This is a genomic window from Bifidobacterium sp. AGR2158 (genome assembly GCF_000424225.1).
Taxonomy (GTDB): domain Bacteria; phylum Actinomycetota; class Actinomycetes; order Actinomycetales; family Bifidobacteriaceae; genus Bifidobacterium; species Bifidobacterium anseris.
In genome coordinates, this window is record NZ_AUJM01000011.1 from 461,374 (window position 1) to 519,044 (window position 57,671).

Sequence of the window (57,671 nt, forward strand, 5' to 3'; positions counted from 1 at the left end):
ATCGATGACCATCACGTTGGAGCGATGGATCGGGGCCTCGACCTCGACGATGCCGGCCTGCTGACCCTGCTGGGTCGCGCGGACGTGCTTCTTGACGATCTGAACGCCTTCGACGATCAGACGGTCATCCTTGAGCACACGCTTGACGGTGCCTTCCTTGCCGCGATCCTTGCCGCGGATGACCTTGACCAGGTCGCCGCTCTTAATCTTGGCTACCATTTCAGATCACCTCCGGGGCGAGGGACACGATGCGCATGAAGCGCTTGTCGCGCAGTTCACGGCCAACCGGTCCGAAGATACGAGTGCCCTTCGGTTCACGGCCGGAGCCGAGAATGACGGCGGCGTTCTCGTCGAACTTGATGTAGGAGCCGTCGGCACGACGGCGTTCCTTGACGGTGCGGACGACGACGGCCTTGACGACGTCGCCCTTCTTGACGGAACCGTTAGGGATCGCGTCCTTAACGGAGGCGACGATGACGTCGCCGATTCCAGCATAGCGTCGCTTCGATCCGCCGAGCACTCGGATGCACAGGAGTTCCTTCGCACCCGTGTTGTCGGCGACATGAAGCCGCGTTTCCTGTTGAATCATTGATTCTCCTTAGCCGAGCTGGTTCTCCCTGATCACCCGGTCCATCCTAGCGTAAGGATGGACCGGGTGAATCAGCGAGCCTTGCCGAACTTTATTACTTAGCGCGCTCGATGATGCTATCGAGACGCCAACGCTTGGTCTTGCTCAGTGGACGAGTCTCCATGATACTCACGAGGTCGCCAACGTGAGCCTCATTGTGTTCGTCATGAGCCTTGACCGTGCGGGTTGAACGGACGACCTTGCCATACAGCGGGTGGGTCGTACGGAGTTCGAGTTCCACGGAAATGGTCTTGTCCATCTTATCGGACACGACATAACCGCGACGAACCTTGCGGGAGTTGCGCTCTTCAGCCATTACTTCTCCTCAGCTTTCGTTTCGGTCGCCTCGGGAGCCTGGCTGATGCCAAGCTCGCGTTCGCGCAGGACAGTGTACATCCTGGCGATGTCGCGCTTGACCGCCTTAAGGCGGGCGGTGTTCTCAAGCTGACCGGTCGCGTGCTGGAAGCGCAGGTTGAACAGCTCTTCCTTGGACTTCTTGAGGAAGCCCTCGATCTCCGCGTTGGTCTTCTCGTTGAGATTCTTCATCGTGTATTCTTCGGATCCGACTGCCATCAGATGTCACCGCCTTCACGAGCAATCACACGGCACTTCATGGGGAGCTTGTCGATTGCGCGGCGCAGGGCCTCGCGAGCGACATCCTCGGAAACGCCACCGATCTCGAACATAACGCGTCCGGGGTGGACGTTGGCGATCCAGAACTCCGGGGTACCCTTACCGGAACCCATTCGGGCGCCGAGCGGGTGCTTGGTGAGCGGACGATCCGGGAAGATCGTGATCCACACCTTGCCACCACGCTTGATGTAGCGGGTCATCGCGATACGAGCCGCTTCGATCTGGCGGTTGGTGACATAGGCCGGAGCCATTGCCTGGATGGCGAAATCGCCGAAGTTGATCTCGTTGCCGCCCTTGGACATGCCATGGCGGTCCGGACGGTGCTGCTTACGGTATTTGGTCCTCTTTGGGATAAGCATCTTCAGCTCACTCCTTAGTTTCCGATGCCGGTGCAGCGGTGGCGTCCTGCGCGACCGGGGCTTCGATCGGCTGATCCGGGCCGGTCTTCACCTGGTTCTGCTGGTTGCCGCGCTGACCATTGCGCTGGCCACGGCGCGGGCGGCGATCGCCGCGACGGCCGTTGCGGTTGTTGCCCTGCTGCGCCTGCTGCTCTTCGAACTCACGCTCGGTCATGTCGCCCTTGTAGATCCACACCTTGACACCGATGCGGCCGTAGGTGGTCTTGGCCTCGAAGAAGCCGTAATCAATGAGGGCGCGGAGCGTCTGCAGCGGGACGCGGCCTTCGCGGTAGAACTCCGAACGGCTCATTTCGGCGCCGCCGAGACGGCCCGAGAGCTTGATACGGATACCCTTGGCGCCGGCGCGCATGGCGTCCTGCTGAGCCTTGCGCATCGCGCGACGGAAGGTCACGCGGTTCGTCAGCTGCTCGGCGATGCCCTGAGCGACGAGCTGGGCGTCCAGCGCCGGGTTCTTCACTTCGAAGATGTTGAGCTGGACCTGCTTGCCGGTGAGCTTCTCGAGCTTGGCGCGAACGCGCTCCGCCTCGGCGCCGCGGCGGCCGATGACGATGCCCGGGCGGGCCGTGTGGATGTCCACACGCACGCGGTCACGGGTGCGCTCGATGATGATGCGGGACACGCCTGCACGCTCGAGATCCTTCGTCATCTCCTTGCGGATGGCGTCGTCTTCGAGCACGAAGTCACGGTAACGTTCGCCGGCCTTGTTGGAATCAGAGAACCACTTCGAACGATGGTCCTCAGTAATGCCCAGGCGATAGCCAAAGGGATTAATCTTCTGACCCATCTTTAGCGGGCTCCTTCCTTGGTGGCGACGACGACCGTGATGTGGCTCGTACGCTTGTTGATACGAGCCGCACGGCCCTGTGCACGAGCGCGGAAACGCTTGAGCGTCACGCCTTCGTCCACATAGGTCTCCTTGATGTACAGGTCGTTCTCGCGGAACGGCTCGCCGGCCTTGTCGGCCTTCACGCGAGCGTTGGCGATGGCGCTCTCAAGGACCTTGAGCACCGGGGTGCTCGCATCCTGCGGAGCGAACTTGAGGATGGTGATTGCATCTGCCGCCTTCTTGCCTCGGATGAGGTTGACCATACGGCGAGCCTTGCGCGGCGTCACGCGGACGTGACGGGCGATTGCTTTAGCTTCCATGTGTCCTTACTCTCCTACTTTCAGCGGCGCGACTTCTTGTCGTCCTTCACGTGACCCTTGAAGGTACGCGTCGGAGCGAACTCACCGAGCTTGTGACCGACCATGGCCTCGGTGACGAACACCGGGACGTGCTTGCGGCCATCGTGAACTGCGAAGGTGTGTCCGATGAAATCAGGGGTGATCATCGAACGGCGCGACCACGTCTTGATGACGTTGTGCGTGCCCTTCTCATTCTGCTCGTCGACTTTCTTCTGCAGGTGGGCGTCGACGAAGGGGCCCTTCTTGATGCTACGAGTCATCTGTTCGACACTCCCTTACTTGCGGTTCTTGCCATTAGGACGACGACGAACGATCATCTTGTTCGAAGCCTTCTTAGGACGGCGAGTACGAACCTCACCCTTGCCCCACGGGGAGACCGGCGGCTTGCCGCCACGGGTACGACCACCATGCGGGTGATCGACAGGGTTCATGGACTCACCACGGGTGATCGGACGCTTGCCCATCCAACGTGCACGACCTGCCTTACCAAGCTGGATGTTGGCGTGGTCGGAGTTGCCGACCTCACCAATCGTCGCGCGGCAGCGGGCGTCCACATTGCGAATCTCGCCGGACGGCATACGCAGCTGGGCGTAGGCGCCGTCCTTCGCGACGAGCTGCACGGCGGCGCCGGCGGAACGTGCGATCTTCGCGCCGCCGAGCGGGCGGAGCTCAATCGCGTGGACCACGGTACCGGTCGGGATGTTGCGCAGCGGGAGGTTGTTGCCCGGCTTGATGTCGGCCTTGGCACCGGTCTCGATGCGGTCGCCCTGCTTGACGCCTTCCGGAGCGATGATGTAGCGCTTCTCGCCGTCGGCGTAGTGCAGCAGCGCGATGCGGGCGGAACGGTTCGGATCGTACTCGATCTCGGCAACCGTCGCCGGCACGCCGTCCTTGTCCCAACGCTTGAAGTCGATGAGACGGTACTGACGCTTGTGGCCGCCGCCGCGATGGCGGGAGGTCATGCGGCCGTACGAGTTGCGGCCGCCAGTCTTGCTGTTCTTGCGTACGAGCGACTTCTCAGGCGTGCGGCGCGTGAGGTCGGAGAAGTCCGACACGGACGCGTTGCGACGGCCAGGAGTGGTCGGCTTATAAACGCGGATAGCCATAATCTAGTTCTTCCTTTAACTTTTGTCGGCTAACCTTCAGTTACCGAAGATGTCGATCGACTGACCCTCGGCGACGGTCACGATTGCGCGCTTCTCATTGACGCGACGGCCGTAGCCGGTGCGGGTGCGCGTGCGCTTGCCTGCACGGTTGAGGGTGTTGACGTTCGTCACCTTGACCTTGAAGATCTCCTCGATGGCCTGCTTGATCTGCACCTTGTTCGCGTCCGGGGCGACCACGAAGGTGTACTGACCCATATCGGACAGGGCGTAGCTCTTTTCGGAGACGACAGGCTTGAGGATGATATCGTGAGCTGGCTTGTGAACTGCGACCATGAAAATCAGGCCTCCTTTTCTGCCGGCTTCTTCGCCTCGAGGAACGCTTCGTAGCCTTCCTTCGAGAACACCACGTACTGGGCGGTCACCACGTCGTAGGTGTTGAGCTGATCGGCGAAGATCGGATGAACGGTCGGGATGTTGCGCACGGAGAGCCACTCGTTGATGTTGTCGCGGGACAGCACGACGGTCGTGAACCCATCGCCGACGATCGGCGTGAGCGCGGCGATCGCGGTCTTCGTCGACGGCTCGGTGATGCCGAAGTCGATGACGGCGACGCGGCCGTTGTTCGCACGGTCGGACAGCACGTACTTGAGCGCTGCGGCCTTCATCTTCTTCGGGGTGCGCTGGGAGTAGTCACGCGGAACCGGTCCGTGGACAACGCCGCCGTGGTACCACTGCGGAGCGCGGATCGAGCCCTGACGAGCGCGGCCGGTGCCCTTCTGCTTCCACGGCTTGCGGCCGCCACCGGAGACCTTGGCGCGGTTCTTGACCGCGTGGGTGCCCTGACGCGCGGCGGCGAGCTGCGCGATGACGACCTGATGGATCAGCGGGACGTGCTGCTGGACCTCTTCGGCGGTGAAGCCGAAGAAATCAGCGGGCGCCTCGATCGAGCCAGTGGCCTGGCCCTTGTTGTCGGTGACGTTCAGAGTAACGTTTGCCATGAGTCTCAGGCTCCCTTCACTGCAGAACGGACGAGCACGATGCCACCCTTCGGGCCCGGGATGGCGCCCTTGATGGCGATGACGCCATTCTCAACGTCCGAGGAGACCACGGTGAGGTTGAGAACGGTGTTCGTGGCGTGGCCCATGCGGCCAGCCATGCGCTTGCCCTTGAGGATACGGCTCGGAGTCGCGCATGCGCCGACCGAACCCGGACGGCGTTCGTTCTTGTGGGAACCGTGCGTACGGCGGTAGGACTTGAAGCCCCAGCGCTTGATGGTGCCGGCGAAGCCCTTGCCCTTGGTCGTGCCGGTCACGTCGACCTGCGCGCCCTCCGGGAAGAGTTCGGCGGTGAGTTCCTGACCCGGCTGGAAATCCTCGACGTTGTCGGTGCGGACCTCAGCGAGGTGACGGCGCGGCGTGACGCCGGCCTTCGCGAAGTGGCCGGCAAGCGGCTTGGTGACCTTGCGCGGGTCGACCTGGCCGTAGCCGAGCTGGACGGCCTTGTAGCCGTCAGTCTCTTCGTTCTTGACTGCGGTCACGACGTTCGTGGAGACGTCCACGAGGGTGACGGGGACGAAGAATCCGTTCTCGTCCCAAACCTGCGACATACCGAGCTTCTTGCCCAGCAGTGCGGTGCGCTTGGTGTTCGACATAGCGATTCCTCCTCCCTTTACAGCTTGATCTCGATGTTGACGTCCGCAGGCAGATCAATATGCATGAGGGAGTCCACAGCCTTGGGGGTGGGATCCACAATATCGATGAGACGCTTGTGAGTGCGCATCTCGAAATGCTCGCGGGAATCCTTGTACTTATGCGGAGAACGGATGACGCAGTACACGTTCTTCTCCGTCGGGAGCGGAACCGGGCCAACCACAGTTGCACCCGCGTTCGTCACCGTTTCGACGATCTTCTTCGCCGATTGGTCGATGACCTCATGGTCATAGGACTTAAGCCTGATGCGGATTTTCTGTCCCGCCATTGCCTTCCGCCCTTTCTAGCGATTCGTTGACTATTTACCACTAACCTGCTCAGGGCACCGGCGAAGAGCACCCGGAAGACACACGCCTCCCGGCTGATCCACATCAGTGCATGGCCACGAAGTCCGTCCCTTGCGGAATGACCCGCGCCACGCTCGCTTTTTTGAATTCCAATTATGCGAGCCCTTTTCAGGCAACTGTTATATTCAACCACCAGCCCCCTACATGATGTATCCCGGGCGTGTCGCGACCGAGATATGGGAAAACAGACGCTTCAGGGAAAATCACCGCCACCTTCTGGCGTGCCGAAGTCCGCCCACCTAGGCTGGTGGGCATGCTTCAGACACCTTCCTCCTCTTCAATGATGCCTGAAACGCATGCCGATGCCCGGCCGCGCAGGTCCAAGCGCCATTCGGTCCGCGACTGGGTCTCGACCGAGCCGGGTGCATGGTCGATCGCGCTGTTCCCGTCGCTCGCCGCATGGGCCGCGGCCGGTCCGACATGGGCATCGACATGGCTCATCGCGCTATGGGCGCTGTGTTACTGCGTGCAGTTCACGGCGGCTCGCTGGTGCAAGTCGCGCTTCCGCAGGCGCTATCTGACTCCGATGGTGACCTATGCGCTGATTCTGGCGGCCGCTGGCGTACCATTCCTCGTCCTGCATCCAGGCATCCTGTGGTGGGCGCCGATCTATGTCGCGCTGTGCGGCGTCTCGCTGCTCGCCTCATGGATGCGGCGCGAACGCAGCCTGTGGGCGAATCTGGTCGCCGTGCTCGCTGCGTCGGCGATGGCGACGGTCATCGCGCCCTTCGGCTCGCGTTGCGCCGCGCCGGCGGCGACCGACCATCTGCCGAGGTTCTACGATCCGACGCTCTTGCCGAGCCTCGGCGTCGAGATCGCCGTTGGCTTCGCGCTCGCATTGTTCGGTTCGGTGCTGTTCGTCAAGACGATGATTCGAGAACGCGGCCGCCGCTCCTATCTGCATGCGAGCTGGACCTACCATGCGATCCTCGTCGCGCTCGGGTTCCTGTGTGATGTGCTGTACGGGGTGCTCGCATTGGCGTTGCTCGCGCGCGCCGTCGCTTTGCCGCTCATCGCGCGGCGCAGAACCGTACCTGTCAAGGTCGTCGGCATCACCGAATCAATCATGAGTCTGCTGATGCTGATCCTGATCCCGCTCGGCGCATGAGGCGCAAACATATAGAACGGTGCAACCATATATATGGAGCGGTTCCCGCCCGATCACTCGGGCGGGAGCCGCTCCATATATATGCACAGTCATTTCATCCACAAGTCATCGGCCGCGGCGCGGCCATGACGATCAGATGCGCTGCGAGGCCTCCTCGGTCGCGTTGACGCCTTCGCGCTCGACGCGGATCTTGTGGCCTTCCTGCTGCGAAACGCCGTAATAGGCGGCGATCGCGATGTCCATCATGTCCTGGATCTGCGGGATGCGCGGGTTCGCCGGCGCGCACTGATCCTCATAGGCGCGCATGCCGATCTGCTCGAGGATGCTCCAGAAGTAGTCCTCGTCGACGCCGCAGTCCTGGAAGGACTTGTTCATGCCGAGCTTGTTGTCGCGGTAATCCTCGACGGCCTTCGCGAGGTTCTCGACGCCTTCGGCCGGGGTCTCGCCCGGATCGATGCCGAGGTTCTTCGCGATCTCCTGATAGCGTTCCGGCGCGATGTACTTGCTGTACTTCGGCCACGACGTCGGCTCCTCGGGAACCTGTCCGTTGTAGCGGATGACGTACGGCAGCAGGATCGAGTTCGTGCGGCCGTGCGCGATATGGCACAGCGCGCCGATCGTGTGCGCCATCGCGTGGCACATGCCGAGGAACGCGGAGCCGAAGGCCATGCCGGCCATCGTCGCGGCGTTGTGCATCTTCTCCTGCGCCTTCGTTTTCGCGACGCCCGGCTCGCTGTTGACGGACTCGGCGAGGTTGTCCCAGATCAGCTTGGCCGCGTGCAGCGCCATGCCGTCGGTGAAGTCGTTCGCATAGACGGAGACGTAGGCCTCCATCGAGTGCGTCAGCGCGTCGAAGCCCGCATCGGAGGCGAGACGGCGCGGCTGCGTGCGCGCGAGCACCGGGTCGACGATCGCGACGGACGGCGTGAGCGCGTAGTCGGTGATCGGATACTTGTAGCCGGTCTTGTGGTCGGTGATGACAGCGAACGGCGTGACCTCGGAGCCGGTGCCGGACGAGGTCGGGATGCACACGAGCTTCGCCTTCTTGCCCAGCGGCGGGATCTTGAACGCGCGCTTGCGGATGTCGAAGAACTTCTCGCGCACGTCGGAGAACGCGATCTCCGGGTGCTCGTAGAGCAGCCACATGATCTTCGCGGCGTCCATCGGAGAGCCGCCGCCGACGGCGATGATCGTGTCCGGCTCGAACTCGTCGCGCATCATCGCGGCGCCGCGCTCGACGGTCTCGACGCTCGGTTCCGGCTCGACGTAGTCGACGATGCGGAAAGTGACGCGGTTCGAACGCGCGCGCAGCTGGTCGATGACCTTATCGACGACGCCGAGCTGTTCCATGACCTTGTCGCAAACGATGACGGCGCGTTCGATGCCGTACATGTCGCGCAGGTACTTGATCGCATTCGGCTCGAAGTAGGTCTTCGACGGGATCTTGAACCACTGCATGTTGTTGTTCCTTCGGGCGATGCGCTTGATGTTGAGCAGATTGATGGCCTGGACGTTGCCCGAGACCGAGTTGCCGCCGTAGGAGCCGCATCCGAGCGTGAGCGACGGCGCGATCGAGTTGTAGATGTCGCCGATGCCGCCGAGCGAGCTCGGCTGGTTCCAGATGATGCGGCATGCGTGCATGCGCAGGCCATACTCACGCACGAGGTCGTCGTTGTTCGTGTGGATCGCCGCCGTGTGGCCGGCGCCGTGCTTGAGCATCTCCTCGCACATCTCGAAGCCCTGCTCCTGGTCGTCGAACTTGAGCACGGCGTGCACCGGGGCGAGCTTCTCCATCGTCAGCGGTTCCATTTCGCCGACTTCGGCGCATTCGGCGGCGATCATCGTCGCGTCCTCGGGGATTTCGAATCCGGCCTCGTGCGCAATGAACTGCGGCGACTTGCCAGGCACGACCGAGTTGAGCTTCGGCGTCTTGCCGGAGTAGGCGGTGCAGCCGAACATGTACTGCTCGAGCTTCGCCTTCTCCTCTTCGTTGACGAAGTAGGCCTTGCGGCGCTTGAGTTCCTTGACGAGCGGATCGTAGATGTCCTTGTGCGCGATGATTGCCTGCTCGGTCGCGCAGATCATGCCGTAGTCGAAGTGCTTGGACAGAATCAGGTCGTTCGCCACGCGCTGCACGTCGACGTTGTTGTCGATGTAGGCGGGCGCGTTGCCGGCGCCGACGCCGAGGGCCGGCTTGCCGGAGGAGTACGCGGCCTTGACCATGCCCGGGCCGCCGGTCGCGAGGATCGTCGCGATGCCGGGGTGCTTCATCAGCGCGCCGGTCGCCTCAATCGACGGGTGCTCGATCCACTGGATGCAGTTCTCCGGCGCGCCGGCCTCAATCGCCGCGTCGCGCACGATGCGCGCTGCCGCGACGGAGCTCTTCTGCGCGCCCGGATGGAAGCCGAAGACGATCGGGCAGCGGGTCTTGAGCGCGATGAGCGACTTGAAGATCGCCGTGGAGGTCGGGTTCGTGACCGGGGTCACGCCGGCGACGACGCCGACCGGCTCAGCCACTTCGTCGATGCCGAGCACGTCGTCCTCGCGGATGATGCCGACGGTCTTCTGTCCGGCCATGTAGTTCGTGACGTGCTCGCAGGCGAAGATGTTCTTCGTCGCCTTGTCCTCGACGAGACCGCGGCCGGTCTCGTCGACGGCCAGCTTGGCGAGCACGAGGTGCTTGTTGAGCGCGGCGACGGACGCCTTCGCGACGATGCGGTCCACCGTCTCCTGATCGAGCTTCTCGAATTCGTCGAGCGCCTGCTTCGCCTTCGCGACGAGCGCGTCGACCTCGGCCTGGGCGGCCGCTTCCTTGTCCACAACAGGCGTCGCGGCCGGTGCGCTCTTCGCGGCGTCCTTCACATCCTGTGCAGGGGCCTTCTGCGCATCGTCCTTGCGTGCTTCTGCCATGCGATCCTCCTAATAGAATCTGCTGTCGTGCGTTGCTCACAACGCATTGCCGTCCTCGTCCCGGGGCATGACCGCCACCGCGACGCGGTGATGTACACAATGTATCGAATATCCGTCGACTTGTCAGCATGTGTCGTGTCGCTGCAAACTTGTTCGATTCTGTTCTCTTTTTGTCCGTTATGCTTTCGATATTGACAGATTTCGCGCCGATTTCCCATCAAATGAAACATTTTGTGCGATTTTCCTCCCACGTGAACAACGTCGCCGATCGCCGTCGCGGAGAACTTTCACAAAATCTCTTTACAAATGTCCCGCGCAATCGAAAACTTCTGTAAAATCTATTTATCGAACTAGACGCACTGCACAAGCCATGCAAAGCACACCACGCAGCACGCAAGCAGACCCGAGCAAAGGACACCGATGCCCCACGACGACCACATCCCGACGCTGCCCGACGGCGCCGGCGAGATTCTCGCGCTGCTCTACCACGGCGAGCCACTCGCGAAACGCGGCATCGCGGACGCGCTGCACATCAGCGCGCCAACGCTCAACGCGCGCCTGCGGTTGCTCGAGGACGCCGGGCTGATCGTCGCCGCCGGACACCACGAATCGACGGGCGGCCGCCGCGCGCTCACCTACGCCTTCAACCACCGCCGACGCTGCGCGATTGGCGTCACGATCCGCTCGACCGAGATCGTCTGCATCGCCGTCGGCCTCGACGGCGTCACGATTGGCGAACGCCACACGACGATCGCCGCGCATGCCGACGCCGCCTTCTACGGCAGGGCGGCGCGCATCATCGACGACTTCGCCGAACAGGTCGGGACGGCGGGCACGCCGCCGCTCGGCGTCGGGCTCGCCGTCCCGCGGCACATCAACACGGCGAGCAGCCTCGACTACGCGGCGATCGCCGAACGCATCACATTGCCGGTGACGACGACCGAACGCTACTGCGCGTATGCCTTCGCCGAACTGCGCGCAAGGCCGGCGCTTCGCGACGCCGTCTGTCTGTTCCTCGGCAACCACATCGGCAGCGCCGTACTGCAGGACGGACGCCCCCACACCGGTGCGATCGAGCACATGCCGCTCGACCCGAACGGGCCGCGCTGCGAATGCGGCAACAACGGCTGCCTCAGCGTCTACTGCTCGTCGACGAAGCTCACCGAGGAAGGCGAAAGCCTGCCCGGATTCTTCGGCGTGCTCGAACAGGGCGAGATCCACCATCGCGAGCGCATGCGCGACTGGCTGCGTTCGCTCGCCCATGCGATCGCCGGCGTGCGCGCCGTCTTCGCCGCCGACGTGCTGCTGTGCGGGCCGATCGCCGGGTTCCTCGACGACGCCGAAATCGCCCAGCTCGACCGTCTCGTCGCCGCGCGTCCCTCCGCGTCGCGCACGGCCGCCGGCACCTACGGCGACGACGCGGCGCCGCGCATCGAACGTGGACTGTGCGATGTCTATCAGGACGCCGACGGCGCCGCCTACGCGATCGTGCGCGACCATCTGCGCGCGCTGTCGCTGCTGCGCTGAGCGCGCGGCAATCGCGGTGTCCATTCCCCGGCATCGGGCGGCGCACGCCGTATCTGGCCGCCTACAATGATGTCATGCAACTGCCCGAACTTCATCGTTACGCGACGCGTCCAGGCCTGTTCTTCACCGACGACGGCGGCGCTGACGTCGTCGCGCGTTCCGAAACCGCCGACCAGCTGTGGTTCTGCGTCCTCGAGCCGATCGACGAGCCGAGCCGCTTCTACAACGAGGCCGTGCGCATCAACGAGGAGCCGACGCTGCCGTTCATCGAACAGGTACGCCGCTTCCCGATCTGCACGCGCGTGCTCAAATCGCTCGGCGTGCGCGAGACGCTGTTCCGCATGGAAGGTCCGCACTACGGACTGTGGTATCTGCATCTGGACACGGCGTGGGACGGCATGCACTACGGCTACCGCGCCGACGGCGCATGGGATCCACGCCACGGACTGCGCTTCAACCCGTACAAGTTCCTGCTCGACCCCTACGCCAAAGGCGTCGAAGGGTCGATGACGCTCGACCCGGCCGTCTTCGCCTACGACTGCTCGCTGAAGAACGGTCTGATCAAAGGTTCGGCGTGGGGCGCGATGAACACGCTCGACTCGCTCGGCAAGGTTCCGATCTCGGTCGCGATCGACGACCGCGACGTGACGAAGCACGATGCCGATCCTTCGCACCCGCACGTGCCGTGGAGCCGCACCGTCATCTACGAACTGCACGTCAAGGGCTTCACGGCGAAGGCGCCGTGGCTTCCCGAGGAGCTGCGCGGCACCTATGCGGGGCTCGCGCATCCGACGACGCTCGCCTATCTGCAAGGCCTCGGCGTCACGTCGATCGAACTGCTGCCGATCATGGCGAAGCAGTCGGAGGTCTTCCTGCAGGAACGCGACCGTACGAACTACTGGGGGTATTCAACGCTCAGCTTCTTCTCCCCCGAACCGTCGTACGCGACGCGCGCTGCACAGCGCCGGCTTCGAAGTGATCATGGACGTCGTCTTCAACCACACCTGCGAAGGCGGCAACGCAGGGCCGTCGGTGTGCTGGCGAGGTCTCGACAACCTCACGTTCTACCGGCAGCGGCAGCACGGCGAACTCGAGGACACGACCGGATGCGGCAACACGATCGACTTCACCGACACGCACAACATCACCTTCGCCGTCGACGCGCTCAGCTACTGGGCTAAACGCATCGGCATCGACGGCTTCCGCTTCGACCTCGGCGTCAGCCTCGCGCGGCTCAACGGGTCATTCACGCCCTACCACCCGTTCCTGTACGCGCTGCGTTCGGAACCGTTGCTCGGCAACCTCAAACTGATCATGGAACCGTGGGATCTGGGCGAGCAGGGATGGCGCACCGGTCAGTTCCTCTCCCCCTTCGCAGAATGGAATGACCGTTTCCGCGACGCGACACGCAGGTTCTGGGTGCGCGAAGTCAACGACGGCGTACGCGAAGGCGTCGGCATGCAGGAGATGGCGACAAGGCTGTGCGGATCGGCGGACCTGTTCGCGACCGATCCGGGACGCGGCGCGACGTCGTCGATCAACTATGTGACGGCGCACGACGGCTTCACGCTCGCCGATCTCACGCAGTACTCGACGAAGCACAACGAGGCGAACGGCGAGCACAACAACGACGGCGCGAACATCAACAACTGCGCGAACTTCGGCGTCGAAGGCCCCAGCGACGAGCCGCATGTGACGCTGCTGCGCGAACGCGCGCGCATGAACGTGCTCGGCACGCTGATGCTCTCGCTCGGCACGCCGATGATGCTCGCCGGCGACGAATTCAACAACTCGCAGGGCGGCAACAACAACGCGTACTGCCAGGACAACGACATCACCTGGCTCGACTGGGATTGGATCCTGCCCGAGACGAAGACGCCCGAATACATGCGGATGGAGTCGATCTCGCGACTCATCGCGGTGCGCAAGTCGCTCGACATCTACAACCACGAGGACTTCTTCACACGGCTGAGCCAGCTGGGGCTGCTCAAACCGTCGAGCCGCATCCAATGGCTGCTGCCGGACGGCACGACGCCGATGGAGCGCGACTGGTTCGACACGTCAATCCGCTCGTTCACGATGCGCCTGCTGAGCAAGGACGAGCTCGACGTCGCGATCGTCGTCAACGGCGGCGACAAGCCGCTGCGTTTCCACATGCCCCCGGACGCGCATTGGAACGTGCTGTGGTCGTCGGCGGAGACGACCGGTGAGTGGCCGTGCCCAGGCATGCATGAGGAGCGGTTCACTGTCCCGCTCGAGAAGTCGTTCTGGGTCGACCGCGCGATGCGCCGGCAATGCGACGCCGACGAGACCTTCACGCAGATGATGGAGCATGCGCAACGCAACGCCGCCGAGCGGGACGGAGCCACCGTGGTGAGCGGCGCGGCCAGATCGGGTCAATATGTACCGAAATCGGCGCGCATAAGCGCCTCGAACTGGGTGATGCGCGCGACCAGCCGCGGGGACGCAGATCCGACGACGCTCGGACTGCCGAGGATCGGGCACGCGATTCGCAAGAACGTGGCCGATTCGGCGACGCCGTCGTCGCCGATCGGCCACGTCGATGCCGGCCGCCACGGCGCTCAGGCGGACGCCAACGGCGTCGGAACCCACATCTGGACCTTCCCCGCGCTGAGCATCAGCATCCTCATGCAGCAAAACCCTTTCGGCAACGAATAATGGCGATGCTTCACTGAGTGAAAATCTCAGGATACATCGGAACATGGTTCTGGGGGCCATCGACTATGATGCCGAGCGCTTCAGTCGACCATTTGATGGCATCGACTTGTCGTTGCTTGAGTTCTCTGGACATTGTATAGGATCTGATTATCCCAGCGATTTGGTTTCCTATAAAGGGTGATAAGGCTTCAGATTTCTGCTCATCATAGTATTGGTCTATATTGAAAGGCTCCGGTGCATCAAGGCGTCTCAGTTTCTCTTGAACTTCTTGCGGCTGTTCGGCAATCAGATCCTTGACATAGTTGACGCAATGACCAACCTGATCCATTTTTTGTGCATCATGAGATAATAGACTATATTCAATGCAGGAAATGCCGAGCAATATAATCCATGCACAACAGTAACCCAATATCACTACAACCATTTTCGAGATCAAGGTGCTTCGAGTTGTGCAAATCCGAGGGGTATCCTCATCTGTCTTCTCTACATGATGCTCGCTCAACACACACTCCTGTTATATAAAAATACGTCAAATGTTTATGTTCATCATGAAGGAGTTTGCAACACACATCAAACACATATACTACTATTTGACATATTAAATATACCGCAACATTACTTCGTTTCTAAATTATTCTTAATATCTCAACTGCAAACCATACCATTTTGCACCAGGAGCATCTTTAAGAGTATTTTGAAAATCCCAATCATGCCTATTCACTGATTTCTGGCAAATAATAGGGTATGCGTCTACCACCCTCCCGTTATCATCTCTTATGACTTTACTGCCCACAACAACCATTGCATGATCGATATGCCCGTCATTCTTCCCTTCTTCCTGCCAGTCGGCATATATTAACGAACCTGCACCAAGACGGTGATAGTTGTTCTCCGCATCAAAAATATTTGAATAATTCTTCATATAACGATAATTATTATCAGCGGCACCCCACGTAAAGGAAGTGAAATAATTATGAGGCTGCTTCTTAAATCCCCATCGGTCATCACTTTTGTAATTATGTATGTCTATATCGGTTGCAGGTAAGCCTCCTACATGCAAAACTTGAGAGACAAAATACGTGCATTGAGCACCAGTACAAAATGGTCCAGCAGGATCACTTGGATATTCAGGATTCGTACAATTGCTACCATTTTCTGTCCATTTTTCAGCGTACGTCACAGCTGTGAGATAATCAAACCCTGCCTTTGACTCCATTGCCGCAGAAGGTGCCGCGCTCTCCTCAGTCTGTAGGATAAAAGGAGCATTGTGTGAAACCATTTTAATATCTACCTGTGAGTCCGCAGCTCCAATGATTTCATCTGAAATAATCCGATAACCTGTTTGAACATTTACATCTTTTGCGAGTGTGAGCCTGTGCATATCAGTTGCAGAACTATCTAACACATCACGCTCTTCGTCACCAATAGTAATAGTAACGTTTTTGTTTGGCCTTTGATGTAGAATCGTAGTGATGTCAGCCACGACAGAGTACTCGCCATCATGATCTTCGGCTTTTAATATATTTGCCTTAACTTCCGCACTATCAATTGTCATTGTATCAGGTGTCGCAAACTTATTATAACCATTTTCTTCAGCGAGTTTTTGTTGCGTCGAAGACTCTGACCGAAGCCTTGACCGACTAAACGAATAGGTGCTCTGTATCTGACTGGTGTATAGGTTGACGGTTTGTTCTATTTTTTCTTCAGTATCAGCGAAGGCCTCAGCCGGAGTATAGATAGTGAACATAATTACACCTACGGCAAGACAGAATCTGAAAGCCTTTCTACTTGGCATCATACCCCTTCCCTTGTTTTATACGATAGCATGATTATACTATAGGATATATCCACTATAGATTATTCATATTCCATATACTGAGATAAGAACATAACTGTGTCCCTTGAATCAATATATAGCAATATCTTTCATACGATATACTTTTATTAGGGTTATACGCCAAAAGATGTGTCTTTAATCTGAGCTGATGCCTTTTGCCGATTGGCGTGTCGGGTGTTCATGATGTGTCCGGTCATTATGGCGCCCGGCCGTTTCGTGTGTCCGAAATGATTCCGGAGCTGTTCTCCCGCTTGGTGTCCGCGTCGGTTCATGATCGCGTTGGTCGACTGGTGCCATGCAACGACCGAAATGTTCGTCCCGCGGAAGGACGATGAAGAAGAACGGCAGGACCTCCGGCGGCAAGATCAGGTACCGGTGCGCGGGCTGCGGCGCGAGTACAAGCGCGAACCCGGACAACGAAGGCCAAGGACCCGTGCACCGCGCTGGACCGGCTCATGTCCAAGGACGCACTCGAGACGCATCATCTGCCGGCGCGTACGCCGCAACGCAAGTGCGAGCCGATGTGGAGCCTGATACCGCCCGTACCCAGAGACGGCGTCGTGCATGCCGCGCCGCACCTCGACGGCATCCATCCGGGTCGCGACGCGGTCGCGCCCATCGCCGTCGACGAGACCTCGCACGTGGCGGGACGGCATGTCGCGCGCAGCGAGACGTCCGCCGCATGGAAACGCCTCCTGCCGCGTCCGGCGCCGCCCGACACGGTCGTGTGCGACGGAGGCGGCGGACCGCTCAAGGCACTGCACGAGACATGGCCCGAGACGCCCGTGCAGCGCCGCCTGTTCCACATCTGCATGAACATCACCCGACCGGCCGGCAGGCATCCCCGCTACGAGCCGTCCAAGCAGCTGCGGAATCCGGCGATCGCACCATCGAAGGCGCACGACCGGGAAACGGTCGACGAGTGGGGCAGGAACCGGCCGAGATGGGAGGCCGCATGCAACACGTCCATCGACGAACACCGCCGCAACGCCGACGGGCGCGAACACGACGCACATGAGCGTCTCGCCAAAGCCAGGCGCATGCCGCGCAGGCTCGTCGTCAAGGACCAGATGCTCACCTTCCCAGGATCGGGGACATCCCCACGACCAACAACCGCATCGAAAGCATGAACTCACTGATCCGCGCCATGCCGCGCCGGCACGGAGGCCTGAGTCCGGAACGTCGGATCAGGGCCGTGTGCCGGTGGCGCCACCGGCACACCATCTGCCCCGAAAGCCGCGAATGGCTCGTCAAGCATGCCGTCACCGACGAACAGCTCGACCAGTGGTACGAGAACGCATGGCAGAACGATCCCCGGACCTTGCACGACCAGACCGGCATGCCGCAGCGATACGGCACAGGCATCGAACGGAACGACCTCCACAAGAACACACCGTGGCAGGACAACAACTAATCAAAGAGGACACACATTTTGGCGTTTAACTCTTTTATTATTTATAGACTGAAAGAGTTGATACTCTATATACTCACGATTATTCTCAATACTGTAGCTAAATGATGATGCGCCGGTAAGCTCCATGTGCCATGCTAGAAATCATTACCGCCAGATGTTTCGACGCGTTCCATATAGTTCTCGGTGCACGATTCCGCACTGTTGATTGCATACGCCTGCAGTTGTAGAACTATCCTCCAATGGCGCTGCATGCTCTCTGTGCCACTTGTATTGTAGAGGTTCTCTGACTCGTCCAGCAACAACCACCGCCGCTTCGCAAATCGGTACCCCGCATATACAGCAAGCAGGCCACCCGCTATGCGGATGGCCTGCAGGATTGCGAGCAATGGAACGCGCAAATTAACGCTTCGAGAACTGCGGTGCGCGGCGAGCCTTGTGCAGACCCGCCTTCTTGCGCTCGACGACGCGCGCGTCGCGCGTCAGGAAGCCGGCCTTCTTCAGGGCCGCACGGTTCGCGTCGCGGTCGATCGCGTTGAGCGCGCGGGCGACGCCGAGGCGGATCGCGCCGGCCTGGCCGGTGGTGCCGCCGCCGTCGACGAGGACGACGACGTCGAACTTGTTCTCAAGCTTGAGCAGGACGATCGGCGAGTTGACTTCACGCTGCTGCAGCTTCGACGGGAAGTACTCCTCGAGCGTACGGCCGTTGATCGTCCACTTGCCGGTGCCCGGAACCAGACGCACGCGGGCGACGGCTTCCTTGCGACGGCCGGTGCCGTAGCCCGGGGCGATCGCGGAGGTGCCGGTGCCGGCGCCGGAGTTGGTCTCGGTGGTGAAGGCGACGGTGTTCTCAGCCTCGGTTTCCTGAACCGGGGAGTTGTTGGTGTTTTCAGCCATGATATCTATCTCCTAACGGTTCACTTTGCCTGCTGCGAGACCTGATCGATCTCGAAGACCTGCGGCTGCTGGCCGGCGTACGGATGCTCCTCGCCAGCGAAGACGCGCAGACGGGTCAGCTGGACCTTGGCGAGCTTGTTCTTCGGCAGCATGCCCTTGACGGCGTGCATGATGATGCGCTCCGGCTTGTTCTTGAGCAGTTCGGCATAGCTGTCGCGACGCAGACCGCCGGGACGACCGGAGTGGGAGTAGAGTTCCTTGTCCATCTTGTCACCGGTCAGCGCGATCTTGTCGGCGTTGATGATGATGACGTAGTTGCCGGAATCGGCGTGCGGAGCGAAGGACGGCTTGTTCTTGCCGCGCAGCAGGTTCGCCGCGGCGACGGAGAGACGGCCAAGCACGACGTCGGAGGCGTCGATGATGTACCAGTCATGAGTCAGATCAGCTGGCTTCGGTGTGAAAGTTTTCACGATATACCTTTTCTTTGTATTGTGTTCCGGACTTCCTGGACATGCTTGGTTAGGGCGTCTCCGTTCGGTCTCATTACCGTGGGCTCCCTGAAAGTCCTTATGGCGAGTGGGAAAGCGCTTTGAAGGACCCCGTAGGGAAACACAACAATCCTCTAGTATATCGGCTGTCTTGACAATGCTGGGCCCGCGACGCGCGGGGGATGCGACGAAACACCGACAACAGGACAAAACCGCGATGTTGAGTGATCATGGATCTGAACCATGTTGGGGACATCGATCAATGGAGGTCGTCATGAACATAGTGGCGAAGAGCCGATCACTCGCAGAGACGCTGAGGATGGATAGCCGGGAGCATTACAGGATCCCGCCGTATCAGCGGCCGTACTCATGGAAGAACCAGCAGATCGATCAGCTGTTCCAAGACATCTGCGCAGAGGACAACGGTTATTACATCGGCAACATCCTGGTCACCACGCAGGAGAAGGAGAACGATCCATCCGGCGCGACCTACGAGGTCATCGACGGACAACAGCGTCTCACGACCCTGTCCCTGTTCCTGCTGGCGCTCTGGGAGATTTGCATCGAGTTCAGGGACGACGACGCTGTAGCCAAGGAGGATCGACGACGCGCGGAAAAGATGAGCACCCGTATCTCGTGCCGCCTGATCGTGGATGACAATGTGACAAACCCACGTCTGCAGCTGCTCCGCGATGACGCGGTGATCTATCAGGAACTCATCCGTTGCATCCATGCGCGCGATGAAGGCAAAGTGGAAAATCCCCGCGTCAAGAGGAACCGCGTGTTCATGAAGCGCTACCGCCACGTCTTCGACACATTGAAAGACAAGGACACCTTCCCGGATATGGAGGCGATCTCAGACTTCTACGACAAGCTCATGGATCTGATGATCCTGCAGATCGAAGCGCCGAACATCGGTGACGCCTTCAACATCTTCTCCTCGCTCAATTCGAAGGGGCTGCCGCTGACGCTCGTGGATCTGCTCAAGAGCGAGTTCCTGAGCATGGACAGCAACCAAAATGATACGCAGCGGGAATCTTCGCTCGAGACGCGCTGGGAGGAACTCGCTGGGATCTTCACGAATGCTGACGGCGATGTGGACTCAAAGGCGTTCACGCAGTTCTTCCTCAACAATTACGACGCCTTCGAAAGCAGCGCAAAGGGGTCGGTGACGAAAGGCAAGGCGTTGTACCGGTATCAGGATGTGCTCAAGCGCAAGCGATCCGCATCCCGACTGGGCGGCCGCACCTATATGCAGGCGATGATCGGCCGTGCACGTGCATATGCCACCATCATCCGCCTCTTCGACGAGTCCGGCGCATCCAGCGGCAACGCCCTGCTCGATGACCAAGAGATCCAGCAGCTGCTGCAGGACCTCAAGCAACTGGAATCGACGCAGGCTTATCCACTGCTGCTGTTCCTGTTCGTCAAGGCCGACGACCTGCAACTCGATAAGGATAAGCTGTCCGTGATCCTGCGCGCGTTCGTGACGTTCTACGTGCGGCGCAACATCGCGGAGTATCCGAAGTCGTCGAACATCCGCGCCAAGCTCATCGGCCTCATCCGCGCCATCGACGGCACGGACGACTCGCTGCGTGGCGAGGACATCGTACGCGCCATCGTGCATACACTGAAGGACATGAGCAGGAACGACGAAGATTTCGGCGAAGAGATCCTCAAGCGTCCGATCTACGATCAGAACGCGAAAACCACGCGTTTCGTACTCATCGATCTGGAACATGGACTGCAGCGGAGCAACCACGTCAGCCTGTCCACGAAGGCGCGCCCTCTCGATCTCGACGACAGACTCCCCAACGGCAAGCCGCGTTGGACGATCGAACACATCCTCCCCGAAGGTGATCTGCCCGAACACTGGAAGGAACGGATCTCCCCCGACGATCCGTCTATCGCGAATGATCTCAAAGACGAGTACACCCATCGTTTCGGCAATCTGACGCTCACCGCGTACAACGAGAACATGCAGCAAAAGCCCTTCTCCGTTTCCGAGCACCCGGTCTCCGAGAACGACACGCATTACGACCTCTCAAAGCGCGACTATAAGGACAACGGCGAATACGTCGGCCTGCGCAGCCCATTGCAGATCAACACGAGCATCCCGAAAGAAGGCGAATCCATCGAGGACAAGGAATCCTGGACGGTCCACGACGTCAAGCGGCGTTCTGAATGGTTCCGCGACGAGATGCTCAAGCGTTACCGCTTCCCCGACGCCCCAGAGGTCCCAGACGTCCCAGACGCCAACTGAGCATCGTCTAAATCATAACGACGCGACGCGTCCCGCCTACTCGGCAGGGCGCGTCGCTTCGTATCAGCGTTCTTCCAGCATGATCCCGATCCGATCGCAGCGGCGGCCGCTAAACTGACCGCGACGGACAACATATGGACGGGAACGAAAAAATATGTTCGGTAAACTCGACGAAATCGAATTCGGCGTCATCATCCGGCACATACTGCGCATCGCCCGCGGCGGCGAAAGCCGCACATGGTTCGTCGAGAAGGACGATTTCGCGTCGGGCGCGTTCAACGACGGCGACTGGGTGCAGCTGCTGCACGACGTGGCACGGATGGCCACGCGACATCATGTGGCGAATCTCGGTCATCTCATCGAGATTTCAGCACTCGACTGGCGCGACTCCCCGGACTATGCGGCCGCATTCTACGGCGATTTCGTGCTGCTGTTCGACCTACTGACGCCGATCGACCCGTTCAATGACGAGGACGGCGATGACTTGTCATGGGCACGGCGCGCGCGTCATCATCAGCTGGTCGTGCCGCAAACGGCGGTCACGCTGACGTATCAGCAGCGGAGGGAGCACTGAGACCGCCGTAAATCGAATCAACGACGAGACGGCGCTCCTCTACGGCAAGGGGCCCGGCGCTTGTATCAAGCGTCGGGCCCCTATGCACGCAATGGCGGAAATCAGGCGTTCATGATCTTCGTGATGCTCTGCAGCAGGTCGCCGCGGAACAGATCTTCGAGCATGACCGCATCGCCGGCCGCGTCAGCGAGCGGAACGCGCCAGTTCGGGTACTCGTTGTCGGTGCCCGGCTGGTTCTGTGCGCGCTTCTCGCCGACGGCGTCGACGATGGACGCGGCGAGCAGCTTGCACGGCGATCCCTTGAGGCCGCGGTACAGCGCCTCGACGATCTCGGTCTCGTGCGCGGTTTCGTCCTGCAGCACCGACGGATCTAGATACCCCTCGTCGGTGAGCATCTGCAGCATCGCGTTGTGCTCCGCGCGGGCGCTCGCCTCGAAGGCCTCGGCACCCTCCTCGAGCAGGCCGAGACGTTCGCGGATCTTGACGTGCTCGTACTCGAGGTAGCCGGCCGCCGGCGGCAGGTCGTGCGTGTTGACCGACGCGAGCGCGTACGGGCGCCAATGCTTTGGCGGCGTGAAAACGCCGTCCATCTGCTCGAACCATTCGACGGCGCAGCCGAGGACGCCGTGTTCGGACAGCGACTTCTGCACGTACGGAGGCACGACGCCGAGGTCCTCGCCGACGACGATGCCGCCGACGCGGCTCGCCTCGATCGCGAGGATGCCGAGCATCACGTTGTGGTCGTAGTAGACGTAGGTGCCGTCGACGGCCGCGTGGCCCTCCGGGATCCACCACAGGCGGAACAGGCCGAGGATGTGGTCGATGCGCACGGCGCCGGCGCAGTCGAACATGCCGCGCACCATCTCACGGTAGGAGCGGTAGCCGGTGTTCTTGAGCGCCAGCGGGCTGAGCGGAGGCTGGCTCCAGTTCTGGCCCTGCTGGTTGAACACGTCCGGCGGCGCACCAACGGTGGCGCCCTTCGCGAAGCGTTCCGGGTTCCACCACACTTCGGAGCTGAGCGGGTGCACGCCCACGGCCATGTCGGACATGATGCCGATCTTCATGCCGGCGGTGCGAGCCGCCTCCTGGGCCAGATGCAGCTGCTGCGTCGCCGTCCACTCGAGCCAACGGTAGAACTCGAGCGTGTCGGCATGCTGTTCGCGCAACGCGATGACCTCGGGCGACTGCTTGTCCATCTTGTGGATCCAGCTGTCCGCCTTGTCCTGCGGCGCGCCCCACATCTCGTAGCACAAGCACCAGGTGGCGTAGGCTTCGAGGTCCTCGCCGCAGCGCGCCTTGTATTCGTCGAACTCGCGCTGACGTTCCTGAGACAGGCCGGCGTCGAAGACCTCACGCAGCGCCGGCTTCTTCTCGAGCCACATCGCGTCGCGGTCGATGAGCTGCGCGTCGTTGTTGAGGCCTTCGACCTTCTGGTGTGCGGCCTTGACCTTCGCCTTCGCGTCGTCGTCGAGCGTGTTGTACTCCGGAATGTCCTCGGGACGGATGTACGTGAAGTTCACGAAGCGGCGCGACACCGGCAGGTACGGCGACGGCGTGAGCGGCACGACCGGCTCGGCGGCGTGCAGCGGGTTGACGAGCAGGAAATCGGCGTCCGTGTAGCGCTTGCCGTCGGTGAGCAGCGTGCGCAGATCGGTGTAGTCGCCGACGCCCCACGAATCAGCCGAACGAATCGAATACAGCTGGGCCATCCAACCCCACAGCGAGCCGTTCTTCATCGGATCGAGCATTTCGATGCGCTCCGGCGCGCTGATGAGCGTCGCGTCCTCGGAACGCTCGCCGCTTTCGACGTGCAGCGTGTGATAGCCGACCGGAAGCTCAGCGGGGAGGATCAGATCGGATTCCGCGATGAACTTGCCGTCGATCTCATGCACCTTGGCTTCCGGCATCGCGTTGATCACGAGTTCGCCCGCGAAGGGTTCGCCGTTCTCGAGGATCAGTGAGACCTGCGCCGGCTCGGTGATGCCGGTGCGCAGCGTGACATGGGTCTCCTTGCCGACCGTGTGCAGCACGGTCGGGTCGATCAGGCGCATGTTGCGTTCACGCGTGATGTCGGCAATCGCCTTCTCGATTGCCTCGTCGGAGGTCGCGTCGATGCCGAGCGCACCAAGGATCGCGACGAGCGTCTCGTCGGAAATCTCATGGAAATCACGCGACAGACCGGTGTAACTAGTTGCAACGCCCATCATGGACGCCAGACGCACGAGAGGACGTGCGAGGCGCTCCGGGCTTTCTTCCATTTGCTCTACCATAGCTTCCTAGTGTAGGGCAACAAACGTTGTCAAAACACCGAAACGCGCGCATTCGCCATAGTTTTGCCACAGAAGGCGGATTCATTGGGCGAGGCGACGACGCGCGGCATGCACGACCTCGTCGCTCGAATCGGAGCTCAGTCTTTCGAGGATCTCCTGTGACGCGTTCGGGTTAAGCGCTACAGCACGACGCACCATCGACGACAATACAACGTTCGCATCCGGTTCGAGCTCGACGCCGAGTCGGGAGAGGAAATCGAGCGTGTCGACGTCCATATCCGGATCCTGGGCGCCCTCGAGACGCATCTTCCACGACGTGCGCTTGTTGCGCAGCGCCTTGTCACGTACGGCGGCCACGTCGTCCTTCGTGAGTCGACCGACGAGCCAGTTCTTGTCGTCGGCGTTCGCGGCGACCGCCTCGCGCACCGCTGGCGATGCGTCCTCGGACAGCTTGACAAGCACGTTCGGGAACGGCATCGTGCTCGCGAGGAACACGCGGTCCTCCTCCGGCGTGTGCGGATTGCCGGCGACGGCCTCAAGCAATGCCGTCGCGCGCGAAAACGCCGCCTGCTCACTGCGGTCGGGCAATGGACGGCGCGCGAACTCGTGCAGCTCCGCCGAATCCGTCGAATGACGCAGCCGCTCGTACGTCGCCGTCAGCGGCTCGACATGCGGCGCGTCGGGGGTGTCGGCGGCCGCATCAGCGACGCCATCGGCGGCTGTGGCATCAGCAGCACCCTCGACTGCATCGACGGCAGCGGTTTCCGTCGCCGTAGCATCGGCCGTCACTGCAGCATCCGACGTCACCGCGGCATCCGTCGTTTCGTCAGTCGTCATCGTCTCATCGGTCATCGTTCCACCTCTGTCCGTCCGATCAATCAGCCCGCCGCCAGATCACTTCACTCAATCACAGCGCACTGCATCGCGCGTATGCGGATGCGCACGTCGTCTCACTGTAGCAACGCCCGTATGCGCACGCCCGGCGCCGCGAGCGCCGCGCCCGCGTATCGGTGCGCGTGTCGCCGCGCGTCGCCTATCGTTCCTCGACGGGTCGCGCGACGAGGCCGAGCGCTTCCGGCACGACGTTCGCGTTGAAGGTTTCGCGCACGCGGTCGGTGAATTGACCCTCGATGTCGGTCGGCACGGCGCATTCGACTTCGACATGGTCGGTGAACGCGGCGTCGAGCTGCGCGCCGTCGCAGGCGGAGAGCAGCTGCTGGAAAGCGCCGAGCTGTGCGTAGTCGAGACGGACGAGATATCGCCTGCACTGCACGATGCACGCCGTGCGCGCCGCCTTCACGGCGAGCGACGCGCCGGTCGAATACGCGCGGATCAGACCGCCCGAGCCAAGCAGGATGCCGCCGAAGTATCTCGTGACGGCGACGACGCAGTCGGTCAGTCCGTTCGCGCGCAGCACATCGAGAATCGGCTTGCCGGCGGTGCCCGACGGCTCGCCGTCGTCGCTCATCCGTTCCATGACGCGGCCGGTGTCGTCGGTGACGATCGCCGCGTATGCGACGTGCCGCGATTTCGGATGCATGTCGCGGATCTGTTCGACGAACATGAGCGCGTCGTCGAGGTCGTCGACGTGGCACGCGTCGCCGATGAACTCGGACTTCTTCTCGACGAAGGCGTCATGCGCCGGCGCGGCGGCGTCGTTGAGGATCGTGCGCGTCATGCCGCCTCCGGGTCGACGACGACGTTCATCTTGCCGCCGGTGAAATACGAGACGACATCCTCGACGCACTGCTTGGTGAGGTTGCGGTTTGCGCCGTCGGAACGCCATGCGACGTGCGGTGTGAGCACGAGGCCGTCGATCGCGCGCAGCGGACTGTCCATCGGCAGCGGCTCCTGATAGTAGACGTCGAGCGCCGCAGGGACGTCGCCGCGTTCGAGACGGCGGACGAGCGCGCCGGGGGCGATGATCTCGGCGCGCGCCGTATTGACGAACATCGTGCCCGGGCGCAGCGCGTCGAGTTCTGCGTCGCCGATCATGCCGCGCGTGCCGTCGACGAGCGGCATGTGGAGCGAGACGACGTCAGCGCCGGCGAACAGCGCGCGCATGTCCGCGATCGGCGTCACGTCATGCTCGGTGTAGCGTTCGCGCGGGCCGCGTCCCGAATCCCAGACGGTCACGTTCATGCCGAAGCCGTGGGCGATGCGCGCGACCGTCTGCCCGATGCCGCCGAAACCGACGATCGCGAGCGTCTTGCCGGCGAGTTCGACGCTGCTCGTGCCGCTCCAGTCGCCGGCGCGCAGTTCGCGATCGAGGTCGCCGACGCGGCGCGCGAGTTCGAGGATCAGCGCGAAGGTGAACTCCGCGACGGCCGCATCGCCGTAATGACGCACGTTGCAGATGCGCACGCCGAGCTCGCGCGCCAGATCGAAGTTGACGTAGCTGGCGACGCCGGTGCCGCCGAACGCGAGGCAACGCACGGTCTTGGCGAGTCGGCGCAGCATGTCGTCGGTGATGTGCACGCCGATGACGATGACGGCTTCGGCGCCTTCGGCTCGTGCCACGAACGTGTCCTCGTCGAGCGTGTAATCCTCGAACATGCGCACCTGCGCGATGCCATCGAGCAGCGGCAACGCGGCTTTGAGCGGCACGACCATGTCCTCGAAGATGCACGGGATCGCGACGAGCGGGAGGGAGAGGGCGAGTGCCGGTTGGGTGGTTTGGGTGGGTAGTGCGGAGTGCACGGGCTGGGCAGGCTGGGTGTGCCGCGGCGCGTCATTCGAGGCGGCCGCAGTTGCCGTGGGGTCGATATGTTCCGTCATGCGTCCCACTGTAGCGCCTGCGGGTCCGTCAGCCCCGCACCAACCCCTCAGCAGCCCCTCAGCACTGCGCCGGCGCAGACCGCTCGGCGAGCTGGACGGCCGCCGCCGTACGTCCACAAGCGCATGCGTCCCGTTTCATCGCCCGCGTCAACAACCCCACCCGCAAGCAGGCTCAATTGCGGGTCGAACCGTCGACAGCCCCGATGAAGCGGGACGGAACGGGACGGATCGTCGTCGCGAGCGATGAACCGCCCCGAGAACCGGCCGAGCTCCGGGACGAAACGTCGATAGCCCCGATCATCCGACCCGCGAACAGGCCTGATTGCGGGACGAGGCGTCGACGGGGATGACGGAACGGACCGCTTGGATGGGATCAGTTGGGTAGATTGCGAATGGGGCGGCTGGTGGGAGGATGGCAGACGGCGCAGGGGCGAAAAATCGGGTACTCGCGCGCGTTGGATGGGGGCAGCCGTTGCCGTCTCATGAAACTGTCCATGAAAACGTTGCACGATTTGCAAGGATTTGCAGAACGTACTACAGTGACGAATCGAGGCTGTGGACAAAGGCGTACCGCGGCTTCATCTTTTCGGTCAATCCCCCACGCAGTTACACGGTCAATCTGCACAATCGATCACCACACGCCAGAGCACTACACGGTCAATCACCACACAACTGTTCACCATACAGCCGATTCCCCACTGCGGTCAGATCGTCCCACAGCCAGGTATCGGCAGCACCCAGTGCACCACAGCAGCGCCCAGTCCAACTCGGCGGCGGCTGCCTCAGCCCACCGGCCCGAACAACGAAAAAGTCGAAACCATGATCGGTTTCGACTTTCATTGGCGGAGTCAGAGGGATTCGAACCCTCGAGCCGCTAACGCGACTAACACCTTAGCAGGGTGCCCCTTTCGGCCACTCAGGCATGACTCCACGTCGCACTTCATAAGCGCAACAGGTTGTAAGCATAGCAGCCCTCCCCGACCAGCACAAATCGCCGTCCCATTGCGTGTTCCCCCCCCCCGCTCGCAATCACCGACAATCGCCCGCAATCCCGCTCCCGCGTTCCCAACGCCGCGCCACCGAACTCGAATCTTCCCACGCCACACCGCGGCCTCCGCTTCCATTCGAACAAATGTTCCATTAGAATACGGTGCATGAGCACAGCACCACGCATCGCCGCCGCCAAGCGCGACTGGGGCCACGACGCACGTGGCTGCACGGTGCTGCACATCGACATGGACGCGTTCTTCGCGTCGCTTGAGATCGCGCGGCATCCCGAACTCGCAGGGCGTCCGGTCATCATCGGCACCGGCAACCGCGCCGTCGTATCGGCGGCGAACTACGAGGCGCGCAAATACGGCATCAACTCGGCGATGCCGGCGTCGCGCGCGCATCAGCTGTGTCCCAGCGGCGTCTTCCTGCCCGTCGACCACCACTACTACAGCCAGGTCTCACGCGACATCTTCGGCACGATCTTCAGTCGCATAACCGACCAGATCGAGCAGGTCTCGGTCGACGAATGCTATATGGACGTCGCCGGCGCGCTGCTCGAATGGGGTTCGCCGCTGCACATCGGCGTATGGCTGCGCGAACAGGTGCGCGCACGCCACAGCATCACCTGCTCGGTCGGCGTCGCGTCGAACAAACTCGTCGCGAAAATGGCGTCGACGAACGCGAAACCAGACGGCATGCTGCTCATCCCGGTCGACCGTCAGGCAGAATTCGTGCAGATGATGCCGTTGCGCGGCATCCCCGGCATCGGCCCCGCGCTCGAACGCCGCCTCGGTGAGCACGGCATCGACTCGGTGAAGTCGCTTGCCGAACTCGATTTACCGCTGCTCGAAGGCATCACGGGGTCGCGCATCACCGCCGAACGGCTCTACAACGCGGCGCGTGGCCTCGACGCGCGGCCGATCGTCACGCACGCGCCGGAGAAATCAATCGGTGCCGAACACACCTTCGCGCAGGACGTAAGCGACGCCGCAAGCGTATGTGGGCTGCTGCGCCGATGCTGCGACGACGTCGCGTCCACGCTGCGGCGCAAAGGGCTCGTCGCGCGCACGGTCACCGTGAAACTGCGGTTCCCCGACCTGAGCATCTCGACGAAATCATTGACGATTGAACAGCAGACCGACGCCGCGAGCGCATTGCTGCCGGTCACGCTCAAGCTGCTGCGCGCGATGCTCGGCGTGCCGCCGGATGCGACACCGACGCGGCTGCCGCGCGCGATCCGTCTCGCCGGCATGTCGGTGAGCGGGCTGAGCGACCGCGCGACGACGGTCATCCAGCCGACGCTCGACGACATGCTCGCCGAAATCGGCGACGACGGGCACGACTCGACGACACAGACGCGGCTGCGCGGCGCCGAGAAGGCGCTCGACGCAATCCGCGGTCGTTTCGGCTCAGACAGCGCGCAGCTCGGCATCTGAACGACGCGAGGCGGCCGAGCCAGCCGCAACGACCCAGCCAGCCGCAACAGTCACAGCGTCGCGGCCGCGCGCAGTCTGCCGACGGCCGCCGCGACGTCCTCGTCGCTCACGGTCGTCGAGAAACGCAGATAGGCGCCGTCGCCGTAGAACTCGCCGGGGCTCGCGATAATGCCGATCGACGCGAGGTCCTCCATGTCCTGCCAGCAATCGCCGGATCGCGCCTTCACCCACACATAGAGCGCGCCCCGCGGCATCGACGCGTCGTAGCCGTAGGCGCGCAGCCCGTCGACGAGCGCCTCGAGCCGCGCATGGTAGCGATTGTGCTGCAGACGCACCTCGTCCCTCGCGCGCAGTCCGGCCATCATCGCCGCCTGCACGGGGCCGGGGACGATGAGGCCCAGCTGTTTGCGCAGGTTCGTCATGTCGTGCACGATCGCCGCGTCGCCGGCGATGCATGCGGTGCGGTAACCGGCCATGTTCGACTGCTTGCTCAGCGAGTACAGCACGAGCACGCCGCGCGCGTCGCCGTCGCATACGTCGGCGCGCAGCGCGCACGGCGAACCCACGAGATCCCGTTCGAGCATGCCGTCGCCGTCGTTGTCGTCGTTCCACGTCATCATCGCGTAGCATTCGTCGGACAGCACAACGGCGTCGATCGCGCGCGCCGCCTCGACGATCGCATGCAGCTGCGCCGCGTCGAGTGTTGCGCCGGTCGGATTGTTCGGCGAGTTCACCCACACGGCCTTGACGCCCGGCACGTCTTTCCATGACGCGACGTCGGCGACGTCATCGACTTTGAGCACGGTGGCGCCGGCGACCTGGGTGCCGATCTCGTAGGTCGGGTAGGACACGCGCGGTTGGACGACGACGTCGCCGGGGCCGAGATGCAGCAGCGACGCCATCATCGCGACCGCCTCTTTCGAACCGACCGTCGGCACGACGTCGGCCCCGATCTGGGCGAGTTCGACGTCGCGGCAGGTGCGGAACCATTCGTGCAACGCGGCGCGCAGCTCGGCGGTGCCGACCGTCGCCGGATAGCCGTAGGCGTTCACGGCGTTCGCGGCGTCGGCGAGGGCGACGCGCACGGCTTCGGGCACATCGTCCGCCGGGGAGCCGATTGACAGGTCGATCATGCCTCCGGCGAATTCCCGAGCGCGTTCCTTGTACTGCGCGATGCGCGACCAGTCGTACGGCGACGAATAATCATGGAATCCCATCTCACGCTCCTTGCTTTCGCATGTTCGGCTGCTGCCGACGATTATTGTCCCCGTCGTTGACGAGGTTCGCGAGGCCTCGCCGACGGTATCTGCGCTGAGGGAGAGCAACTTCTCGACAAATGCCGAGTATCGGCCCAATCCGGCCTTGATTTTCCAACGATCCGCGAGGCCATACTCGCCGATATCCGAGATGCTGCTCTCCCTCAATGCAGATACGCCACGCGAATCCATGCGGGACCGCGTTCAGACACCCTGCGACCGGTTGAGACCGGCTCGAAACCGCTTCCAGACGCCCTGAACCCTTTCACAACCATCCCCAACCGCACAACACCGCCCAGCGCACAAAAACGGTCCGCGGATCTCCCGTTGGACGGGAGATCCGCGGACCGTGCGCTTGTCCTGCGGTTGAGATCAGGTTGAGACTCACGCGCCGTTCTGCGGCGGCAGCTCGGCGACGCGCTTCGGATCCTTGCCGATCGGTCCGGCGGCCTGTGCGCCGCCGAGATCGCCCACTTCGGCGAAGAATTCGATCGCCGCGTCCTTGTACCACTCCCACTGCGGTGGCAGATCGTCCTCATAGAAGATCGCCTCGGTCGGGCAGACCGGCTCGCAGGCGCCGCAGTCGACGCATTCGTTCGGGTTGATGTACAGCGAACGCTTGCCTTCGTAGATGCAGTCGACCGGGCATTCGTCGACGCATGCCTTGTCCTTGACGTCCACGCAGGGCTGGGCAATCACATAGGCCATCTGTGTCCTCCTTACAATTCCGTTCCCAGACTACCGCGAGAGTGCGGCCGGGCAAAGTCGACGCGCGGGCCCGCTCAGCGTTCCTCGCGTCGGCGTTCGGCCTTCGCCTTCGCTTCGGCCGTCTCGTGCGCCGTCTCCTCAAGCTGGCTGATGCGCTGCTCCTTGTCGAAGCGTTCGAGTTCGGCGTCGAGTTCGCCGGTGCCCAGGCGCGCATGGCTGTAGCTGTAGGTGAAGTAGATGATGAAGCCGACGACGAGCCAGACGAGGAAGCGGATCCATGTGAGCACGGTCAGGTTGAGCATGAGCCAGAAGTTCGCGAGCGCAACGAGGATCGGCACCCACGGGTTGCCGGGGATGCGGAACGTGCGCGGCAGGTCGGGGCGCTTCTTGCGCATGATCGGGATTGCGAGCGCGACGAGCGTGAACGCGGAAAGCGTGCCGATGTTGACCATGTCGGACAATACATCGATGTTGAAGCAGGCGGCGACGAGCGCGACTACAACGCCGACGACGATCTGCAGCTTCGCCGGCGTGCCGTGCTTGCCGGTGCGCGAGATCTCGCGCGGCAGCAGGCCATCGCGGCTCATTGCGAAGACGACGCGCGTCAGGCCGAGCAGCAGCACCATGACGACGGTCGCCAGACCGAGCACGATCGCGAAGCTGATGATCTTGGCCGCCCAGTCGGCGCCGACGAGTTCGAATGCGGTCGCGAGCGAGGGGCTGTCCACTGTCGCGAGCTGCTTGTAGGAGACCATGCCGGTCGTGACGATCGCGACGAGCACATACATGACGATGACGAGCAGCATGCCGACGCCGATGCCGAGCGGCACGTTGCGCTTCGGATTCTTCGTCTCCTCGGAGGCGGTGGCGACAACGTCGAAGCCGATGAACGCGAAGAAGACGAGCGCGGCGCCGGACAGCACGCCGGACCATCCGTAGATCGTCGGCCTCATGTGCGTGATCCACTGCCACAGCGGCTGCGCCATGCTGCCGCCGAGTTCGCCGTGCTGCACATGATCCGCTGGTTCGCTCGGTGGCACGAACGGCGTGTAGTTGGCGGCCTTTATGTAGAAGAATCCGACAACGACGACGAAGACGACGATCGCGATCTTGAGGATCGTCATCGCGCCGTCGACGCGTGCGCCGATCTTCGTGCCGAAGACGAGCAGCACGGTGAAGAATCCGACGATGATGATCGGCGCGATGTCGAGGTGGAAGGAGCCGAAGCTGAGGTTCGTGTTCCAGTCCAGTCCCATGAGCCGCATGAAGTCGTTGAGGTAGACACCCCAGTATTTCGAGATGACAGAGCCGGCCATGAGCATTTCGAGGATGAGGTCCCAGCCGATGATCCACGCCATGATCTCGCCAATCGTCGCGTAGGTGAAGGTGTACGCGGAGCCGGCCACCGGCATGATCGACGCGAATTCGGCGTAGCACATGACGGCCGCGCCGCAGACGACGCCGGCGATGATGAAGCTGATGATGACGGCGGGGCCTGCATGGAAGGCGGCGGCCTGCGCCCCCACCGAGAAGATGCCGGCGCCGACGGCGACGGCGACGCCCATGACGGCGAGGTCCCACCATCCGAGGCTGCGTTTGAGCGAATGTCCCGTCTCGTTCGTTTCGGCTATGGTTTGTTCGACTGACTTCGTCCTGAATATCTGCACAATGCCACCTTGTTCGCGTTCCTACTCTGTACATGCAGCTGGCGCTCATGAGCTTTTGGCGTAACCTGCGAACAGGCGATGGTTGCCAGATACGCAGCCTAAGTGTAGGACGGCCCCCGCGCACCGTTCACTGTGAGCAAGATTCCCCGATACGAAACGCGCATCCACACGGTTTTTCCGTGCAGATGCGCGTTAAGTGCGGCAAAACGTGCCGGCGGACGTCACTGTTCGTCCGGCGCGCGCATTCAGGACAGCTTCGTGTTGACCATGACCGGCTCGGGCACGAGCGTCACGTTGAACTGCTTGCGCACGCCGTCGCGGATCGCCGATGCGAGCGCGACGATGTCGCCGCAGGTCGCGCCGCCGCGATTCGTGATTGCGAGCGTGTGCATGTCGGAGAGTGCGGCGCGCGCGTCCGGCGACACGCGGTAGCCTTTGTGGAAGCCGGCGTGGTCGATGAGCCACGCGGCGGACAGTTTGACGCCGGTCGAGCCGTCGGGCAGCGTCGCCGGATACTTCGGCGAGTCGTCGGGCAGCGCGGCGGCGACGGAGTCGTCGACGATCGGGTTCATGAAGAAGCTGCCGCAGCTGTGGCGGTTGTAGTCCTCGTTTTCACCGGTCGTCGCCTGCATATGTTCGTCGATGACGTCGGCGGGCGCATCGTGCGCCGTCACGTAGCGCTGCTGGGCGCGGATCGCGCGTTCGACCGCCTCCGGGCGTTTCTCGTCGACCATGATCGGCAGACGATAGCGCGTCGCGTCCTCGAGCATCGCCTTCGACGCGCGCACGTCAAGCACGGCGTCGCGCAGTCGGGAGATCGGGATGCGGTCGGAAAGGTTGACGCCGAGCACCTTCGCGAGCTGCGGATAGTTGACGGAGCCGGTTTCGGTGTGCGTGAGCGCGAAGGTCACGGACAGCACGATGTAGCGTGGCGACGGATAGTATTCCTCGTTCGGCACGCCCGGCGCCTTGTACATGCTCGTCTTGAGCAGGCTCGAACGGTAGCCGAACTGCATTTCGACGTTCGACAGCGTCTTCGTCTGCCGATCCTCGCGGTCCCACACTTCGACCGATTCGACGCTCGTCGCGACCTCCTGGCCGTAGGCGCCAATGTTCTGCACGACGCTCGCGCCGACGTTGCCGGGAATGCCCGAGAGTCCTTCGATGCCTTCGAGGCCGCGTTCGACACAGAACGCGACGAGGTCATCCCAGTTGCAGCCGGCTTCGGCGGTCACGTGCACGGTGTTGTCGCCGTTCTCGACCGGATCGGCTTCGTCGGGCACGGTGATGAGGCGGCGCGCGTCGCGCAGCACGAGGCCGTGGAAGTCGTCGTCGGAGGCGAGCAGATTCGAGCCTCCACCGATGACGCACACGGGGATGCCGTGGGTGTCCGCGTGTTCGATCTCCTCGATGATGCTCGCGCGCGTCGTCGGTTCCATGAAATGATCGATATTGCCACCTACGCCGATGGTGGTGAGCTCTGCGAAAGTAGTCATGACTCCCACAGTAACAAAAAACGCGACTGCCGGGTCGGGTTCAGCTGCCCACAATAATGCAGGCGGCGCGCCCAACAAGGGCGACTGCGGCGCAGACTGCGCGGCGGCCGGGAAACGAAAAGAGCCCGACCGCAATGGTCGGGCTCCCACAAGTCTATGTGCTCAGCGGGTCTCGCGATGAAGCGTCTGCTTGCCGCAACGCGGGCAGAACTTCTTCAGTTCGAGACGATCGGGCGTGTTACGACGATTCTTGGTCGTGATGTAGTTACGCTCTTTGCACTCGGTGCATGCCAGCGTGATGCCCGGACGAATGTCTGCGCTCTTGCTTGCCATTTGGTTCACCTCTTGTTGTCGAATATGTGGGCCGGTTTCCCGGCCCTTATAGTAGCGAGAAAGAGACTCGAACTCTTGACCTTACGATTATGAGTCGTACGCTCTAGCCAGCTGAGCTATCCCGCCAGAGAGCCTCGAGTGAGAATCGGACTCACGACCTCTTCCTTACCAAGGAAGTGCTCTACCACTGAGCTATCGAGGCGTGGCGGATAGTGGATTCGAACCACTGAAGCACGAAGCGCCTGATTTACAGTCAGGTCCCTTTGACCGCTTGGGAAATCCGCCATCGTTTTCGGTTGAGGTTCAACCGGCAACTTGGCTAGTATGCCACGGGAGGGTAACTTTCCGCAAATCTCGGCGTGTCGCGTTGCCATTCCTCGGTTTTCGCCCAGTCGGCGAACGTCGGCGCAACAGCCTTCTCGCGCGCGGCTACCGGCCGCACATAGGGCTCAACAGCAATCCGGCGCCGCTCTATTCCCGTGTTCTGCCGCACGCGCGTCGCGCCGCCGGCACCCCCGCTGGAGCTGTGCCGCTCCGCGCCACCTTCCTCCCCCGATACGCGAAGACCCCGCGCGTCACAGGGACACACGGGGCCTTCGCCAACGCGGCACGCGCGGATCGCGCGGCCGGTGCGAATCAGGCAAGCACCGCGAGCACGTCGCGCGCGGCCACGATGAGGTAGTCTTCACCCTGGTAGTGCACTTCAGTGCCGCCGTACTTCGAGTACAGGATCTTGTCGCCGACCTTGACGTCCATCGGGATGCGCTCGCCCTTCTCGTCACGACGGCCCGGGCCGACGGCGAGGACTTCGCCCTGCTGCGGCTTCTCCTTGGCGTTGTCCGGGATGAACAGGCCCGAAGCGGTCTGCGTCTCGGCCTCGGCCTGCTTGACGATGATCTTGTCTTCCAGTGGAATGAGCGGGAACGACACGACGTACCTCCTCTTTCTGCATTGCTGCATGCAACATATCGTTACGGTTTCGCTCGGGAACGAATACGTCAGGCGGCTGACGATTCACTTGCCGCACCCTTTCCGTTGCGCTAATCGTCTATCCTAGCGCGACCGGTAGCACTCTGCCAACTCGAGTGCTAACGCTGTGAGAGAAACCGTTGCCGGACAACGAAAAACACCGACCGAATCAGTCGGTCGGTGTCAGTCGATGGTGATCGATGCGTGGCTCGGGACGGAACCATCGTGCGCAAATCAGTTGCCGCGGCGCGCGAGAATCGATTCGAGGCTCGATCCGAGCGAATCGCTCGTCTCGTCCGGTGCCTCGACGGTCGCGTTCCGCTCGCTCTCGTGGAACGCGACGGAATCGTTGATCTGCGACGGCGCGGCAGCCTCCTCCTTCGGCGTGTCGTTGGCGTCCGCAGCCGAATCCCCAGCGGCGGCCGACTCAGCGGCCGATTCGGCCGATGCGTCGACGGCTGCCGCCGCCTTCGGCTCGGCTTTCGCGACCTGCTTCGTCGACTTGATCTCGAGGCTTTCGGGTGCCTGCTGCGGATGTTCGATGCCGTTGCGCGGCGCACCGAGCGAGAAGGAGATCAGATCCTGATTGATCGCCATGTCGAAGGCGTCAACGGCGGACGCCGGCGAGACCTCGGACAGTTCGTTCGTCTCGTCGGGTGGATAGGCGTTCATCTCCTCGCGGACGACGAGCTGCGCGTGCGCGGCGCCGTCGGCGTCCATGCTCGTCTCGACGCGCGCGGCGGTCTCCTCCGCCTGCACGGCGACCGGCTCCGCCTGCACCGCGGCCGCCGCCGCATCCTGCGCGGCGTGGCGGCGCGCGAGCGCTTCCGCCTGCTCGACGCGCGCCTGATGCAGCGCGCGACGGATCTCACGTTGTTCCATGACGTCGGTGCGCGTTTCCTCGCCTGTCTCCTGCGCGGCTTCGACGGCCGCGGGCTGCGCGGCGGCGGCCGCTTCGGCCTGACGCTTGACGGCCTGCGGACGCATCCGCTGCCTGCGCCGGTGTTCGCGTTCCTTCGCGGCGACTTTCGCCTCCCATGCACGCGCCTGCTTGGACGCGTGGATGCCGAGCGCGCAGACGAGCGCGAGCAGCCCCGCCGGGACAAGCGTGTACCACGGGCTGAAGTGCAGCACGAAGGCGAGGACGAGGACGACGACGGAGGCGGTGAGCAACGCGCCGGCGATCAGTTTGCGGCGATGCGCGGCGGCACGGCGCAGCTTGCGTACATTGGCCACGTACTCGCGGTATTCGCGGTATGCACCGTGTTCCTTCTGCGTCGCTGGCATTATCGCCCCTTTCGTCTTCGGCGAATCGGCATCGTTGAACGTCGTGCCGCTTTGCTCATCCACCAGATGCAGCGAAGCGGAGTATCGGTCCGAGCGGTGCTTCATCACTGTCTTCATGCCGTCGACCGTCTTGCGTGGCAGCCATATCGCCATGATGATTCCGACCATCACCAAGATCACGATCGTGCTCAGTGATTCGTAACCCATAGTTCTTAAGAATAAAAGAATTTAGGACAATGAGGAAACGCGTCCGCCGGGCGTGTCGCCAAGCAGACGGCGGGCGAAACCGCCGGGCGCATCGTCGGCGAGCAGACTGTACGTTTCGTGGTCGCGCCACTGTCCGTTAATGTACATGTATTTCCTTCTGATTCCCTCGTATTGCGCGCCTACCTTCTGCACGACGCGGCGCGAACGCTCGTTGCACGGCACGAGATCGATCTCCACGCGATGCAGCCGCGGACCGTCCGGGTCGAGCATCGCCCAGTCGGCGAGCATCGCCACGGCGAGCGGTGTGAATCCCCTGCCGGCGTAATCATGGTCAATCCAATATCCGATGATGCCGCTGCGCATCGCCCCGAGCATGATCGCGCCGAGCGAGATCTGCCCGACGATGCGGCCGCCGTATTCGACGACGAACACGATCGCCGACCCCGAGCGTTCGTCGCGCCGCTGCATGCGGATCCACTGCGGGAACGTGACCGGGCGGTGGCGTTCGGGATCGTTGGAATCCCACGGCTCAAGCCATGCGGCGTTGCGCATGCGCACCTGATCCCATTCGGCCTCGTCGGCGGCCGTCATCGTGCGCAGGCGGATCGCCGGCGCATCGGCCGGCGCGAGCAGCGTCAACGGCGTGCGGAAGGCGTTCGTTTCGTCGCGCCGCATCGCGTCGCGCAGGGTTCGCAGAATCGTCACGCCCTCCATTGTCGCACTCGGGCGCGCGTATACCACATCCGCCGTCCCATCTCACAATACGCGCAACCCGACGGTGACGCCGACATGGTAGAACATGACCATGGCGCATACGACACAGCTGAAGCCGACGATCGACGAACGCAAACGTGAGCTCCGCCACGAGCTGCTCGCGCAACGCCGCTACATGACGGCCTCGGAACGCATCGCCGCCGGCGAACGTTGCGCCGACGCACTGTTCGCGCTTCCGCTCTTCTCCCGTCCGCGCACGACGCCGCTGACGATGGCCTGCCATGTGTCGATGGGCACCGAAATCAGCACATTGCAGATCCTCAACGAGGCGGCCGCACGCGGCATTCATCTGCTCGTGCCGCGGCTCGGCTCGGGCAACGAGGTTGGCTGGTCGCGGCTGACGTCGCCCGAGGAAGTCGCCACGCTGCGGCACGAACATGCCGGCGGCCACGGGCGCATGCCGCATCCCGACGAGCCGCATACGGCTGTGTTGCCTCCCGAAACGCTCGGCGAGGCCGAGATCATCGTGCTGCCGGCGCTCGCCGTCGACCGTGAAGGCGGCCGCCTCGGCCGCGGCGCCGCATGGTACGACCGCGCGCTCGGGTTCGCGCCTGCCTCCGCCCAGCGCATCGCGATGTGCTGGGCGTCCGAATTCGTCGACGAGCCGCTGCCGACGCAGCCGCACGACGTGCCGGTCGACGCTGTGCTCACGCCGCGGGGTCTCATCTTCATCCAGTGACGTTCATCCAATGACCTTCATCCAATGACTGCGGCGGCTCGCTTCTGCGCGTCCCGCCGATTTCTTCCCCTCCGACTACGCCTACGGTGGATGCTTTTCCCCGTTCATGCACACATGTGAGTAGTCTCTGGGGATTAGGACGAAACGATATGCGCTCGCGCGAACGCGCACACCCGAAAGGAGCATCATGCCCGTCTACCATTACCGCTGCAAGCATTGCGGCTACGACTTCACCGAACATCAGTCCTTCGACGACAAGCCGATCACCGTCTGCCCCAAGTGCGGCGAGCCGACCGTGCACAAGGTGTATTCGGCCGTCCCGATCACCTTCAAGGGCAGCGGCTTCTACCGCACCGACAAGGGCTCGAAGTAAGCCGTCGAGTTCTGCTCAGGCCACCGTGCCGCCCGTTCGCGGGCCACGGTGGCCTTGTCGTATCCGGCGACGTCGTGTCTGGCGGTGGATTCGGCTGTAGATTCATCAGCGGATTCATCGACCTGTCCATCACAATCGACTTTCCACAGTGCGTAACAACCGTTGTGGATAGCCGTTGCGTTCATCCACACCGATGTGGATACGATGTGCACTGAGAGCGAACAATCTTCACAATCCACAGCTTTTCACGGCGTGTCGTCCACATTTGGCCGACGACACACCCTTCCGGTCACATACCCCGTTCCGGCTGGACACCGCCGGAGCACCGGACGCATCATGCTGCCATGATGCGACTGTTCGACTTCAGCGCCCGCGTCGGCCATGACGCGAAAGCGCGATCAGACCACCGGCGCACGCTGCGCGGCCGCCGTCTCGACCGGCGCGCCCGCAAGCTGCTTGCGGCCTGCTGCGCCGCGCTCGCCGTCCTGTGCATGCTCGAATGCGTCGTCACGGCGACGGCGACGCGCAACGTGCTCACCGCTTCCCGTCAGATCCAGGCCGGCGACGCCGTCGTCACCGCCGATTTCACACCGACGGCGATTCCGGTGAGCGATGCGCTCAACGGCGCCGTCGAACGGCTCGACGACGTGACCGCCTACGCGCTCATCGACATCCGCAAAGGCGACGTGCTGCTGCCGACGATGCTCGGTTCCACGCCCCAGGTTGCGCCGGGGCACACCGTCATCGACGTGCGTCTCGGCGAACTCAGCCAGCCCTTCGCGCCGGGCACGCATGTGCGACTGACGGCGGCGACCGGCTGCTCCCCTCCCACCGAGAGTGCCGACGAAGCTGCCGACGCAGACGAAACCGCTGACGGCAAACGCACAGCCGGCGAGGCAGGCATCAGCAAATCAACAGACACAACCGAATCGAAAGGAGGCACCAATGAATCAGAAAACACGACCGAATCAGCGGATGCCGCCGCGGACGACACGGGCGGCCTGTGCACGGTCAGCGCCGCCGCAATCGTCATGGGAACACCGCGCGACGACACGGCGACCGATGGGCGACTGACGCCGATCGCGATGAGCGCGAACGACGCGATGCGCACATTGCGGGCGCAGGAGAACGGGCCGGTCCTCGCCGTGCGCGCCGATTAGCGGCCGCGCTCCGCGAACACGCCCCAATGCGGCGGCAGCTCGCCAAGGATGCGACGATCGTCGTCGGCCGCGCGCTGCTCGCGCGTGCGCATGTCGCCGGCTTCGAGCTTGACGCCGTCGGCGTCGAAACGCTCGGTGCCCTTCATGACGACGCGGCGATGACGACGCGGCGTGCGCCGCTCGGCGCTGTACGCCGGCGGCTGCGCGGCGGACGATATGGCCTTGTTTGCGACGTCCGAGGCAACCACGGCATCCGAGGCAACCATGGCATCCGAGGCAACCATGGCGTCCGCAGCGCCGGCGGCGTCCACGGCAGCGGCATCAGCGTCACTATCGTCGGCGCCGCCATTGAAGACGCGGATGACGGCGTCGTTCATCGCTGCGCCTCCCGATACAGCGAGTCGAGCTGCGCGACGACGCGGTCGACCTCCTTGTCCGGGTTGACGAAGGCCGCGACGCTCCAGATCGTCATGACCGACCAGCCGAGGCCTTCGGTGTCCTGTTCGAGGATGCGATGACGTTCGCGCGTCGACTGGATGCCCATGAACTGGGCGTCGTCGGTGAACACGGCGAGCACATACGGCTTGTCCTTGCGCCCGACGACCATCGGCAGCCTCGTGCCGTCGTCGTAGCCGTAGTCGACGGCCACGTCGAGGCCGCGCTCGCGGATGCGCGCGGCCAAATCGGTGAGCAGCACGTTGTCCGCGTCGGGCCTGCCGACGGCCGCGATCGGCGTCTCGTTGCCGAGTCGGCGCGCCCAGACGAGCAGCGTCTTGAGCATCTTCGGGCCGGCGTGGTGCAGGCGGTCGTCCTCGAGATCGTCGGCGCTGAACGCGCTGACGATGTCGATGTTGTGGTCGGCGAGCGCGAGCGCGTCGAGCAGCATGCCCTTGCCGCCGTCGCTTTCGAGCGCGCCGAACTGCTGCAGCAGACGGCCGTGCGACGTCTTCGCGTAGCTCATCGACAGAATGACGTCGGTCGCGTGCGCGCCGGCGACATCGGTGATGTCGATGATGCGCACGTGCCGCAGGAATCGTCCCATGATCTCGCTGCGCGACGCGAGCGCCTTGAGTTCGGCACCCAGACGCGTGCGGAAGGTCGGCGTCATGCAGACGACGGTCAGGATGTAGCTCGGCGGCACGGATGTGAAGGTCTGCGCGCGGCGCGTGATGAGGTTAACGATTTCGTCGATCTCGCCCTGGCTGCTTTCGACGAGTCCGCTCGCCATGATCGGCACGCCGGTCGCCTCGATCTGGTGGAACACGACGTGTCCCTGTACGCCGTCGCGCGTCACGTCGTGGCTGACCTTGCCATAGCCCTGCGCTTCGAGGAAACGGTTGACGCGCGGGTCGCGGCGCGACGGATGCGGCGCGACGGTGACGTGCGGCAGCAGCGAGACGAGCGTACGCACGCTGTCGGAGGTGATCGTCTGCTCATGGGCGAGGACGACGACCTGACGCGCGCGGCACAGGATGTTCAACAGCAGAATCGACGGCAGATGCGCGGCCGCATCGACGATGACGACGTCGGCGATCGGCGTCGGCTTCGTGACCGAGGCGAGCGTCGCCGGCGTGCTCATGATGACCGGCTTCGCGGCGGCGAGGATCTCCGGATGGTCGTGGTGGATGCGGCTCAGCGAAATGCCGCTCGAGCCGGCGAGCACCGTGTGCAGCATGTTCGCTTCCTGTGTGCGCGCGAACAGCAGGTCGCACAGGCGGTGCATCGACTCCTGCATGATCATCGGGCCGACCGAGCGCACATGCTCGGTGTCGACCTGCACGAAGCGGTCAGATGCGCTTTGCAGCGCCGAACCGTCCTGATTCGAGATGATCGCCGACGAATGGACGATGTCGTCGAAGACCGTCGTCCACCAGGCGAGGCGCAGCTCGTCGCGCACGGCGTCGACGGCGACGTGACGCTTGTGCAGGTCGTCGACGAGGCCCGCGAGGCCGGCGGCGTCGAGTTCACGTTCGAGCGTCGCGCGTTCGGGCAGCGTGTCGAGTGCCTTACGGTCGTCAAACAGCGCCTTGAGACGTTCCTCGACGGCGTTGAAATCGGTCGTCTGCAGATCGCCGCCGTCGGGCGTCGTCGCGAGCACCGTGTCGAGCGCCGTCATGTTGGAGACGAGTTCATCCTGCGTCGTGATGATGTCGTCGAGCTTCGGCGGCAGCACTGGCCAGCCGCCGTGCGGCACGAACAGTCGCCACTGCTCGGCCTGACGCTGCACGACGCACAGCGCGTCGTGCAGGTTCTCGACCTGCGCGCCGACGCGCAGCAGGCTCTTCGCCTCCTTGACGTGGCGGCGGCGTTCCCAGAAGCCCATCGTCGAGCCATCGGATTTGCGGTCCTGCTTCGGTTTCGTCGCCTCGATCATCAGATCGATGTCGCGTTCGAAGATCTCCGGCTGGAACACGTCGAGTACACGCCGCAGATTCTTGAGCACCGTGACCTGACGTCCCCATTCCTGCGCCGTCGTCGGCACCGAGAAACCGCAGGTCTTCACGGTGTTCGCCACCTGCTCGCGCGTCGCCGGCAGCAGCGTGCGCAGCATCGTCACAACGCGCTGGTAGGCGCCGATCGCCTCGTCCTCGCTGTAGAGGGAGGCCTTGTACCACGCGGTGTCCTTCGCGTCGATCGTGTATTCGCCGAGCTCGCCGGCACGTTCGAGCTTGGCCGCCCAATCGTCGAGCGACGGCCCGATCGCCTGCGCGACCTCCTTCGACAGTCGCACATGCGTCGACGGATGCGTCGGCAGTTCGGCGATGCTCGCAAGGTTCTGGATCGTCTGGTAGGCCGAGACGCCCCACGTCTTGTTGACGCCGTGCAGATCGCCGAGGTAGCGCGTCAGCCGCGAGCGCACGCCGACGAGTTCGTCAGCGAGCTGTTCGAAGCGGGACGTCGCGACGCCCTGCTGATAGCCGACGGCGCGGATGAGCTGATGGTCGATCGCGGCGTTCGCGTTCGGATCAGCCACGTCGAGCACCTGCCCGTTGAGTTCGTTCGCGCGCATGATCGACAGGAATCGACGCTTCTGATCGGTCACGCACGGCACATAGAGCACGGAACGGCCGGCCATGATGCAACGCGAGGCGATCGCGGCGGCCTGTTCAGCCGTGTCGGTGTCCTCGGAGCCGTCGACGAACAGCGAATGGCCGGCGGCGGCCATGTTCGCGGCGTAGCGCACCGTGTTGTCGACATCGCCGATTTCGTATTCGGAATGCGGGTCACCGTCGAAGGGGCTGAAGGGCGGCATCTGCTCGTTGCTCAATGAACCACGGGCTGCCGGGTAGCCGGCGAGCGCGTCGAGCATGACGTTGCCGCTCGGTCCCTTCGCGAGATGGTCGATGATCATCTGGCTTTCGACGAGGATCTGCGTCGACGGGTCCATGAAGCAACCGAGGATGATCTGCCGTTCGATTGAGAAATCGGGGAAGACCTGCCGCGCGGCCTTCGAGATCGCGGCGAAAACGGCGGCCGTCTCCGGCGTGCCGGACGCGTAGTTCGAGCCGTCGAACAGCTGACGTTCGTCAAGGCGGACGCCGTGTTCGCGCATCGCGGCAAGGAAGGACGCGTTGAGGCGCACATGGCCGGTAAAGCTGATCGTCGTATGGTGTTCGACCGGATTGCCGTCGCGCACGACTTCGACCGGGTAGAGCAGCACCGGCATCATGTTGCCCTTCCACGTGGCCACGCCGACGACAAGCGAAAGCTCGGCGACGCCGCTGATGCGCCGTTTCGCGCCCTGATCGTCGAGGACGCGTTCGACGCGGCGTGCGGCCGTGCGCAGCATGCCGCTGTCGCGGAACAGCGAATGCAACGGCGCGCTGCCGCGGGCGAACAGCTGGGAGATGCCCGACGGGTGCGCATGCGTGAGGTCGACCTGCGCGGTCAGTTGCGCCACATCCTCAAGCGGCGAGGGCACGAGGTTTGCCTTGAACTCCTCGCGCCACCGGCGCAGCTCGTCGAGCGCAGCGCTCGTCTGGGTGGAATTGTCCGTCATCTGCTGCTCACTTTCCTACTGCCTTGCGGTAGTCCTCATATCCCGGGTTGCGGCTCAGCGCCTCGTCGATGTCCGCGTTCGACTGCGCGGCGAGCCATTCGTACAGGTCATCGTACAGCGTCGGGTTCATCGCGAGGAACGGCAGCAGCTCCGCGTGGCGCGCCATCTCGAACTGTTCGGTGAAGTCGTCGGAGCGGCGGGCGTCGTCGGAGGTGTAGCCGTCAACCTCGATGAGTTCCTTCGGCTTGTCGAAATCGCCGTTCGCGACACGTTCGAACACCGACCCCGGCTCGAAGGCCGGCGTGAAGGTCTGCGTTTCATCGAGCGGCTGGGCGTCGTCATCGTGACGGCGGAAACGGTCGTATGCGTCGTCGGCTGGCGTGGTTGCGGTGGTCGGCGCGGCTGTGTTGGTCGGCACGGTTGTATTGGCTGGCGTCGCTGTGTTGACCGGCATCGCTGCGTCGGTCGTCGCGGTCGCTTCGGCCACGAAATTCGTCTGATGCGCCGGCGCGGCGACCTCGATCGGCACCGTCGCATCGGCCGCCGACGGATTCCCGGTCGTCGCGAAGTTGTCGGGAGTCGTCGGGTTTTCGGTGGTCGACGCATTGTCGAAGGTCGCAGCATTGTCCGCGCCCTGCAATGCCGATTCGATGACGTCGAAGTGCAGCGCGTTGCGCTGTGCGGTGAAGGCGTCGGAAGACGTCGGCTGCTGTTCGGGCGTCGGCTCGGTCGGAATCGCGACGTTGACGAGCGGCACCTGCGACGCCGACGTCTGCACGTTCTGCGGCTGCATCATCGGCTGCTGCACCGCGATATGCGAGGCGTCGACCAACTGCGTCGGCTGCGCCGGATCGGGCATCTGCTGTGCAACCGGCTGTGCAGGCTGCTGAACTGGCTGCATCGGCTGCGCAGACTGAACCGGCTGTGCAGTCGGCTGCATCGGCTGCGCAGACTGCTGCACGATCGGCTGCTGCGGCTGCATCGCGACGCCCGCACGCATCGACGTCTGCCAAACGCTCGGCTGCTGCTGCGGGCTCGCAGACTGTGTGTAATCAGGCTGCGCATTGTCAGATTCAGACTGCGGACGAATCGTCGTCGAGATCGACGGTTCGCCGTTCGCGGAGTTCGTCGGCGACACGGTCGGCGAAACCGGCTCGCGCGTCGCGCCGATGACCGGCTCCGACGTCGGAATGCTGAGCGAGGGAATCGGTCGATGCTGCTGCGCGAGCTCGGAGACGCTGACGAGACTGTCGGCGTTGCGACGGTCGGCGTGACGCGGACCGTCGTGCATGCGCGGCACGAACTCCTCTTTCTTCGCGGCCGGCTCGTCAATCTTGCCGGCGGCGACGTCGTGCGCATCGGCGAACAGGTCACGTGGCGCCGCATCCTGCGCGTCGTCGTCGTTCGCATCGTTCACGGCAAGCGGATTGAGCGGCGACGAGAACGGCACGAAGGTTTGCTGCTCCGACTGACGCAGCTCCTTCGCGCGCGAACGCACCTGCCCGGCGTTGAAGATGTCGGTCGGCTCGCCGGCGCGCAGGTTGAGGATATCGTCGATCGACATGTCGGCGACTTCGGGTTCGCTCGGCTGGTTGTCGAGCGCGTAGTCGAAGAGGTTGGCGACGTCGTCGTCCTTCGACGTTGTGTCGTCATCGATGAAACGCACGAAGTCGACGGGCACGTCGCCGAACTGCAGGCGCACCGTGTCGTCGTTGAGCGCGAAGTCGGAGCCGCCGGGAAGGCGCACGAGTTCGTTGCCGGGACGCACGAGGAAGGTGCCGTTCGTCGAGTTGAGGTCGCGCAGGATCGCGTTGCCGTCCGATTTCACCGAGAATTCCGCATGTCGTTTCGACATCGAACGCGTGTCGTCGAGGATCTCGATGCGGCGCATGCCTCCGCTCGGCACCGGACGCAACGGCTTGCGGCCGATCTCCACGGTTTGCCCTGTTTCGACGCTGGCCAGATCCGAACCGTCAACACGTATCATCCATTTCGTTGTCGTTCGTTGATCTCCGCTCACCGTGGGACCTTCCTTTCGCCGTTGTCCGCTCGATGCGCCGCGCGCGCGACGGTGCTTCACCGAGAAGTACGCATACTGAACAACATTTTACGCGGTAGTTCAACAAATCGCCTGTTTCCCACCCGATGAAGCCCCCATTATCGCACAGAGCTGCACCCGTGCCTCGGCCGCAGCAGGTCGAATCATCGCCGCCGTCGACAATCCGCCCCGCAATCAGGCCCATTCCCGGGTCGATCCGCCGCCCGCGCCGACAACCCTACCCGCAATCCGGCCCTTTCCCGGCCCGAGCTGTCGCCCGCGGCGATGAACCCTCCCGCAACGACCCACCCCGTCGACGCTGTCGACGAACCGACCCGCAATCAGGCCAATTTGTGGGCCAAACCGTCAACTACGGCGACAATCCGACCCGCTACGACCCGACCTGTCAGTGACGTCGACGAATCGACCCGCAAACCGGCCCGTCTCCGGGGCGAACCGTCGACACCGTCGACAACCCGACCCGCAACCACCCGCGTTTCCGTACCGAATCATCGACCTGGCCGACAAAACTGGCCGCCGCACTCATCCGCACGGTCATGCCGCCTGCTGCACCATCGGGACGCCCGCTTCGGCGAGCCTTCTCGTCAGCTCCCAACGATCGGCGAGGTCCTCCCTCCTGATGCGGATCACCGTGTGCACGCCGGCGCGTTTCAGCCCTTCCGTCCGTTCGCGCTCATCGTCGATGATGCCGCCAAGCGTACGCCCCTGCGTCATCGACGGATCCGTATACTTCACCAGCCCGTCGAGCTCGACGACGATGAGCCTGCCATCGGCCGTCCGCCATAGATAATCAACACGGTAGCGCCGCCCCGTCTGCGGATCGACGAATTCCACCTGCTGCGCCGGCGGCACGAATCCGCATTCGATGAGCACGGCGAATGTCTTCGCCTCTCCCCCGTTCTCCGCATGCGCATTCGCGTACTGCAGCACCTTGCGCAATCCGTCGTTCATCAGCCCGTCCTCCACCGCGCACACCATGACCAGTTCCGCCCGCACGCCTTTGCGCAGCGCGCAACACGTCAGTGTCGTGCCGTCGACGAACGACATCGTAGCGACGCACTCGGCAACCGTCTGCGCAAGTGGCGTCACACGCACGCCATCCACGACCACGCTGCGCACATGCGCATGATGCCTCCTTTCGATGTGTGCGCTGCTGCGACGGGTGCCTTTCGGCTCACAGATGACGGTAACGGTGAGATCCTGCAGAATCCGCCGCACAACCTTGTACTCGAGCCACAGACCATGCATGCATGCCGCGGCCACGCCGCCGAACACCCAATCCGGATGCCACTGCGCAAGCGCGCGCACCACATATTTGAGTTGGTCGACCGGCTTGAGCGACGCCCACAGCTCGGCCCGTATGAACAATCCGGGCATCGGCGACTCGATTTCGCCAGTCCTTACCCGGCGCAGCAACGCCTTGTGCGCGGGATTGCTCGTTGGATGCAAGCATCGGCGTTCCCGCTCGGCTTCATCCAGCTGACGATTCATTTCGGCGTGATCTCGCATGTGCCGACTCCTTTGCCTACACGATTACTGACCTGCCTCACGCTATCTGCGCCGACCATCGCCACGCCAGCTGCGACGACCCATGTGTACGGACGCTCCGGTTATCCACATTCCGCGGTTGGCAGACCATCGTCGCCGCAATTCGGCCCTGTACCTAGCGGAACCCGCGATCACGCCGTCTTTTCCGTCCCGATTCGTTACTCCCCCCGACGAAACCACCCGCTCCACCCGCGTTTCCGTACCGTTCCGTCGACACCGTCGACGATTCGACCCGCAACCACCCGCGTTTCCGTACCGAACCCTCGACACGGTTGATAAACCGACCCGCTCCGTCCCGGTTCATCGGCGCCGTCGACAACCCGACCCGCAAACAGCCGCGTTTCCGTCTCGAACCGCCGACATGGTAGACAACCCGACCCGCAAAACAGGCCAGTTCCGGGACAACCTGTCGGCCCTGTCGACGAACCAACCCGCAGACCATGCCCAGGCCAACCGATCTCCCCCACAACGCAGGAGTCCCCTGCAGTCCGCGGACTGCAGGGGACTCCCACAAAGCATCTGTGATGTGCGGCTTGAGCCGCGCGAATCACTTGAGCTCGACGGTGGCGCCAGCTTCTTCGAGCTGAGCCTTGGCCTTCTCGGCGTCTTCCTTCTTGGCGTGCTCGAGAACCGGCTTCGGAGCGCCGTCGACGAGGGCCTTCGCCTCAGCCAGGCCGAGGTTGGTGATGGCGCGGACAGCCTTGATGACCTGGATCTTCTTGTCGCCAACGGCGGAGAGGATGACGTCGAACTCATCCTTCTCTTCCTCAGCCGGGGCAGCGCCCGGAGCGGCGGCGGCAGCAACGGCGACCGGAGCGGTGGCTTCGACGTCGAACTTCTCTTCGAAGGCCTTGACGAACTCGGAGAGCTCGACGAGGGTCATTTCACCGAAAGCTTCGAGGAGCTCATCCTGGGTGAACTTAGCCATTATGGCTTCCTTTCAATCGTGGCGCACGGCGATGTTGTTTCGTGTGCCGCACACCTGAAATTTATCTGTTTTCCGTTTTTCCGAACCGATTGCTATGCGGCGAACCGCAGGGCGATCAGGCGGCCTTCTCCTGCTTTTCGCGCAGGGCGTCGATCGTACGAACGACCTTCGTCGGCAGCGCGTTGAACAGACGGGCGGCCTTGGACATCGTGCCCTTGAGCGCGCCAGCCATTTCGGCAAGCAGTTCCGGACGAGACTTGAGGTCTGCGAGCTGCTTGGCACCCTCGGCGTCGTACACGGTTCCGTCTGCGTAACCGCCCTTGACGATGAGGGCCTTGTTGGTCTTGGCGAAGTCACGCAGCGTCTTCGCAGCCTCGATGAAGTCTCCCTGGACGAAGACAACCGCGGAAGGACCCTTGAGCATCTCGTCGAGACCCTCAATGCCCGCTTCCTTGGCGGCGATGCGGAACAGCGTGTTCTTAGCCACAGTGTAGGAAGTATCGCGGCCTAGCTTTTCGCGCAGATCGGAGATCTGCGGAACGGTAAGCCCGCGGTACTCGGTCAGGTAGACCGCGTCAGCGTTACGGAAAGCTTCCGTAAGCTCGGCGACCACCACTTCCTTTTCGGGCCTCTTCATGGCGTTCCTTCCTAAGTCGGCCGTCGATTGTGAGGCGGAACGCTAAGCCGGGCAACAAAAAAGCCCTGCGCACAGGCAGAGCGGCATCCATCCTCGAATACTCAAGGAACTATGTTTCTCAACCTGCGCTGGCTTGGCGAACCAAACTTCGTGAAGCCGTGAACGACTTCCAACCAACGGTCTGTGGTTTACAAGAGTGATAATCTACCGACTTCCTACGACATGACCCGACCCCGGCGTGTCGCCACCGCCCCACACCGCCGACACGCATGACACCCCACCCGCAACAAGACCCATCTCCGTCCCGATCCGTCGGTCCCGTCGACGAACAGACCCGCAGCGTCCCATTCCGTCAACCACGTCGACAACCCCGACCACAACAGGACCCATTTCCGTGCCGGTTCGTCGAACCCTCGACGAACCCGCCCGCTCCGGCCCGGATCGTCGACAATCTCGACGAACCGACCCGTAAAGCAGCCCGCTTCCGTACCGATCCGTCGGCCCCGTCGACAAACTCACCCACTCCGGTCCGTACCGTCGGCCCCGTCGACGAACCGGCCCACAAACCGCCGCGGCTCCGCCCCATCACACCTCGCCACCCGCCGATACGGCCCCATTCGCCCGCCCATCCATGCGCCCCATCCGGCGCGCCACACCGAAGGACCGCTTATTGCGAACGATTCTCAATAATGCTACAGTGGTCGCATCAACGACCGACGGCTCGCGCGCATGCGCGCGAGCGCATACACTGACGAACGAAGAAACGAGGAACCATATGAAGAGACTGATGCGCGCCGTGCTCGCGGCGCTCGCCGGCGTCGCGACCGTCGCCGCCGTGAGCGCCTGCTCGACCAGCGATACCGCAAACGCCGGCAAGGGCACCGGCGAAGGCGGCAACGGGAACGCCGTCATCACCGTCATCGCGTCGAGCAACCAGTGGGGCTCGCTCGCGAAGGAACTCGGCGGCGACTACGTCGACGTCACAAGCATCCTCAACAACACCGGCACCGACGCGCACGACTACGAGCCGACGACGAACGACATCTCGAAGATCCAGAACGCGCAGGTCGCCGTCGTCAACGGAGCCGGATACGACGACTGGGCGCTCAAGGCGGCGCAGCAGTCGTCGAAGACGCTCGTCGTCGACGCAGCCGACGCGAGCGGCGTCAAGACCGGCGACAATCCGCACATCTGGTTCTCGGCGAACGCGCGCATCAAGACGGCGGATGCGATCACCGCCGACTACATCAAGCTGCAGCCCGCGCACAAAGCACAGTTCGAACAGTTGCACAAGACATGGCTCGACGAGGAACAGCAGCTCGACAAGGACCTCAAGGAACTCGCGAAGGACAAGGGCAGCAAGAACTACGCGGCCGTCGAATCGGTCGCGCAGTACCTCGCCGAGGACATGGGCCTGACGGACGTGACGCCGAAGGGCTACAAGCAGGCGTCCGCGAACGAATCGGAGCCGACGCCGTCGGACATCAAGGAATTCACGGACCTCCTCAAGAAAGGCGACATGCGCATGTTCATCACGAATTCGCAGGAGCCGAGCGAGATGAACGACCAGCTCGTCGCCGTCGCCGATTCCGGCAATGTGCCGGTCGTCGACGTGACCGAGCAGATGCCCGACCAGTACAAGTCGCTGCACGAATGGATGCGCGCGCTCGCCAAGCAGATCCAGGAGACGAACGGCGGCTCGAAGAGCGGCAAGTAGCCATCAGACCGCCTTCGCCACCGCGGCCATCGTGCGAGATGATCGCGCGGATCGTCCATATGACGGCAGGGCCCGCATCACCGAACAACGGGTGATGCGGGCCCTGCCGTATTCCATGCGCGAGACCGTGCGCGCCATGCGCATGCACGGCCTCGGATCACAGCTTCGCAGTCATCGCGCTACAGGATCGCCATGCATGCGAAGTCGAGGATGAAGAGCGCGGAGACGATCCAGACGATCGGATGGACCTCGGCCGCCTTCTTCTTGCAGACCTTGACGATGCAGTAGGTGATGAAGCCCGCGGCGATGCCGTAGGAGATCGAATACGCGAAGGCCATGAACACCGACGCGAAGAACGCCGGGATCGCCTCGGAGATGTCGTCCCAGCGCACTTCCTTGAGGGAGGCGGCCATCATGCAGCCGACGATGACGAGGACGCCCGCCGTCGCGGCGCTCGGCACGGCCGAGATGACCGGTGCGAAGAAGATCGACAGCGCGAAGCAGCAGGCGACGACGACCGAGGTCAGGCCGGTGCGGCCGCCCGCGGCGATGCCGGCCGACGATTCGACGTAGGTCGTCGTGTTCGAGGTGCCGAAGATCGAGCCGATCGACGTCGCGATCGAGTCGGCGAACAGCGCCTTGTCCATCTTCGACGAGAAGCCGTGTCCATTCTCGAGCGACTCCTCGTCGGCCTTCGAGAAGATGCCGGTGCGGCGGCCGGTGCCGATGAAGGTGCCGAGCGTGTCGAAGGTGTCCGACATCGAGAACGCGAAGATCGTCACGAGGACGAGCGGCAGCTTCGCCGGGTCGGCGAACAATGTGCCGAAGCCCTCATGGGAGAACAGCGCGCCGAAGGTCTGCGGCAGCTGTCCGAAGGCGTCGCCGATCGAGATGCTGTTGTTCATCGTCGTCAGGCCCATCGGGATGCCGATGACGGCGGTCAGCACGATCGCGAGCAGCATGCCGCCCTTGACCTTGAGAATCGTGAAGACGATGACGAGCAACAGGCCGATGAGGAACAGCCACAGCGTCGGCGTGTTGAGCGTGGCCATGCCCGGCACGGCGGACACGGCGCCGCCCTGGGCGGCCGCCTTCGGATCGTTCGGCGTGAAGGTGACGGCGGCCACGTTGAGCAGGCCGACGTAGGCGACGAAGAGGCCGATGCCGCCGCCGATCGCGTGCTGCAGCGACTCGGGGATCGCCTTGATGATCATCTTGCGCACCTTGGTGACGGTGATCAGGATGTTGATCAGACCGCACAGGAAGACCATGCACAGCGCCTGCTGCCAGGTGAAGCCGAGGCCGAAGCACACGGTGTAGGTGAAGAACGCGTTGAGGCCCATGCCCGGCGCCTGCGCGTACGGGACGTTCGCGAACAGGCCCATGACGAGCGTGCCGATGATCGCCGCGATGATCGTCGCGAGGAAGACGCCGCCCCATGGCATGCCGGTCTGCTGCAGGATCTGCGGATTGACGATGATGATGTAGGACATTGCGAAGAACGTCGTCAGACCGGCCATGCATTCCCTGCTGACCGTCGTGCCGTTCTCCTTGAGATGGAAGAACTTCTCCATGGAACACCCTGTTTTTCTTCTCGTGGACTCTAGTGTGCCGTCCCGTCCCGAAAGACAGGACAGCAAAAAGCTAGCACGGGCATGTAAAACGGAAGCGTTACATGGCGTTCGCCGATGGAGAAAACGGCGCCTGCGCAGCCGATCAGCCGAAGCGGCCGGAGATATAGCGTTCGGCCTCCTCGTTCTGCGGATCGTTGAACATCGTCGACGTGTCCGCGAAATACTCGAGGTGCCCGGGCTGTCCGACCGCCTTGAGATTGAAGAACGCCGTGTAGTCGGCCACGCGCGCCGCCTGCTGCATGTTATGCGTGACGATGACAATCGTATAGTCCCGTTTGAGTTCGTTGATGAGGTCCTCGACGGCGAGCGTCGAGATCGGATCGAGCGCCGAACACGGCTCGTCCATCAACAACACCGACGGATGCACGGCGACGGCGCGCGCAATGCACAACCGCTGCTGCTGGCCACCCGACAAACCAATTCCTGGATTGTCGAGACGATCCTTGACCTCGTTCCACAGATTCGCGCCGCGCAATGCCCATTCCACGAGGTCGTCGGCGTCCGATTTTGCGATCTTCTTGTTGTTGAGACGCACGCCGGCGAGTACGTTCTGCCTGATTGACATCGTCGGGAACGGATTCGGCCGTTGGAAGACCATGCCAATGTCGCGTCGCACGGCGACCGGGTCGGCCCCTTTCGCGTACAGATTGCGTCCTTCGAGCAGCACTTCGCCGCGCACGTGCGCGCCCGGCGTGATCTCGTGCATGCGGTCGAGCGTGCGCAGCACCGTCGATTTGCCGCAGCCAGACGGCCCGATGAAGGCCGTGACCTTGTTCGCCGCGATATGCAGGTTGACGTCTTCGACGGCGAGGAAATTGCCGTAGTAGATGTTGAGATGGTTGACGTCGATTTGCTGTCCCATATTCGGTGACGATTCCTTTCAGCGTTCGGCGTGGACGGCGCAGACGCGCGCGACGATCCTGCCGATGAGGTTGAGAATGAGCACGATGACGATGAGCACGAGCGCGGCCGACCACGCGCGCTCCATCGGGATCGTCGGCACGCACATGTCGCCGGCAGACGGCGCGCAGTTCGCGCTCAGTTTCGAATATTCCTGATAGACGTACACCGGCAGCGTCGTCATCTGTCCGGAGAACAGATTGACGTTCGTCGTGACGACGTAGCCGGCCGTCATCAGCAGCGGCGCCGTTTCGCCGATGACGCGCGCGATCGCGAGAATCGAGCCGGAGACGATGCCCGGCAGCGCCGTGCGCAGCACGACCTTCGTGATCGTGCGCTGTTTCGTGACGCCCAATGCGAGCGACGCCTCACGCAGCGCATCCGGCACGACCTTGAGCATCTCCTCCGAAGATTTGCACACCGTCGGGATCATCAGCAGCGCGAGCGCGACCGATCCTTCGACGCCGTTGAAGGTGCCGGGACCGAAGATCATCGAGAACAACGACAGCGCGAACAGGCCGGCGACGATCGACGGGATGCCGCTCATGACATCGACGAGCAGGCGGATCGTCGTCGCGAGTCGCGAACCATCGCGCGCGTATTCGATCAGGTACACGGCGCACATGACGCCGATCGGGATCGAGATCGCCATCGCGCCGAAGGTGATCTCCAATGTGCCGATGATCGCGTGCAGGACGCCGCCGTAGCCGCCAGCCGCCGTCGGGTTGCCACCGACGACGCCGGTCATGTTATGGGTCAGGAATCCCAGGTCGAGACGGCCGATTCCGTGCACGAGCGTCGTCCACAGCAGCGAGACGAGCGGGATGAGCGCGAGCGCGAAGGTCGCCGTGAACAGCGCACGCATCAGGCGGTCCTTGCGGCGGCGCGCGGCGGCCGTCGATCGTGACGGGCGGAAACTGTCGAGGTCGAGGTCGGAGAGCATCCTCTCGACCGGCGGATTGCATTCGAGCGTGGTCATGAGACGGCCTTTCCGGTGAGTCTGCGAGCCATGTAGTTGACAGCGAAGGTGATCGCGAAGAGCACGAGTCCGGTCGCGATGAGCACGCAGACGCCCAGACCGTTCGCTTCGGGGTATTGGGCGGCGATGTTCGCGGCGATTGTCTGGCTTTGCGAGGCCTGCAGCAGATGGAACGAGTATTTGAGCCCTGGCGAGAGGATCATCAGCACGGCCATCGTCTCGCCGAGCGCGCGGCCGAGGCCGAGCATCGACGCGGAGATGATGCCCGAGCGGCCGAAGGGCAGCACGGCGAGCCTGATCGTCTCCCACTGCGTCGCGCCGAGCGCCAGGGCCGCCTCTTCGTGGAGTTTCGGCGTCTGCAGGAAGACGTCGCGCGTCATCGATGTGATAATCGGCAGGATCATCACGGCCAGCACAAGCGCGACGGTCCCCACCGTGCGCGACGGATTTGCGGCGGGACCGGCGAAGAGCGGAATCCACCCGAGGTGTTCAGCGACCCAATCCCAGAACGGGTAGATCGCCGGCACGAGTACGAGGCCGCCCCACAGGCCGTAGACGACCGAGGGAATCGCGGCGAGCAGATCGATGATCGTGTTGAGCGCGCCAACGAATCGCCGCGGTGCATACTGCGAGATGAAGACGGCGATGCCGAGCGCGACGAAGAACGCGATGCCGAGCGCGAGCGCGGCGACGAGCACTGAGCCGAACAGCAGCGGCGGCACGTACTGCCAGAACGATGTGAGGCGGCCGCCGGTGAAACTGGAGACGACGGCGTCGACGGCGCCGCGCGGGCCGCCGATCGCCGGCCATGCGCGCAGCAGCAGGAAGACGGCGACGGCGGCGAGCACGGCGAGGATGAGCAGGCCGCTGCCGTAGGCGAGGGCTGCGAAGACGCGGTCCGCCGTGCGTCCGCGATGCGCCGTGCCGTCATCGGCGGCGCTTGCGGTGGCGGTCGTGGCGGTCGCGGCGGTGGTCGCGGCCGCGGTTTCAGTAATGACTGTGTTCATCGCAGGCTGCGGGACATCGATAGCTTGGACATCGATATCAGACATCGGTATGGGTCCCGTCACTCACTCGGCCTTGATCTGCCCGATCGACGCGGCGATGCGCCCCGTCAGTGTCTCCGGCAGCGGCGCGACGCCGGCCGCGGCCTGCGCCGTCTGCTGTCCTTCGGCGCTCGTGACGTAGCTGAGCCACGCCTTCGCGAAGCGCGCGTCCTGCGGATCCTTGTAGGCCGGGCAGACGATGTCGTAGGAGACGAGCACGATCGGGTACGCGCCTGCCGCCTTCGTCGTGTGGTTGATCGTGACGACGATGCGGTTGTCGCCGTCAACGCTCGTGTCGAGCTGCGAATCGGCGATGACCTTCGAACCTGCTTCGGCGGAGATCGGCGTGTAGTCGTCGCCGACCTTGACGGCGACGGAGCCGAGTTCGCCCACCTGCGAGAAGTCCGCGTACCCGATTGTGCCGTTCGCCTGCTGGATCGTCGAGACGACGCCGGAAGTGCCCTTCGCGCCCTGACCGATCTCGTTCGGCCAGTTCTCGGACAGTTCGTAGTCCCACTGTTCAGGCGCGGCGTCCTTGAGATAGCTGACGAAGTTGAGCGTCGTGCCCGACTTGTCCGAGCGGTGGACGACGGTGATCGCGAGGTCGGGCAGCTTGAGATCGGGGTTCTGCGCGGCGATCCGTTCGTCGTTCCAGCGCGTGATGCGGCCGGCGAACACGTCGGCGATCGTCGCCGCGTCCATGTTGATGTGCTTGCCCGCGTCCGAGATGCCCTGAAGATTGAAGGCGACGGCAATCGGCGAGATGTAGACGGGCACGTCGAAGGCGGTGCCCGACGCGCACACGTCCTTCGAGGCCGCCACTTCGTCGTCGCTTAGCGCCTTGTCCGAGCCCGCCCATGCGGTCGATCCGCTGAGGAAGGCGCTGACGCCCGCGCCCGATCCGGAGGGGTTGTAGGCGACGGTCGCGTTCGGCGCGACGCCGCGGAACCCTTCGATCCACGCTTCGACGGCGGTCTGCTGCGAGGACGCGCCGGCGCCGGCGTATTCACCGCTCAGCGACGCCGCGTCCGCCGCAGTCGTCCCGTCCGCCATCGCGGTCGTGGCCGTCGACGCCGTGTTGTCGCCGCAGGCGGCGAGCGATGCGAGCAGTGCGATGCCACAAACGGCGGCCGTGGCGCGCAGAGGGAAATGATTGTTCATGATGATGCTCTCTGTTCTCTTGAATCTCTATGTAGTCAATGGTTGATAATGCGTTTTCCCACGCATTGCATTGCGTATTGTTCAACGTGTCCCGAGTCGATGCCCCGGTTGATTCCGCGTTGTGATTCCAGCTTAGAACGTTGACAGAGAGCCGCTGCACGGTTTCGGTGAACACCAAGTGAACAGTCACCCAACATTGTATGGCGGCCTGTATGCCGCTTGCTTGATGCTGCATGATATGAACAAATAAAGCGAGGTCCGCCCCACGTTGTGTGGAGCGGACCTCGAAGAAAATAGCTGCCGGCGGCTGTGTTCTGTACAGTCGGTGGCCGCGCCGATCAGCCGAAGCGGCCGGAGACGTAGCGTTCGGCTTCCTCGTTCTGCGGGTTGTTGAACATCGTCGACGTGTCGGCGAAATACTCCAGATGACCCGGCTGGCCAACGGCCTTGAGGTTGAAGAACGCCGTGTAGTCGGCCACGCGCGCCGCCTGCTGCATGTTATGTGTGACGATGACGATCGTGTAGTCGCTCTTGAGCTCCTCGATGAGATCCTCGACGGCGAGCGTCGAGATCGGATCGAGCGCCGAACACGGCTCGTCCATCAACAACACCGACGGATGCACGGCGACGGCGCGCGCGATGCACAACCGCTGCTGCTGACCGCCCGACAAACCAATACCCGGATTGTCGAGACGATCCTTGACCTCGTTCCACAGATTCGCGCCGCGCAGCGCCCACTCCACGAGATCGTCGGCGTCCGACTTGGCGATCCTGCGGTTGTTGAGCGAGACGCCGGCGAGCACGTTCTGCCTGATTGACATCGTCGGGAACGGATTCGGCCGCTGGAAGACCATGCCGACATCGCGACGCACGGCGACCGGATCGACGTCCTTCGCATACAGATTGCGTCCTTCGAGCAGCACCTCGCCGGTCACATGCGCGCCCGGCGTGATCT

Annotated in this window: 53 protein-coding genes, 4 tRNA genes and 1 pseudogene (2 of these 58 only partly in view); 12 read left to right on the forward strand and 46 right to left on the reverse strand. The window is 63.1% G+C overall.

The features are described from left to right. From rplX to rpsJ, 13 genes are all read right to left on the reverse strand, one after another. Positions 1-219: the 5' portion of a 50S ribosomal protein L24 gene (gene rplX / locus G606_RS0102365; RefSeq protein ID WP_024540965.1), read on the reverse strand. The gene continues 117 nt to the left of window position 1, outside the view; the window shows 219 of its 336 coding nt (coding positions 1-219); it begins with the start codon at positions 217-219; its stop codon lies beyond the left edge, outside the window. Position 220: 1 nt separating this feature from the next. Continuing rightward, positions 221-589 (reverse strand): 50S ribosomal protein L14, encoded by a 369-nt coding sequence (gene rplN, locus G606_RS0102370; RefSeq protein WP_022858223.1) that lies wholly within the window; start codon positions 587-589, stop codon positions 221-223. Positions 590-683: 94 nt separating this feature from the next. Continuing rightward, positions 684-944, reverse strand: a complete 261-nt coding sequence (gene rpsQ / locus G606_RS0102375; protein WP_024540966.1) for a 30S ribosomal protein S17 — start codon at positions 942-944, stop codon at positions 684-686. Next, positions 944-1,201 (reverse strand): 50S ribosomal protein L29, encoded by a 258-nt coding sequence (gene rpmC, locus G606_RS0102380; protein WP_026644632.1) that lies wholly within the window; start codon positions 1,199-1,201, stop codon positions 944-946. Before rpmC ends, rpsQ begins: the two co-directional genes overlap by 1 nt. Beyond that, positions 1,201-1,620, reverse strand: coding sequence for a 50S ribosomal protein L16 (gene rplP / locus G606_RS0102385; protein ID WP_022858220.1), 420 nt, complete (start codon positions 1,618-1,620; stop codon positions 1,201-1,203). Before rplP ends, rpmC begins: the two co-directional genes overlap by 1 nt. A gap of 7 nt (positions 1,621-1,627) precedes the next feature. Further along, positions 1,628-2,464 carry a 30S ribosomal protein S3 gene (gene rpsC / locus G606_RS0102390; RefSeq protein WP_026644633.1) on the reverse strand — a complete coding sequence of 279 codons (837 nt, stop codon included), beginning with the start codon at positions 2,462-2,464 and terminating at the stop codon, positions 1,628-1,630. Between the two features lie 2 nt (positions 2,465-2,466). Then, positions 2,467-2,826, reverse strand: coding sequence for a 50S ribosomal protein L22 (gene rplV / locus G606_RS0102395; protein WP_024540969.1), 360 nt, complete (start codon positions 2,824-2,826; stop codon positions 2,467-2,469). A gap of 20 nt (positions 2,827-2,846) precedes the next feature. Then, a complete protein-coding gene (gene rpsS, locus G606_RS0102400) occupies positions 2,847-3,125 on the reverse strand; it encodes a 30S ribosomal protein S19 (RefSeq protein ID WP_022858217.1) in 279 nt (92 codons plus the stop codon). Between the two features lie 15 nt (positions 3,126-3,140). Continuing rightward, entirely contained in the window at positions 3,141-3,971 is an 831-nt protein-coding gene (rplB, locus tag G606_RS0102405) for a 50S ribosomal protein L2 (RefSeq protein ID WP_026644634.1), read from the reverse strand. A gap of 36 nt (positions 3,972-4,007) precedes the next feature. Beyond that, entirely contained in the window at positions 4,008-4,304 is a 297-nt protein-coding gene (rplW, locus tag G606_RS0102410; protein WP_026644635.1) for a 50S ribosomal protein L23, read from the reverse strand. A 5-nt stretch (positions 4,305-4,309) separates the two neighbouring features. After that, on the reverse strand, positions 4,310-4,969 hold the full coding sequence (rplD, locus tag G606_RS0102415) for a 50S ribosomal protein L4 (protein ID WP_026644636.1): 660 nt from the start codon (positions 4,967-4,969) through the stop codon (positions 4,310-4,312). 5 nt (positions 4,970-4,974) lie between these two features. Continuing rightward, positions 4,975-5,622 carry a 50S ribosomal protein L3 gene (gene rplC, locus G606_RS0102420; protein WP_026644637.1) on the reverse strand — a complete coding sequence of 216 codons (648 nt, stop codon included), beginning with the start codon at positions 5,620-5,622 and terminating at the stop codon, positions 4,975-4,977. A 17-nt stretch (positions 5,623-5,639) separates the two neighbouring features. After that, positions 5,640-5,948 carry a 30S ribosomal protein S10 gene (gene rpsJ / locus G606_RS0102425; protein WP_004268570.1) on the reverse strand — a complete coding sequence of 103 codons (309 nt, stop codon included), beginning with the start codon at positions 5,946-5,948 and terminating at the stop codon, positions 5,640-5,642. Between the two features lie 332 nt (positions 5,949-6,280). Here rpsJ and G606_RS0102430 point away from each other — a divergent pair, with 332 nt between their 5' ends. Then, on the forward strand, positions 6,281-7,135 hold the full coding sequence (locus G606_RS0102430) for a YwiC-like family protein (protein ID WP_231371381.1): 855 nt from the start codon (positions 6,281-6,283) through the stop codon (positions 7,133-7,135). A 132-nt stretch (positions 7,136-7,267) separates the two neighbouring features. On the opposite strand, the gene adhE is transcribed toward G606_RS0102430, so the two are convergent. Then, the gene (gene adhE, locus G606_RS0102435) at positions 7,268-10,045 is read right to left on the reverse strand and encodes a bifunctional acetaldehyde-CoA/alcohol dehydrogenase (RefSeq protein WP_231371382.1); all 2,778 of its coding nucleotides are present in this window, start codon (positions 10,043-10,045) and stop codon (positions 7,268-7,270) included. A 420-nt stretch (positions 10,046-10,465) separates the two neighbouring features. On the opposite strand from adhE, the gene G606_RS09585 reads away from it, so the two are divergent. After that, positions 10,466-11,572 (forward strand): ROK family transcriptional regulator, encoded by a 1,107-nt coding sequence (locus tag G606_RS09585; RefSeq protein ID WP_051198361.1) that lies wholly within the window; start codon positions 10,466-10,468, stop codon positions 11,570-11,572. A gap of 74 nt (positions 11,573-11,646) precedes the next feature. Continuing rightward, positions 11,647-14,251 (forward strand): annotated as a pseudogene (gene glgX, locus G606_RS09590) (glycogen debranching protein GlgX). Positions 14,252-14,261: 10 nt separating this feature from the next. Here glgX and G606_RS11110 read toward each other — a convergent pair. Together G606_RS11110 and G606_RS10875 are read right to left on the reverse strand one after the other, a co-directional pair. Beyond that, positions 14,262-14,753, reverse strand: coding sequence for a hypothetical protein (locus tag G606_RS11110; protein WP_133064567.1), 492 nt, complete (start codon positions 14,751-14,753; stop codon positions 14,262-14,264). A gap of 135 nt (positions 14,754-14,888) precedes the next feature. Further along, on the reverse strand, positions 14,889-15,998 hold the full coding sequence (locus tag G606_RS10875) for an amidase domain-containing protein (protein ID WP_196799987.1): 1,110 nt from the start codon (positions 15,996-15,998) through the stop codon (positions 14,889-14,891). A gap of 545 nt (positions 15,999-16,543) precedes the next feature. Here G606_RS10875 and G606_RS09595 point away from each other — a divergent pair. Both G606_RS09595 and G606_RS09600 read left to right on the forward strand, forming a co-directional pair. Continuing rightward, complete coding sequence (locus tag G606_RS09595) at positions 16,544-17,218, forward strand: hypothetical protein (protein WP_051198364.1); 675 nt, start codon at positions 16,544-16,546, stop codon at positions 17,216-17,218. Further along, complete coding sequence (locus tag G606_RS09600) at positions 17,215-17,502, forward strand: hypothetical protein (protein WP_051198366.1); 288 nt, start codon at positions 17,215-17,217, stop codon at positions 17,500-17,502. Before G606_RS09595 ends, G606_RS09600 begins: the two co-directional genes overlap by 4 nt. Positions 17,503-17,901: 399 nt before the next feature. Here the strand turns inward: G606_RS09600 and rpsI are convergent, their stop codons facing one another. Continuing rightward, complete coding sequence (gene rpsI / locus G606_RS0102475; protein WP_026644641.1) at positions 17,902-18,396, reverse strand: 30S ribosomal protein S9; 495 nt, start codon at positions 18,394-18,396, stop codon at positions 17,902-17,904. 20 nt (positions 18,397-18,416) lie between these two features. Then, complete coding sequence (rplM, locus tag G606_RS0102480; protein ID WP_026644642.1) at positions 18,417-18,866, reverse strand: 50S ribosomal protein L13; 450 nt, start codon at positions 18,864-18,866, stop codon at positions 18,417-18,419. A 292-nt stretch (positions 18,867-19,158) separates the two neighbouring features. Between rplM and G606_RS09605 the strand changes: the two genes are divergently transcribed. Together G606_RS09605 and G606_RS0102490 are read left to right on the forward strand one after the other, a co-directional pair. Beyond that, on the forward strand, positions 19,159-21,147 hold the full coding sequence (locus tag G606_RS09605) for a DUF262 domain-containing protein (protein ID WP_196799988.1): 1,989 nt from the start codon (positions 19,159-19,161) through the stop codon (positions 21,145-21,147). A 154-nt stretch (positions 21,148-21,301) separates the two neighbouring features. After that, positions 21,302-21,721 carry a hypothetical protein gene (locus G606_RS0102490; protein ID WP_026644643.1) on the forward strand — a complete coding sequence of 140 codons (420 nt, stop codon included), beginning with the start codon at positions 21,302-21,304 and terminating at the stop codon, positions 21,719-21,721. A 101-nt stretch (positions 21,722-21,822) separates the two neighbouring features. On the opposite strand, the gene malQ is transcribed toward G606_RS0102490, so the two are convergent. From malQ to G606_RS0102520, 5 genes are all read right to left on the reverse strand, one after another. Next, positions 21,823-23,991, reverse strand: coding sequence for a 4-alpha-glucanotransferase (malQ, locus tag G606_RS0102495; protein WP_026644644.1), 2,169 nt, complete (start codon positions 23,989-23,991; stop codon positions 21,823-21,825). Between the two features lie 81 nt (positions 23,992-24,072). Then, positions 24,073-24,843 (reverse strand): AbrB family transcriptional regulator, encoded by a 771-nt coding sequence (locus tag G606_RS0102500; protein ID WP_026644645.1) that lies wholly within the window; start codon positions 24,841-24,843, stop codon positions 24,073-24,075. A 181-nt stretch (positions 24,844-25,024) separates the two neighbouring features. After that, positions 25,025-25,669 (reverse strand): IMPACT family protein, encoded by a 645-nt coding sequence (locus G606_RS0102505; protein ID WP_034523382.1) that lies wholly within the window; start codon positions 25,667-25,669, stop codon positions 25,025-25,027. Beyond that, positions 25,666-26,604 carry a D-2-hydroxyacid dehydrogenase family protein gene (locus tag G606_RS0102510; RefSeq protein WP_231371392.1) on the reverse strand — a complete coding sequence of 313 codons (939 nt, stop codon included), beginning with the start codon at positions 26,602-26,604 and terminating at the stop codon, positions 25,666-25,668. The genes G606_RS0102505 and G606_RS0102510 overlap by 4 nt, the downstream gene beginning before the upstream one ends. Before the next feature lie 1,005 nt (positions 26,605-27,609). Beyond that, positions 27,610-27,699 (reverse strand) — tRNA-Ser (locus G606_RS0102520). 224 nt (positions 27,700-27,923) lie between these two features. Here G606_RS0102520 and dinB point away from each other — a divergent pair. Next, the gene (gene dinB / locus G606_RS0102525; protein WP_026644648.1) at positions 27,924-29,198 is read left to right on the forward strand and encodes a DNA polymerase IV; all 1,275 of its coding nucleotides are present in this window, start codon (positions 27,924-27,926) and stop codon (positions 29,196-29,198) included. Between the two features lie 50 nt (positions 29,199-29,248). Here the strand turns inward: dinB and dapC are convergent, their stop codons facing one another. The 11 genes from dapC to G606_RS0102580 all read right to left on the reverse strand — a co-directional run bounded on the left by dapC (position 29,249) and on the right by G606_RS0102580 (position 37,826). Next, on the reverse strand, positions 29,249-30,415 hold the full coding sequence (gene dapC / locus G606_RS0102530; RefSeq protein WP_026644649.1) for a succinyldiaminopimelate transaminase: 1,167 nt from the start codon (positions 30,413-30,415) through the stop codon (positions 29,249-29,251). A 423-nt stretch (positions 30,416-30,838) separates the two neighbouring features. Next, the gene (gene fdxA, locus G606_RS0102535) at positions 30,839-31,162 is read right to left on the reverse strand and encodes a ferredoxin (protein WP_024540987.1); all 324 of its coding nucleotides are present in this window, start codon (positions 31,160-31,162) and stop codon (positions 30,839-30,841) included. 74 nt (positions 31,163-31,236) lie between these two features. Further along, positions 31,237-32,829 (reverse strand): amino acid permease, encoded by a 1,593-nt coding sequence (locus G606_RS09610; RefSeq protein ID WP_081663899.1) that lies wholly within the window; start codon positions 32,827-32,829, stop codon positions 31,237-31,239. 245 nt (positions 32,830-33,074) lie between these two features. Further along, positions 33,075-34,325, reverse strand: coding sequence for an FAD-binding protein (locus G606_RS0102545; protein WP_026644650.1), 1,251 nt, complete (start codon positions 34,323-34,325; stop codon positions 33,075-33,077). Positions 34,326-34,487: 162 nt separating this feature from the next. Next, positions 34,488-34,658, reverse strand: a complete 171-nt coding sequence (gene rpmG, locus G606_RS0102550; RefSeq protein WP_022858912.1) for a 50S ribosomal protein L33 — start codon at positions 34,656-34,658, stop codon at positions 34,488-34,490. A 52-nt stretch (positions 34,659-34,710) separates the two neighbouring features. Beyond that, positions 34,711-34,784: transfer RNA gene (locus tag G606_RS0102555), tRNA-Met, on the reverse strand. A gap of 4 nt (positions 34,785-34,788) precedes the next feature. Next, positions 34,789-34,860, reverse strand: a tRNA-Thr gene (locus G606_RS0102560). Between the two features lies 1 nt (position 34,861). Beyond that, positions 34,862-34,943 (reverse strand) — tRNA-Tyr (locus G606_RS0102565). A gap of 351 nt (positions 34,944-35,294) precedes the next feature. Next, positions 35,295-35,588 carry a co-chaperone GroES gene (groES, locus tag G606_RS0102570; protein WP_026644651.1) on the reverse strand — a complete coding sequence of 98 codons (294 nt, stop codon included), beginning with the start codon at positions 35,586-35,588 and terminating at the stop codon, positions 35,295-35,297. A gap of 273 nt (positions 35,589-35,861) precedes the next feature. Then, the gene (locus G606_RS0102575) at positions 35,862-37,121 is read right to left on the reverse strand and encodes a hypothetical protein (RefSeq protein WP_026644652.1); all 1,260 of its coding nucleotides are present in this window, start codon (positions 37,119-37,121) and stop codon (positions 35,862-35,864) included. A 21-nt stretch (positions 37,122-37,142) separates the two neighbouring features. Next, a complete protein-coding gene (locus G606_RS0102580; protein ID WP_026644653.1) occupies positions 37,143-37,826 on the reverse strand; it encodes a GNAT family N-acetyltransferase in 684 nt (227 codons plus the stop codon). A gap of 100 nt (positions 37,827-37,926) precedes the next feature. Between G606_RS0102580 and G606_RS09615 the strand changes: the two genes are divergently transcribed. The 3 genes from G606_RS09615 to G606_RS0102595 all read left to right on the forward strand — a co-directional run bounded on the left by G606_RS09615 (position 37,927) and on the right by G606_RS0102595 (position 40,107). Continuing rightward, positions 37,927-38,574, forward strand: a complete 648-nt coding sequence (locus G606_RS09615; RefSeq protein WP_081663939.1) for a 5-formyltetrahydrofolate cyclo-ligase — start codon at positions 37,927-37,929, stop codon at positions 38,572-38,574. Between the two features lie 187 nt (positions 38,575-38,761). Continuing rightward, positions 38,762-38,947 carry an FmdB family zinc ribbon protein gene (locus tag G606_RS0102590; RefSeq protein WP_026644654.1) on the forward strand — a complete coding sequence of 62 codons (186 nt, stop codon included), beginning with the start codon at positions 38,762-38,764 and terminating at the stop codon, positions 38,945-38,947. 344 nt (positions 38,948-39,291) lie between these two features. Further along, positions 39,292-40,107, forward strand: coding sequence for an SAF domain-containing protein (locus tag G606_RS0102595; protein ID WP_026644655.1), 816 nt, complete (start codon positions 39,292-39,294; stop codon positions 40,105-40,107). Here G606_RS0102595 and G606_RS11115 read toward each other — a convergent pair. From G606_RS11115 to rplJ, 6 genes are all read right to left on the reverse strand, one after another. Further along, entirely contained in the window at positions 40,104-40,253 is a 150-nt protein-coding gene (locus G606_RS11115; protein WP_101671605.1) for a BAG family molecular chaperone regulator 5, read from the reverse strand. The genes G606_RS0102595 and G606_RS11115 overlap by 4 nt on opposite strands. A 227-nt stretch (positions 40,254-40,480) precedes the next feature. After that, on the reverse strand, positions 40,481-44,107 hold the full coding sequence (locus G606_RS0102605; protein WP_026644657.1) for a helicase: 3,627 nt from the start codon (positions 44,105-44,107) through the stop codon (positions 40,481-40,483). Between the two features lie 7 nt (positions 44,108-44,114). Next, the gene (locus tag G606_RS11380) at positions 44,115-46,094 is read right to left on the reverse strand and encodes an FHA domain-containing protein (protein ID WP_051198372.1); all 1,980 of its coding nucleotides are present in this window, start codon (positions 46,092-46,094) and stop codon (positions 44,115-44,117) included. Between the two features lie 606 nt (positions 46,095-46,700). Beyond that, positions 46,701-47,543 (reverse strand): CTP synthase, encoded by an 843-nt coding sequence (locus G606_RS10655; RefSeq protein WP_155802724.1) that lies wholly within the window; start codon positions 47,541-47,543, stop codon positions 46,701-46,703. A 718-nt stretch (positions 47,544-48,261) separates the two neighbouring features. Beyond that, positions 48,262-48,642 carry a 50S ribosomal protein L7/L12 gene (gene rplL / locus G606_RS0102620; protein ID WP_024541000.1) on the reverse strand — a complete coding sequence of 127 codons (381 nt, stop codon included), beginning with the start codon at positions 48,640-48,642 and terminating at the stop codon, positions 48,262-48,264. 115 nt (positions 48,643-48,757) lie between these two features. Next, positions 48,758-49,279, reverse strand: coding sequence for a 50S ribosomal protein L10 (gene rplJ / locus G606_RS0102625; RefSeq protein ID WP_024541001.1), 522 nt, complete (start codon positions 49,277-49,279; stop codon positions 48,758-48,760). Positions 49,280-50,054: 775 nt separating this feature from the next. On the opposite strand from rplJ, the gene G606_RS0102630 reads away from it, so the two are divergent. Further along, complete coding sequence (locus tag G606_RS0102630) at positions 50,055-50,996, forward strand: metal ABC transporter solute-binding protein, Zn/Mn family (RefSeq protein ID WP_026644658.1); 942 nt, start codon at positions 50,055-50,057, stop codon at positions 50,994-50,996. A gap of 179 nt (positions 50,997-51,175) precedes the next feature. On the opposite strand, the gene G606_RS0102635 is transcribed toward G606_RS0102630, so the two are convergent. From G606_RS0102635 to pstB (G606_RS0102660), 6 genes are all read right to left on the reverse strand, one after another. Next, positions 51,176-52,570: an NCS2 family permease gene (locus G606_RS0102635; RefSeq protein ID WP_026644659.1), complete on the reverse strand. Its 1,395-nt coding sequence runs from the start codon at positions 52,568-52,570 to the stop codon at positions 51,176-51,178. 142 nt (positions 52,571-52,712) lie between these two features. Beyond that, on the reverse strand, positions 52,713-53,492 hold the full coding sequence (gene pstB, locus G606_RS0102640; RefSeq protein WP_026644660.1) for a phosphate ABC transporter ATP-binding protein PstB: 780 nt from the start codon (positions 53,490-53,492) through the stop codon (positions 52,713-52,715). 18 nt (positions 53,493-53,510) lie between these two features. Further along, a complete protein-coding gene (gene pstA / locus G606_RS0102645; RefSeq protein ID WP_051198375.1) occupies positions 53,511-54,509 on the reverse strand; it encodes a phosphate ABC transporter permease PstA in 999 nt (332 codons plus the stop codon). Then, entirely contained in the window at positions 54,506-55,504 is a 999-nt protein-coding gene (pstC, locus tag G606_RS0102650) for a phosphate ABC transporter permease subunit PstC (protein WP_026644662.1), read from the reverse strand. Before pstC ends, pstA begins: the two co-directional genes overlap by 4 nt. 75 nt (positions 55,505-55,579) lie before the next feature. Then, positions 55,580-56,716: a phosphate ABC transporter substrate-binding protein PstS gene (gene pstS / locus G606_RS0102655; protein WP_026644663.1), complete on the reverse strand. Its 1,137-nt coding sequence runs from the start codon at positions 56,714-56,716 to the stop codon at positions 55,580-55,582. A gap of 338 nt (positions 56,717-57,054) precedes the next feature. Continuing rightward, positions 57,055-57,671: the 3' portion of a phosphate ABC transporter ATP-binding protein PstB gene (gene pstB / locus G606_RS0102660; RefSeq protein WP_026644664.1), read on the reverse strand. The gene runs 163 nt beyond the window's last position; 617 of the gene's 780 nt are visible here — the last part of the coding sequence; its start codon lies beyond the right edge, outside the window; it ends in the stop codon at positions 57,055-57,057.

Coding starts and splice junctions, on each gene's coding strand:
- pstB (WP_026644660.1), bottom strand. CDS start 53,492: ATGGGACAGCAAATCGACGTCAACCATCTCAACATCTACTACGGCAAT.
- malQ (WP_026644644.1), bottom strand. CDS start 23,991: ATGGTAGAGCAAATGGAAGAAAGCCCGGAGCGCCTCGCACGTCCTCTC.
- G606_RS11380 (WP_051198372.1), bottom strand. CDS start 46,094: ATGATACGTGTTGACGGTTCGGATCTGGCCAGCGTCGAAACAGGGCAA.
- G606_RS09605 (WP_196799988.1), top strand. CDS start 19,159: ATGAACATAGTGGCGAAGAGCCGATCACTCGCAGAGACGCTGAGGATG.
- rplL (WP_024541000.1), bottom strand. CDS start 48,642: ATGGCTAAGTTCACCCAGGATGAGCTCCTCGAAGCTTTCGGTGAAATG.
- G606_RS09615 (WP_081663939.1), top strand. CDS start 37,927: ATGGCGCATACGACACAGCTGAAGCCGACGATCGACGAACGCAAACGT.
- rpsC (WP_026644633.1), bottom strand. CDS start 2,464: ATGGGTCAGAAGATTAATCCCTTTGGCTATCGCCTGGGCATTACTGAG.
- G606_RS11115 (WP_101671605.1), bottom strand. CDS start 40,253: ATGAAGGGCACCGAGCGTTTCGACGCCGACGGCGTCAAGCTCGAAGCC.
- dapC (WP_026644649.1), bottom strand. CDS start 30,415: ATGGGATTCCATGATTATTCGTCGCCGTACGACTGGTCGCGCATCGCG.
- G606_RS09600 (WP_051198366.1), top strand. CDS start 17,215: ATGAACTCACTGATCCGCGCCATGCCGCGCCGGCACGGAGGCCTGAGT.
- rplP (WP_022858220.1), bottom strand. CDS start 1,620: ATGCTTATCCCAAAGAGGACCAAATACCGTAAGCAGCACCGTCCGGAC.
- G606_RS0102595 (WP_026644655.1), top strand. CDS start 39,292: ATGATGCGACTGTTCGACTTCAGCGCCCGCGTCGGCCATGACGCGAAA.
- G606_RS0102430 (WP_231371381.1), top strand. CDS start 6,281: ATGCTTCAGACACCTTCCTCCTCTTCAATGATGCCTGAAACGCATGCC.
- rplW (WP_026644635.1), bottom strand. CDS start 4,304: ATGGTCGCAGTTCACAAGCCAGCTCACGATATCATCCTCAAGCCTGTC.
- fdxA (WP_024540987.1), bottom strand. CDS start 31,162: ATGGCCTATGTGATTGCCCAGCCCTGCGTGGACGTCAAGGACAAGGCA.
- G606_RS0102630 (WP_026644658.1), top strand. CDS start 50,055: ATGAAGAGACTGATGCGCGCCGTGCTCGCGGCGCTCGCCGGCGTCGCG.
- G606_RS0102605 (WP_026644657.1), bottom strand. CDS start 44,107: ATGACGGACAATTCCACCCAGACGAGCGCTGCGCTCGACGAGCTGCGC.
- rpsQ (WP_024540966.1), bottom strand. CDS start 944: ATGGCTGAAGAGCGCAACTCCCGCAAGGTTCGTCGCGGTTATGTCGTG.
- G606_RS0102510 (WP_231371392.1), bottom strand. CDS start 26,604: ATGGTCGTGCCGCTCAAAGCCGCGTTGCCGCTGCTCGATGGCATCGCG.
- G606_RS0102505 (WP_034523382.1), bottom strand. CDS start 25,669: ATGACGCGCACGATCCTCAACGACGCCGCCGCGCCGGCGCATGACGCC.
- dinB (WP_026644648.1), top strand. CDS start 27,924: ATGAGCACAGCACCACGCATCGCCGCCGCCAAGCGCGACTGGGGCCAC.
- pstA (WP_051198375.1), bottom strand. CDS start 54,509: ATGACCACGCTCGAATGCAATCCGCCGGTCGAGAGGATGCTCTCCGAC.
- G606_RS09585 (WP_051198361.1), top strand. CDS start 10,466: ATGCCCCACGACGACCACATCCCGACGCTGCCCGACGGCGCCGGCGAG.
- G606_RS0102490 (WP_026644643.1), top strand. CDS start 21,302: ATGTTCGGTAAACTCGACGAAATCGAATTCGGCGTCATCATCCGGCAC.
- rplC (WP_026644637.1), bottom strand. CDS start 5,622: ATGTCGAACACCAAGCGCACCGCACTGCTGGGCAAGAAGCTCGGTATG.
- G606_RS0102500 (WP_026644645.1), bottom strand. CDS start 24,843: ATGACCGATGAGACGATGACGACTGACGAAACGACGGATGCCGCGGTG.
- rplD (WP_026644636.1), bottom strand. CDS start 4,969: ATGGCAAACGTTACTCTGAACGTCACCGACAACAAGGGCCAGGCCACT.
- G606_RS09595 (WP_051198364.1), top strand. CDS start 16,544: ATGTCCAAGGACGCACTCGAGACGCATCATCTGCCGGCGCGTACGCCG.
- rpmG (WP_022858912.1), bottom strand. CDS start 34,658: ATGGCAAGCAAGAGCGCAGACATTCGTCCGGGCATCACGCTGGCATGC.
- rplJ (WP_024541001.1), bottom strand. CDS start 49,279: ATGAAGAGGCCCGAAAAGGAAGTGGTGGTCGCCGAGCTTACGGAAGCT.
- rpsJ (WP_004268570.1), bottom strand. CDS start 5,948: ATGGCGGGACAGAAAATCCGCATCAGGCTTAAGTCCTATGACCATGAG.
- rpsI (WP_026644641.1), bottom strand. CDS start 18,396: ATGGCTGAAAACACCAACAACTCCCCGGTTCAGGAAACCGAGGCTGAG.
- G606_RS10655 (WP_155802724.1), bottom strand. CDS start 47,543: ATGCCCGGATTGTTCATACGGGCCGAGCTGTGGGCGTCGCTCAAGCCG.
- G606_RS0102545 (WP_026644650.1), bottom strand. CDS start 34,325: ATGACTACTTTCGCAGAGCTCACCACCATCGGCGTAGGTGGCAATATC.
- rplB (WP_026644634.1), bottom strand. CDS start 3,971: ATGGCTATCCGCGTTTATAAGCCGACCACTCCTGGCCGTCGCAACGCG.
- pstS (WP_026644663.1), bottom strand. CDS start 56,716: ATGAACAATCATTTCCCTCTGCGCGCCACGGCCGCCGTTTGTGGCATC.
- rplV (WP_024540969.1), bottom strand. CDS start 2,826: ATGGAAGCTAAAGCAATCGCCCGTCACGTCCGCGTGACGCCGCGCAAG.
- G606_RS10875 (WP_196799987.1), bottom strand. CDS start 15,998: ATGTTCACTATCTATACTCCGGCTGAGGCCTTCGCTGATACTGAAGAA.
- adhE (WP_231371382.1), bottom strand. CDS start 10,045: ATGGCAGAAGCACGCAAGGACGATGCGCAGAAGGCCCCTGCACAGGAT.
- G606_RS0102590 (WP_026644654.1), top strand. CDS start 38,762: ATGCCCGTCTACCATTACCGCTGCAAGCATTGCGGCTACGACTTCACC.
- rpsS (WP_022858217.1), bottom strand. CDS start 3,125: ATGACTCGTAGCATCAAGAAGGGCCCCTTCGTCGACGCCCACCTGCAG.
- rplN (WP_022858223.1), bottom strand. CDS start 589: ATGATTCAACAGGAAACGCGGCTTCATGTCGCCGACAACACGGGTGCG.
- G606_RS0102575 (WP_026644652.1), bottom strand. CDS start 37,121: ATGGGTTACGAATCACTGAGCACGATCGTGATCTTGGTGATGGTCGGA.
- G606_RS0102635 (WP_026644659.1), bottom strand. CDS start 52,570: ATGGAGAAGTTCTTCCATCTCAAGGAGAACGGCACGACGGTCAGCAGG.
- rpmC (WP_026644632.1), bottom strand. CDS start 1,201: ATGGCAGTCGGATCCGAAGAATACACGATGAAGAATCTCAACGAGAAG.